Annotated in this window: 51 protein-coding genes and 1 riboswitch (1 of these 52 running past the window's edge); of the genes, 19 read left to right on the forward strand and 32 right to left on the reverse strand. The window is 56.9% G+C overall.

The genetic code is table 11. The features are described 5' to 3' along the window. On the reverse strand, positions 1-462 hold a 462-nt coding region (locus tag HY868_21420), incomplete at its 3' end, for an extracellular solute-binding protein (protein ID MBI5304708.1). 110 nt (positions 463-572) lie between these two features. Then, complete coding sequence (ulaG, locus tag HY868_21425) at positions 573-1637, reverse strand: L-ascorbate 6-phosphate lactonase (GenBank protein ID MBI5304709.1); 1065 nt, start codon at positions 1635-1637, stop codon at positions 573-575. Between the two features lie 225 nt (positions 1638-1862). Between ulaG and HY868_21430 the strand changes: the two genes are divergently transcribed. Then, entirely contained in the window at positions 1863-2834 is a 972-nt protein-coding gene (locus HY868_21430; GenBank protein MBI5304710.1) for a sugar-binding transcriptional regulator, read from the forward strand. A 29-nt stretch (positions 2835-2863) separates the two neighbouring features. Here the strand turns inward: HY868_21430 and HY868_21435 are convergent, their stop codons facing one another. From HY868_21435 to HY868_21490, 12 genes are all read right to left on the reverse strand, one after another. Beyond that, positions 2864-4201 (reverse strand): NAD(P)/FAD-dependent oxidoreductase, encoded by a 1338-nt coding sequence (locus HY868_21435; protein MBI5304711.1) that lies wholly within the window; start codon positions 4199-4201, stop codon positions 2864-2866. 6 nt (positions 4202-4207) lie between these two features. After that, positions 4208-5017 (reverse strand): 4Fe-4S dicluster domain-containing protein, encoded by an 810-nt coding sequence (locus tag HY868_21440; protein ID MBI5304712.1) that lies wholly within the window; start codon positions 5015-5017, stop codon positions 4208-4210. Beyond that, on the reverse strand, positions 5014-6024 hold the full coding sequence (locus tag HY868_21445; protein MBI5304713.1) for a hypothetical protein: 1011 nt from the start codon (positions 6022-6024) through the stop codon (positions 5014-5016). Before HY868_21445 ends, HY868_21440 begins: the two co-directional genes overlap by 4 nt. Positions 6025-6109: 85 nt before the next feature. Next, positions 6110-9211, reverse strand: a complete 3102-nt coding sequence (locus HY868_21450) for a hypothetical protein (GenBank protein ID MBI5304714.1) — start codon at positions 9209-9211, stop codon at positions 6110-6112. Positions 9212-9287: 76 nt separating this feature from the next. Further along, the gene (locus HY868_21455) at positions 9288-10601 is read right to left on the reverse strand and encodes a hypothetical protein (GenBank protein MBI5304715.1); all 1314 of its coding nucleotides are present in this window, start codon (positions 10599-10601) and stop codon (positions 9288-9290) included. 10 nt (positions 10602-10611) lie between these two features. Beyond that, positions 10612-11592, reverse strand: a complete 981-nt coding sequence (locus HY868_21460) for a cytochrome c3 family protein (GenBank protein ID MBI5304716.1) — start codon at positions 11590-11592, stop codon at positions 10612-10614. Between the two features lie 250 nt (positions 11593-11842). Beyond that, positions 11843-12364, reverse strand: a complete 522-nt coding sequence (locus HY868_21465; GenBank protein ID MBI5304717.1) for a hypothetical protein — start codon at positions 12362-12364, stop codon at positions 11843-11845. Between the two features lie 29 nt (positions 12365-12393). Then, entirely contained in the window at positions 12394-13410 is a 1017-nt protein-coding gene (locus HY868_21470) for a hypothetical protein (protein ID MBI5304718.1), read from the reverse strand. Positions 13411-13412: 2 nt separating this feature from the next. After that, a complete protein-coding gene (locus tag HY868_21475) occupies positions 13413-14267 on the reverse strand; it encodes a tetratricopeptide repeat protein (protein MBI5304719.1) in 855 nt (284 codons plus the stop codon). Positions 14268-15104: 837 nt separating this feature from the next. Next, positions 15105-18146 carry a hypothetical protein gene (locus HY868_21480; GenBank protein MBI5304720.1) on the reverse strand — a complete coding sequence of 1014 codons (3042 nt, stop codon included), beginning with the start codon at positions 18144-18146 and terminating at the stop codon, positions 15105-15107. A 383-nt stretch (positions 18147-18529) separates the two neighbouring features. Beyond that, positions 18530-20938 carry an ABC transporter permease gene (locus HY868_21485; protein MBI5304721.1) on the reverse strand — a complete coding sequence of 803 codons (2409 nt, stop codon included), beginning with the start codon at positions 20936-20938 and terminating at the stop codon, positions 18530-18532. Continuing rightward, a complete protein-coding gene (locus tag HY868_21490; protein MBI5304722.1) occupies positions 20931-21668 on the reverse strand; it encodes an ABC transporter ATP-binding protein in 738 nt (245 codons plus the stop codon). The genes HY868_21485 and HY868_21490 overlap by 8 nt, the downstream gene beginning before the upstream one ends. Positions 21669-21839: 171 nt before the next feature. Between HY868_21490 and HY868_21495 the strand changes: the two genes are divergently transcribed. Then, positions 21840-22451: a TetR/AcrR family transcriptional regulator gene (locus tag HY868_21495; GenBank protein ID MBI5304723.1), complete on the forward strand. Its 612-nt coding sequence runs from the start codon at positions 21840-21842 to the stop codon at positions 22449-22451. Between the two features lie 94 nt (positions 22452-22545). Here the strand turns inward: HY868_21495 and HY868_21500 are convergent, their stop codons facing one another. From HY868_21500 to HY868_21525, 6 genes are all read right to left on the reverse strand, one after another. After that, positions 22546-23565: a LacI family DNA-binding transcriptional regulator gene (locus tag HY868_21500; GenBank protein ID MBI5304724.1), complete on the reverse strand. Its 1020-nt coding sequence runs from the start codon at positions 23563-23565 to the stop codon at positions 22546-22548. 12 nt (positions 23566-23577) lie between these two features. Next, positions 23578-24555 carry an aldo/keto reductase gene (locus HY868_21505; GenBank protein MBI5304725.1) on the reverse strand — a complete coding sequence of 326 codons (978 nt, stop codon included), beginning with the start codon at positions 24553-24555 and terminating at the stop codon, positions 23578-23580. A 56-nt stretch (positions 24556-24611) separates the two neighbouring features. Continuing rightward, the gene (locus tag HY868_21510; GenBank protein ID MBI5304726.1) at positions 24612-25337 is read right to left on the reverse strand and encodes an MBL fold metallo-hydrolase; all 726 of its coding nucleotides are present in this window, start codon (positions 25335-25337) and stop codon (positions 24612-24614) included. After that, the gene (locus HY868_21515; GenBank protein ID MBI5304727.1) at positions 25337-26716 is read right to left on the reverse strand and encodes a Gfo/Idh/MocA family oxidoreductase; all 1380 of its coding nucleotides are present in this window, start codon (positions 26714-26716) and stop codon (positions 25337-25339) included. Before HY868_21515 ends, HY868_21510 begins: the two co-directional genes overlap by 1 nt. Positions 26717-26797: 81 nt before the next feature. Further along, the gene (locus HY868_21520) at positions 26798-27709 is read right to left on the reverse strand and encodes an aldo/keto reductase (protein ID MBI5304728.1); all 912 of its coding nucleotides are present in this window, start codon (positions 27707-27709) and stop codon (positions 26798-26800) included. 153 nt (positions 27710-27862) lie between these two features. Beyond that, a complete protein-coding gene (locus HY868_21525) occupies positions 27863-28255 on the reverse strand; it encodes a hypothetical protein (protein ID MBI5304729.1) in 393 nt (130 codons plus the stop codon). A gap of 258 nt (positions 28256-28513) precedes the next feature. Here HY868_21525 and HY868_21530 point away from each other — a divergent pair, with 258 nt between their 5' ends. The 3 genes from HY868_21530 to HY868_21540 all read left to right on the forward strand — a co-directional run bounded on the left by HY868_21530 (position 28514) and on the right by HY868_21540 (position 31511). After that, complete coding sequence (locus tag HY868_21530) at positions 28514-29617, forward strand: Ldh family oxidoreductase (protein MBI5304730.1); 1104 nt, start codon at positions 28514-28516, stop codon at positions 29615-29617. Between the two features lie 25 nt (positions 29618-29642). Further along, the gene (locus HY868_21535) at positions 29643-30641 is read left to right on the forward strand and encodes a hydroxyacid dehydrogenase (GenBank protein MBI5304731.1); all 999 of its coding nucleotides are present in this window, start codon (positions 29643-29645) and stop codon (positions 30639-30641) included. A gap of 204 nt (positions 30642-30845) precedes the next feature. Then, entirely contained in the window at positions 30846-31511 is a 666-nt protein-coding gene (locus HY868_21540; GenBank protein ID MBI5304732.1) for an RraA family protein, read from the forward strand. Position 31512: 1 nt separating this feature from the next. Here HY868_21540 and HY868_21545 read toward each other — a convergent pair whose 3' ends face one another. From HY868_21545 to HY868_21600, 12 genes are all read right to left on the reverse strand, one after another. Beyond that, entirely contained in the window at positions 31513-32265 is a 753-nt protein-coding gene (locus HY868_21545) for an ABC transporter ATP-binding protein (protein MBI5304733.1), read from the reverse strand. A gap of 381 nt (positions 32266-32646) precedes the next feature. Continuing rightward, the gene (locus tag HY868_21550) at positions 32647-33195 is read right to left on the reverse strand and encodes a sigma-70 family RNA polymerase sigma factor (protein ID MBI5304734.1); all 549 of its coding nucleotides are present in this window, start codon (positions 33193-33195) and stop codon (positions 32647-32649) included. 46 nt (positions 33196-33241) lie between these two features. Next, positions 33242-33574, reverse strand: coding sequence for a hypothetical protein (locus tag HY868_21555; protein MBI5304735.1), 333 nt, complete (start codon positions 33572-33574; stop codon positions 33242-33244). A 93-nt stretch (positions 33575-33667) separates the two neighbouring features. Next, on the reverse strand, positions 33668-33934 hold the full coding sequence (locus HY868_21560; protein MBI5304736.1) for a ferredoxin family protein: 267 nt from the start codon (positions 33932-33934) through the stop codon (positions 33668-33670). Position 33935: 1 nt separating this feature from the next. Further along, a complete protein-coding gene (locus HY868_21565) occupies positions 33936-34931 on the reverse strand; it encodes a carbon monoxide dehydrogenase (GenBank protein MBI5304737.1) in 996 nt (331 codons plus the stop codon). Between the two features lie 18 nt (positions 34932-34949). Further along, a complete protein-coding gene (arsM, locus tag HY868_21570; GenBank protein ID MBI5304738.1) occupies positions 34950-35699 on the reverse strand; it encodes an arsenite methyltransferase in 750 nt (249 codons plus the stop codon). Between the two features lie 158 nt (positions 35700-35857). After that, positions 35858-36178: a winged helix-turn-helix transcriptional regulator gene (locus tag HY868_21575; protein MBI5304739.1), complete on the reverse strand. Its 321-nt coding sequence runs from the start codon at positions 36176-36178 to the stop codon at positions 35858-35860. 81 nt (positions 36179-36259) lie between these two features. Then, complete coding sequence (gene arsB / locus HY868_21580) at positions 36260-37339, reverse strand: ACR3 family arsenite efflux transporter (GenBank protein MBI5304740.1); 1080 nt, start codon at positions 37337-37339, stop codon at positions 36260-36262. Between the two features lie 132 nt (positions 37340-37471). Beyond that, entirely contained in the window at positions 37472-38515 is a 1044-nt protein-coding gene (locus HY868_21585) for a permease (GenBank protein ID MBI5304741.1), read from the reverse strand. Then, a complete protein-coding gene (locus HY868_21590) occupies positions 38512-38757 on the reverse strand; it encodes a TM0996/MTH895 family glutaredoxin-like protein (protein ID MBI5304742.1) in 246 nt (81 codons plus the stop codon). The genes HY868_21585 and HY868_21590 overlap by 4 nt, the downstream gene beginning before the upstream one ends. Positions 38758-38830: 73 nt before the next feature. Further along, positions 38831-39256 (reverse strand): arsenate reductase ArsC, encoded by a 426-nt coding sequence (locus tag HY868_21595; protein MBI5304743.1) that lies wholly within the window; start codon positions 39254-39256, stop codon positions 38831-38833. Between the two features lie 119 nt (positions 39257-39375). Then, positions 39376-39738, reverse strand: coding sequence for a winged helix-turn-helix transcriptional regulator (locus tag HY868_21600; GenBank protein MBI5304744.1), 363 nt, complete (start codon positions 39736-39738; stop codon positions 39376-39378). Positions 39739-39954: 216 nt separating this feature from the next. On the opposite strand from HY868_21600, the gene phnD reads away from it, so the two are divergent. From phnD to HY868_21670, 14 genes are all read left to right on the forward strand, one after another. Beyond that, positions 39955-40890: a phosphate/phosphite/phosphonate ABC transporter substrate-binding protein gene (gene phnD, locus HY868_21605; GenBank protein ID MBI5304745.1), complete on the forward strand. Its 936-nt coding sequence runs from the start codon at positions 39955-39957 to the stop codon at positions 40888-40890. An 86-nt stretch (positions 40891-40976) separates the two neighbouring features. Then, a complete protein-coding gene (locus tag HY868_21610; protein ID MBI5304746.1) occupies positions 40977-42836 on the forward strand; it encodes a GAF domain-containing protein in 1860 nt (619 codons plus the stop codon). Between the two features lie 71 nt (positions 42837-42907). Beyond that, positions 42908-43162: a DUF4258 domain-containing protein gene (locus tag HY868_21615; protein ID MBI5304747.1), complete on the forward strand. Its 255-nt coding sequence runs from the start codon at positions 42908-42910 to the stop codon at positions 43160-43162. A 12-nt stretch (positions 43163-43174) separates the two neighbouring features. Continuing rightward, positions 43175-43396, forward strand: coding sequence for a DUF2283 domain-containing protein (locus HY868_21620; protein ID MBI5304748.1), 222 nt, complete (start codon positions 43175-43177; stop codon positions 43394-43396). A 19-nt stretch (positions 43397-43415) separates the two neighbouring features. Then, positions 43416-44060 carry a response regulator transcription factor gene (locus tag HY868_21625; protein ID MBI5304749.1) on the forward strand — a complete coding sequence of 215 codons (645 nt, stop codon included), beginning with the start codon at positions 43416-43418 and terminating at the stop codon, positions 44058-44060. Positions 44061-44302: 242 nt separating this feature from the next. Continuing rightward, positions 44303-45094, forward strand: a complete 792-nt coding sequence (locus HY868_21630) for a 4Fe-4S dicluster domain-containing protein (protein MBI5304750.1) — start codon at positions 44303-44305, stop codon at positions 45092-45094. Positions 45095-45111: 17 nt separating this feature from the next. After that, positions 45112-46242 carry a polysulfide reductase NrfD gene (nrfD, locus tag HY868_21635; protein MBI5304751.1) on the forward strand — a complete coding sequence of 377 codons (1131 nt, stop codon included), beginning with the start codon at positions 45112-45114 and terminating at the stop codon, positions 46240-46242. A 43-nt stretch (positions 46243-46285) separates the two neighbouring features. Then, the gene (locus tag HY868_21640) at positions 46286-49558 is read left to right on the forward strand and encodes a molybdopterin-dependent oxidoreductase (protein MBI5304752.1); all 3273 of its coding nucleotides are present in this window, start codon (positions 46286-46288) and stop codon (positions 49556-49558) included. A gap of 503 nt (positions 49559-50061) precedes the next feature. Further along, entirely contained in the window at positions 50062-50916 is an 855-nt protein-coding gene (locus HY868_21645) for a transposase (protein ID MBI5304753.1), read from the forward strand. A 77-nt stretch (positions 50917-50993) separates the two neighbouring features. After that, positions 50994-51083: riboswitch (cyclic di-GMP riboswitch) on the forward strand. Between the two features lie 198 nt (positions 51084-51281). Then, positions 51282-55367, forward strand: a complete 4086-nt coding sequence (locus tag HY868_21650) for a multicopper oxidase domain-containing protein (GenBank protein MBI5304754.1) — start codon at positions 51282-51284, stop codon at positions 55365-55367. Between the two features lie 357 nt (positions 55368-55724). After that, positions 55725-56735 carry a sulfite exporter TauE/SafE family protein gene (locus HY868_21655; protein MBI5304755.1) on the forward strand — a complete coding sequence of 337 codons (1011 nt, stop codon included), beginning with the start codon at positions 55725-55727 and terminating at the stop codon, positions 56733-56735. 13 nt (positions 56736-56748) lie between these two features. Next, positions 56749-56967 (forward strand): heavy-metal-associated domain-containing protein, encoded by a 219-nt coding sequence (locus HY868_21660; GenBank protein ID MBI5304756.1) that lies wholly within the window; start codon positions 56749-56751, stop codon positions 56965-56967. A 44-nt stretch (positions 56968-57011) separates the two neighbouring features. Beyond that, positions 57012-57494, forward strand: coding sequence for a response regulator (locus tag HY868_21665; GenBank protein MBI5304757.1), 483 nt, complete (start codon positions 57012-57014; stop codon positions 57492-57494). 51 nt (positions 57495-57545) lie between these two features. Beyond that, positions 57546-57671, forward strand: the beginning of a protein-coding gene (locus HY868_21670; protein ID MBI5304758.1) for a copper-translocating P-type ATPase. The gene runs 3159 nt beyond the window's last position; 126 of the gene's 3285 nt are visible here — the first part of the coding sequence; the start codon lies at positions 57546-57548; its stop codon lies off the right edge, out of view.

A 57671-nucleotide genomic window follows, 5' to 3' on the forward strand; every position in this document is an offset into this window, starting at 1 on the left:
GGTCCATGCGACGACATCGTAATCGCCGTTGGGCTTGGACAGTTCGAGCACCTGCTTGTCCTTGAGTTTGGCGTACTCGGTAAAATCCACTTCGACTTGAATGCCCGTCTCTTTGGTGAACTCGGGGATCATTTTCGCGGCAACTTGAAAGTGCGAGAGCGAGGGCCACGAGACGACAAGTTTAGCGCCCGCGTACTTTTTGTACGGCGAGTCACCCGGTTGCGCGGGCGCGGCGGCTTTCGTGGCAACGGGCTCGGGCGCTTTGGTGGGTTGCGCGGCTTGACCGGGGGGCAGCACAATGCCCTGGGTCGGCGCAGGAGCTTTGGTCGGCTCGGGCGCTTTGGTCGCTTGCGTTTGTGCGGGTGCGCTCGGTGCTTTGGTTGGCTCGGCGGGCGCGCTGCACGCGGTCACCAACATTCCAAGCAACATCACCGCAAGTAAGAATCGAATCATCGTTTTCATTTTCTTCTCTCCGTTGAGCATTGAGATTTCGCTTAAACCGTGTGGGCAATCGTCAACTCACAAAAGAATCGGTGAAACTCCATCCCCTCCTTTTTAACTGATTCGTGGAATTATAGGAATGACTTGAAAGGTAGATCGGGTTCGCCTTCGAACGCATCTTCGAACCCGCGCGGATGTTGATAAACTAGTTTGTCCTGGTCGCACGGATAGACAAACTTGCCGCCGACTTGCCAGATGAACGGTTTGAACTGGTATTGCAAACGATCCTTTTTCATTTTCCACAACACGAGAATTTCATTCGGGTCGGCTTGAAAGTTGGTCCAGATGTCGTGGTGAATCGGAATGACGACCTGGGCGCGCAACGCTTCCGCCATCCGCAAAATATCCACTGATGTCATCTTGTCGGTGATGCCGCGCGGGTTTTCGCCGAACGCGCCGAGCGCGACGTCAATCGCGTGATCGTTGCCGTGCTTGGCATAATAGTTCGAGTAATGCGAATCGCCGCTGTGATACAAACTGCCGCCCGGCGTTTTGACGAGATAGTTCACCGCTTTGTCGTCCATTGCTTGCGGAATTTTTCCGGCGAGCGTCACACCGACCGGCGCGGTCACCAATTCGGTGCGGTCGAACGAATCGAGCGCGACGAGTTCGGTGTCCTTGATCTTGACGACATCGCCGGGCTTGACCGCGATGCAACGATCCGCCGGCACGCCCCAGCTCTGCCACAACGCGATGCACGCCTGCGGTCCGATGAACGGCACCGACGCAGTGCAATTTTTCAGCACCGCCGCGGCGACGTTCGCGTCAATGTGATCGCCGTGATCGTGTGTCGCGATGACCGCGTCAATGTTTTTGATCGCGAACGGATCGAGCACGCATGGCACGTTACGCAAATTTGGTTGGAGTTTTTTGCACCCAGTCATCCGTTGCATTTGATGTTGCGGATTCATCAATTGATTTTTGCCGGAGCGTTTGCCAGCGCCAACCCACAAATCAATGCACAGGTTCGTGCTGTTTTCGGTCTTGACCCAAATGCCGGTGCACCCGAGCCACCACATCGCGAACGTGCCCGGCGCAACAACGGCTTGTTCGATTTCTTCGTTGAGCCACGTGCCCCATTCGGGGAACGTGCTCAGAATCCAGGACTCTCTGGTTATTTCGCTAACTTTGCTCATTTGGTTCTCCTGATGACGGTGAGGTCGAACGCGAGCGTAATACGGTGGGAATAGCGGGGGAATGACTTGCGGCTAATATACGGTACAAATTACCGAGAGTCAATAATATTCTCATAATGATGGGAAAATGTGCAATCAAGTCTCTTCAATTTGACAGAAAAAATAGATTTCTGGTAAAATACGCGGGAAATTGTGCTTGAAAACGAGCACCTGATTGGAGAAATGATGAGCGATCAAGAGGAACTGTTAGTGCACGTGGCGCGATACTATTACGCGCAGCATCTGACACAGGCGGAGATCGGACGGCGCATCAACGCGTCGCGCTCGACGGTGTCGCGACTGTTGCAACAAGCGTTGGATTCTGGGATCATCAAGATCACGATCAATTATGCGTGGGAACGCGCGCAAGAATTAGAGCAACAACTCATCGCAAGATTTCATTTGCGCGACGCGCGCGTGCTGATCGGCAAAGGGCGCGACGAAGAGGAAATTCGCAAGGGGATGGGTGTGCTTGCCGCGCGCGTGATTGATAGTCACGTCAAGGACGGAACGGTGTTCGGCATCTCGTACGGACGCTCGCTCGCGAGCACGATTGCCGCGTTGCACCCCACGCGCAAAATCGCGATGACGGTCGTGCCGATCATCGGCGCGCTCGGTTCGGACAAGCCGTTGATTGATGGTCCCGAACTCGTGCGCCAAATCGCGCAGATTTACGGCGGCGAGTATCGCTACTTGCCAGTGCCGCTTCTCGTCGAGGACACGCGCACGCGCGACGCGTTGATTCAATCGGCGCAAATCTATGACATTCTCACGCTCGCGCGCAAAGCGAATGTCGCGTTGCTCGGCATCGGCGCGCTGGGTCCCGACGTGTCGAGTTTGATCTGGAGCGGCTATCTCAACGAACGCGAACTGGCGCGCTTGAAGGACCAGGGCGCGATCGGGCACATGTGCGGACAATTCTTCGACCAAGACGGACAGCCGCTCGATGTCGAATTGAATCGCCGCGCGATTGGGATCGGCATCAAGACGCTGCAAAATATCGAGACCGTGATCGCGGTCGCCGGCAGCGCGGCGAAAGCGGAAGCGATTCTCGGCGCGCTGCGCGGGCGCTACCTCAATGTTCTGGTCACCGACGACAACGCGGCGCGGCGCGTACTGGAACTCGCGGAACCCACTGCGCGCAACAAACCCGAATAGTTTGACATTGCCGCATTAGAACGACGCAGTTACACCGGTCGCCGCCGCCATTGTTCCCAGAATGCGCGAATCGTTTTGCCGAGCGCGGCGTCGTTCGTTTGCAAGCGCGAACGAACAGCTGAAACGTCCACGCGTTGTCCGATCAAATCGCGCAGCGGGTCCGCCAAATCTTGATTGCCCAGAATTAGCGCGCCGACGATGTGCTGATCGCGCAGAACCAGGCGCAGCGAATTATCCCCCGACCGACTCCACGCGCTCGCGTACGTTCCACCGGGTCGCGCCCAAAACACTTCGGACGAACCGCGCGATTGATAGTGCAGTGTTTCGTTCGCGTCGTCCTTGTCGCGTTGACCCGCTCCCGCTTGCCCAATCGCCGTGAGGTGCACGCCGAAAACCAACGCGGCGTTGAACGGCGCGCCCTTGATGTACGGCACGCGCGCGCCCGCCATGTTCGCGCCCGCCGCGCGTCCAGCCGCGATGGCGCTCGACCACAAATCATCCACGCGCGTTTCGCCGCTCCATTGATCGAACACCTGCGCGATGTCGCCCGCCGCAAAGACGTTCGGCGCGGACGATTCGAGAAATTCATTGACCACGACTCCGCGATCGACGCGAATGTCCGCCGCCTTTGCTAAACTGATCCTGGGTCGCACGCCAATCGCGACGCCGACCATCTGACACGGAATTTCCTCATCCGTCGTGGTGCGGACGCCGGCGACCTGTCCGTTTGCGCCGATGATTTCCTTGATCTCTGAATTGAAGTGAATCTGAATTCCCTGGGCGCGCGCATGGTCTTCGATGATGCGCGATTCGTCGTCCGTCAACAACGCCGACCAGATCGTTTTTTTGCGGACGAGATAATGCACCTCCAAACCGCGATGGCGCAAGCCCTCCGCCATTTCCATCGCCGTGATGCCGCCGCCGACCACGACCACCGATCGCGTGCCGTTTTGCGCCTGATGCAAAATATCCTGGACATTGCGGAGCGTATCGAGGTAGACGACTCCTTTGAGCTGGCTGCCAGGAAAATTCGCCGGCACGGCGGACGCGCCGGTCGCGAGCAACAGCGTATCGTAGAGCACCGCGCGTCCATCGGCGAGTTGCGCCGTGTGCTGGGTCAGGTCGAGTGCATTCACGCGCGCGTGTTCGAGATAGATGCGTTGATCGTCATAGTCTTTGGGCACGCGACAAAACACGCGCGACTCTGGGATTTCGCCCATCAACAAGTACGCCAGACCTGGGCGCGAGTACATCGGGCACGGCTCGTCGCTGATAACCGTGATCGCCGCGCGCGGATCGCGTTGGCGAATTTCTTCCGCCGCGCTCATGCCCGCCGCGCCGTTGCCGATAATGAGATGATGAATCATCGTCGTCTATTCTCCCACCGCCGCTGACGCCAACGATTCCGGCGCGGACTGCGGCGCAAAGATTGGCATCGAATGGGCGGCTGGGTCTAGCTTGTCCCTGGGATGGATGACAAAATCGTAGAGCGCTGGGTCGAGCCGCGCGAGTCCGTCGTCTACCTTCAAGCGCAAGAGCGCGCCGGTCGGACACTCTTTGACGCAGTTGCTTTCGGCATAGCCGTTGCACAGATCGCACTTGTCTGCGCGAAATTTCGAAACAGGCGCGGCAGGGTGCATTTCAAAACGCAGCGTTCCGCGCGGACATTTTTCGATGCACAACCCGCAACCAAAACAGCGCGCATCGTCCATGATCTTGCCGCGCCGCGCATAATCGCGCACCGCGATACCTGCCGGGCAATTGTGTCCGCAGATGCCGCACTGGACACAGCGCGACGCGTCGGTCGCGATCCGATAATTCGGCGCGGTCTGGTGGTTGACCTGGGTCTGTGCGAAAATAGTTTCCAAGAATCCGCGCCGCGCTTCAGACTGACGCGGCAGTAACGCGATGACGCCATAGCGACACGCCTCGACACACTTGTTGCAACCGCGACACGCGTCGGAAACGAGCGTCTTGTCGTCGCGGCGTTGCATGCCGCCGAGATGACACACGCTCATGCACGGCGTATCGGGACAATGCCGGCACACATCCGGCAATTGGTAACGACCAAAGCGCGGACCTTGCATCGTCATCCGCGCGCGACCATGCCGGGTGCGGCACGCGGTCAAACACGTATCGCAATTGATGCACTTGGCAAGATCCCGTACGAGTATCTCTCTCATTCAATCTTCTTTCCAGTGGGATGACATTGCGCGCAATTGCCAATCTCGCGAATGTTCGCGTCGAGATGCGCGCGCGTGATTTTGTTCGGCTCGTGTTCGTGGCAGTTGTAGCAGGTGTAGGACGCGTAATTCGCCGGATGGCAAACCTGGCACCCCGATTGCCTGCCGCTGTGATCGAGCGGGAATGGATGGCGAATCAAATTTGCCGGTCGCCAGCCCGCCGAGGTGTGGCACGCCGCGCAGACCAATCCATATTTTCCGCGATGAATCGCGGGTTCGGCGTGGCATTGCACGCAGTCACGCGGTGTGCCGCGAAAACGATTGTTGACGTGGCACTTGACGCACGCGGTTTGTCCGTGCTTGCCGTCGAGCGAAAAGACCGCGTTGTGATCGAATCCGCGCAAACGCGCGGAGCCATCGTGGCACGCCAGGCACGCCTCACCCATCGCGCGGCGATGCTCCGCGATGTACCACGCGTCGTGACGCGCGTGGCAGTCCACACACGCCGCCGTCACCGCCGCCGATTCCGGCTTGTTCGAGTCATTCGCAAACGTGTGACACGCACGACACGTCATCGGCGCGTTGCTGTAATCGCGTGCGTGACGTTCGAGCGAAAAACCAAATTGCTCGTGCGGAATCTCCACCACCGCCACGCGCGTCAGATTCGACGCGCGTCCCTTGTGCTCGGTGTGACACGTGGCGCAGGCGCGCGCATTCGGCAACGCGCCATGAATGCCTTGCGTCGTCGCAATCTGATCGTGCACATCGGTGTGACAGTTCAAACAGCGCGAGGATTCGGGTCCGCGAAATGGCGCGTGGCACAGTTCACAGCGCGCATCGAAATCCGCGTGTGAAGCGAATTCACCAACCGCGCGCTTGGCAGAATGCGCCGCGCTGAGCGACCCAGGACTGAACGGCGCGCCGCCACTCACGAAGAGAATTCCAATCAATGAAATGATCAACGCCGAGGTTGCTCCGCCGGCGACAAAGAATCCGGCTCCCTTCACGCGTCACCGCCGCGTGCGTTCATATTGCATCGAGTTTTGTACCTTCGCCCTTTGTGGGGCAATTTTCCAAAATTGCCCCACGCTTCTAATAACGTTCGGGGTTGTGATTGTCGCCGTGACAATTGACGTAGCACGTGCGCGTGGCTGGGTCCCATCTGAGTTGACCGCCGCTACTCGCCGTGCTGTTCGGCGCAAAGTTCACTAGGCGCGTGCCCCCAGGATTGCCGGGCGCATTCGCGCCTTGCCCGTGCACGCGATAATGACACTCGGCGCAAATCGCTCTGCCCGGACCCGCACCCGGCGTGTCAATGTCGGTAGACGAATTCTTCCCGCCGATGTTGGTCATGTGCCGGCTATGCAAGCGAAAATTGGTCGCCGTACTATTTCCACCGCCTGACGTAAACGGCGCTTCGGCGTGGCATTGGAAACACAACGCGAAATCCGCCGCCGCGTAATTCTCGCCCGCCGGTTTCAAAACGCGATCGCGATAATTGTTCATCAAGATGTTGGCGAACTTGCTCGTGTGCGATGCCAGGCGCGCGTTCGCCGCCGGCGGTGATGCCGGATTCGCGAGGCGATAATCGCCGTGACAATTTTCGCAGCGCACGACCGAGCCAACCGTAAAATTCCACAATTTGTACGGCGAACTTCCCGCGAGACTCGCCGCCATCGCCGCCGTGTTATTTTTGCCCGCGCTTTCGATCGGATGATACGACGCGTTCCCAGGATTGAATTCGCTCGCCTTGTCACGCATTTGGTACGACATTTTGGTGTACAACAAGAGCGTGGTGTACGACGAATGGCACTTGTAACACAATTCGTACTCGTAGGTGATCGAACTTTTCCACGCGTTATTCGTATCCACGCCCGTGATATTTTTCAGCGCACCCGACGCGGTGAATCCGCTCGCCGTGCTCGCGGTCAGCGCGGCATCGCCGCTGTGCGGGTTGTGGCAATCGCCGCACTCGCTGTGCCGATTGAGCACGCCCCGGAATTCGTCCGCGGTCGCGCTCGTGTGATTGCTGGCTGCGGTAGCCGGGTGCGAATAGAACGAACTCGTCGTCGCGTTGTTCGCCGGCACGCTCGGATCGGAAAACTGTCCGGCGATGTTCGTGCTCGCGCCGGTTCCGTTGTGACACGCGAAACACAAATTGCTTTGCGCCGGTACGAATGCAAGCAAACTCCGGTTTTTTCCCGTGTGTTGACGGTGACAACTCGCGCACTGGTCAGCCAGGTTCGAGTAACTGCCGTGCGGGCTTGAACCAGCCGCCGCCGCGCGTACCGCCATGCGACTCGCGCTCGGCGCGTTCGCGTCAACACCTGGGTATTGCGGCTGCGTGAGTTGCGGCGATGGTGGCGCGCCGCTCTGAACTTGCGCGATTTGTCCCGGCATCAGCCGGTCTTCATCACTCAAACGAAAATAGTACGTCGTCGCGTACGCCGCATCCAAGGTCGAATGCAAACTGAATTCGATTTCGGTGGACGACGATGCGTTGAGCGACGAGAGCACGCCTGGGTTCTCGCTCGTGTAAATAATTCCGGTTTGAGTTGTTTTAATCGCGACGCCCAATCCAAACAACGATGCGGGGATGGCTTGGCGATTCGGAATTCCCTCGAGCGCGCGAAGGTAGAATGGTTGGTTCGCATTTCCTCTGCCGACTGGCACCAACTGAAAACCGCCGTCGGCGCGCGTGCTCCACTCTAAACGTGGTTTCCAGCGAACCTGGGACGGCTGGTCGTTCGCGATTTGAAAACGTACGCGGAACGATTCGAACTGCTCGATGCCGCGTCCCGGTTGATCGGTCGCGGCGACAAACGCCATCCGGTCGAGCGGCGCATCGCGACCGATACGATAATGTTTGATCGCGAGCGGATGTTCGAGCAGAACTTGCCACGCCGCGCTCTGCGCTTTGGAGTTGGACCATAACAATCCACTGGCAAACGCGTACTGCGGCGCGGGATGAGCGCGCGGCGGACTCGTCAGCGTGTACGTCTTGGTCACAATTGCGCCTGCCGGCAAATCGCCCAACGCCCATTCGATTTTTTGTGAATCCACGTTGCGCGCGCCGAGTGTGCCTCCGCCGGCATCGGCGACCGACCACCCATTCGGAATGTAATCGGCAAGTGTCACCGCAGTAACGGGCAATTGCGCTGCAGCGCTGACTTGCACCTCGACGCGCGTCGAAGGTGACACGCTGTGATCGGCGACGCCGGTGCCGCGTAACGCGCGATTGAATTGGACGCGGAGCAAGCGCGTGGCGACGCCCGCGCGCGCGCGTTCCACTTTGTTGATGCTTGCGACGATAGTCGTGTGGTTGGCATTGTCGCCACGCGTCTTGGAATCCGCAGAGATGATCACCGTCGTCATCGCCGTGCCGCGCGGCGGCAACGTCAAACTAGATTGTTTCAGCGATGATGCGAACGCCGGCGCTAGATCGTCGCTCGTCGCCAATGCGACGGTGACCGGGATCGCGCTCGTGTTCGTGATGATAATCGTCGCGCTTGCCTGCTCGCCCGGCGCGACCAACAACTCGCTCGGCGTCATCGCAACGCGAATCGAACCGTTTGGCGTGGCAGTTGCCGTTGGCGATGGCGTCAAGGTCGCGGTCGTTGTCGCCACAAATGTTTGCGTGATGATCGGCGTCGCCGTCGCCGTTGTTGGAATCGTTCGCGTGATCGTCGCGGTGGGAGACAACACGCGCGTCGCGTTCGATGTCGGTAACGTCGTGGCGATGAGCGTTGCAGAAATGGGACGATTCGCGGTAGCGGTCGGCGCGACCAGGGTCGCGGTCATCGTTAGCAAACGCGTGGCTGTCGTCGTTGGACTCTTGATTGCCGTGGGCGTGAAGGTGCGCGTCGCGGTTGCCGTTGGTGTGAAGGTGCGCGTGGATGTTGGCGTTGGACTTTTGATCGCGGTGGGTGAAGGTTTGCGCGTGGCTGTCGCGGTGGGCGGCAAGATGCGCGTCGGCGATGCAACGATGGTCTTGGCGACGCGAGTTGGCGAAGGAGAGGGTCCCGCCAGATTGCTTCCGCCGACGTTCAGATCCACCAAGCCCGTAAATCGCGCGATGCCCAATACGATAAAAAATAAAAGTGGAACTCCGGCGCTGAGCAGCAAATAGTACGCCTGGCGTACTCGGAGTGCTTTAGATTTGAGCGTTAGTTTATTTTTGCGTGTTCGTTGCATTTTCTGGAAATCATCCTCACCCCTCTTCCCTCTCCTGATTTAAAGAATCAGGAGAGGGGAGAGGGGGTAAGGTAGGTTATCCTTTAACGTGATGGCACATCGTGCAGTCTTGACGATTGTTGAGCGGATGCGGAATTTCCGGCGCTTTGCCCTTGACGCCATGACACGCGACACAATTCTGACGATTCTGAATCGGATGCGAAATATCGCGCGGCAATGTTTTCGCAACCAGGTGACACATTCCACACATCGCGTCCGCGCTCCGTTTGAAATGACTCACCGGCAACGGCTTGAGCGTTTTGGCATTATGGCACGCGACGCACGAGGTTCGATCTGCAATCGAGTGCGGCGCGAATGGCGCGTTGATCATTTTATCGTGGCACACGGTGCAGGTAATGTTGGTGCGCTTGGCATGACTCGCCGGCAGTGGGAGCGCCCCTTTGCTGCCGTGACATTCATCGCAAACTTGGCGCGCGGCGAACGGATGCGTCAACGCCGGCGCGGTGTTCTTGCCAGGATTGTGGCACGCCAAACACGTCGCGTCCGAACGTCTGCCATGACTCGCCGGCACACTCGCCATCCTTCCGGCGCGATGACACTCGGAACACGCGGTTCGGTTTGCGATGCTATGCGGAATCGCCGGCGCTGGCACACTCGACGCGGTGTGACACACCGTACACATTTTCTCCGGGCGATCCTTGTGCGAAACCGGCAGCGCGAGATTTTCTTTCGCGCCGTGACAGTCCAAACATTTCTCATGCTCCGCCGACGCGTGCGCCATTTGCGGCGCGATCAATTTGGAATCGTGACACGCCGCGCACATCGCGCCCGTCCACGATTTGTGCGAGTCCGGCAGCGGCAATCCCTTGCTCGCGTTGCCGTGACATTCCGTGCATACCGACTTGGTCTGCGTGTCATGCGCGATGGCTGGGACCGACTTGACTGATGTCGTGTGGCAGAGTACGCACATTTTTTCCGTGCGCCCGTTGTGATTTGCCGGGAGCGGCGCAACTTTGCCAGCCGCGTGACACATCGCACACGCCTCGTGTCCTTTGACCAGATGTGGGATCGTCGCCGCAGTCTTCATCACCGAAACGTGACAGTCCTGGCACGTTCGATTGTCCCAGGTCTTGTCGTGCGACGCCGGCATCGGCGACATGGATGGATGACACGCGACACAATTATTGCGATCGCCGGTCGGTGTTGGGACTTGAGGCGCACCATGCGCGAATACGATCACCGCCGTCGGTGCGGGTGTTGGCGCGCTCGTCGTTTGCTTCGGAGCCGGCGTAACGATGGTCGCCTCAACTGCCGGTGTGAGATCACAACCAGTCAAGCCGAGCGCCGCGATGACGAACGCGCCTAGCCACAGTTTCGAAAGGGCGTTCAATTGAACGCCCCTACTTGTTGTGGCAAATCTCGCAGACGCCGCGATTGTCAATTCGCAGGAGCGCGCTGTCGAGATAACTGCCACCACCTTCCGCCGTCCCAGGTTTGGGCACCGCGGACGAGTACGTTCCCATCGCCGCGCGCGAGCCGTGCGCGACATGGCACGTCATACACGCGGGCGCGCCATTCGCCGACGAAGTGCTGATGTTCGAACCGTCCGTGCGATGGCGATACGCAAAGATCGCATCGCCGGAACTCGTCGCGCCGGAAGCCCCAGTCGCGTGAATGCGCGTGTGACACGTCGAACACCAACTCGTGAGCGCCGTGATCTTGGTATTCTCCGTGAGATTCGTGTCGTTGCTTGCCGGATAATTTTCGCCGTAATATCGTCCGGTGGTGTCCTTGATCGTGTATTCTTTTGTAATCACATCGGGCACCGAAAACGTGGTCGCGCCGGTGACATAACGCGGGACCGACCTGAGGACGCGATACGTCGCGGTCGCGCCCGCGCCCGATTTGCCGTGCGGGTCGTGACACGAATAGCATTCGAGCGTAAAGGTTGTGCCCGCACCGCTGTTGATCGCGCCGATGCCCCAAATTCGACCGGGCGCGTAGCCCGTCATCCCGTTGACCGCGTGCTTGGAGGTGACCGCGCCGCTCACCGCGCTCGCACCCAGGTTCGTATTCATCCGCGCATTCACAAAGCCGCCGCCTTTGAGCGGCGCATTGGTCGCCACGTAAACGCCGTCGCGCACATTCGTGTTCGCGCCGCCCGAGGTGACGCCGTGACAAGCCATGCACAAATTGTACGCGGCGGTCATTTTCAACAACCCAGCCCCGGAGCCGGTGTGCGTGCGATGGCAGCCCGCGCACGAGTCGGTCGTCGCCGTGTAGTTGCCATCGTGAGGCGGATTGTCGGCAAAGACTGGGTCGCGCCAAAGCATGGTCAGGACAATCGCAAGTCCGCAAACAAACAACCAGCGTATTTTCATTTTAGTTTCCTCCCTGGCAATACCTTCGCCAAATCGTTTTCGCCCGTTTTTTATCCGCGAATAACGCGAATCTCCGCTAATTTTTAAATTCATTCGCGTTATTCACGGATGAATTTATGATTTTGGCGAAGGTGTTGTCCCTGGTAAATCGGATTTATTTGATGGACGCGGCTCAACCTTGCGAAGGTTAGGAATCACTTTACCGATGAATCGCGCCACCTTCAAACCTTCGCAAGGATGAGTTATCATCCTATTTGATGGCGTGGCAACCCGCGCACGTATCGTTCAAGCGTCCGCCGTGATCCGTTGGCACGGGACGCGCTTTGTTTTTGCCGGTTAGATGACAGACCAGACATGCTTCGCGTCCGGCTTTGGGATGCGGCGCGGGCGGCGGCGGACCCGATGCGGTCGAGTGACATCCCAGGCACATTTCATTTTTGCGCGTGGCATGATCGGCAGGCACGCGATAATACGTCGGTCCCTTGTGGCAGTACAAACAGTCGGCTTTGCCCTTGAGGTCGTGCGACAACGGACGCGCTTTGGGTCGCGGCGTTGGCGGCAACGGCGTTGCCCAGGGTGCCGGCGTCGAAGTCGGTCCATCAGAAACCTGGGTACGATTCTCGCGGCTCGCCGGCGTGCCAGCCCTGGCATTGATCACGACGACATTCCCTGGCATTGCCGTCGGTAGTTCGGGACGATCATCTATTTCCGGCAAACACCCCGTCGCGCAAAGAACCAGGCAAACGACGAGCCACCGCGATGTTTTTGCCACGTGAACCTCGAACGGTTGCGTTTGAATTTCTAGTACGCCCACACCTGGACGCGATTGCTCGCGCGATCAACGATGTACAATCTGCCGGTCTTGTCGGCGGCGATGTCGTTGGGATAGTTGAACTCGCCATTACCCGGTCCATAATCGCCAAACTCGAAAAGCAGTTCGGGAGTGTCACCGGCGACATCGAACACGCGGACGAGTTGTCCGATTCCATCTACGACGTACAACCGTTGCTCGTCGTCAATCGCCATGCCGCGCGGCAAACTGAATCCGCGCAGCGTCGTCAGCCAATTCCCCGCCGCATCGAGCACTTGCACACGCGCGTTGTTGCTATCGCTGATGTACGCTCTGCCGCGCGCGTCCACGATCATCGAGTTGGGGAACCACAACTCGTCGTTTTCTTTCTTGCCCTCGCGACCGAATTGCAGCGTGAGACGACCATCTTTGTTCATTCCCAGGACGCGATGTTTTCCATTCGTCACATCGGTCAAGAGGAGATTGTCGCCGTTGAAACGCACGCCGAGCGGAGACCATTCCTTCGTCTCGACGGGTTGCACGGCGGATTTCCAATTGCCGCCGGCGTCGTACGTGTCAACGGAATGACGAAGGCGGTCGGTGACGTACACCTTGCCGGCATTGTCCAACGCGATGTATGTTGGCGCGCGGTTGTATGATTCTGAATTCGGAGGTGCGAACGCGAACAGCGATTTGCCATCGCGGTCGAACGCGTGGACGGTGCGTTCGCCGCCGCTCTCGGCGACGTAGATGCGCTCGCCGTCCGGTGTCGCGGCAACGCCGACCGGTTCCTCTAGTCCGTAGATCGAAAAGAGATAGTGGGGACGAATCGTTCGCGTTGCGGCTTCGGCAACCGGCAGCGCCGCGTAAAGTGGCTTGTGGGTGGAGAGATAAAAGATCCACGCGTACGCGTTGGCGATCACGACCAACGACAAGAGTTCGAGAACGACCAAGCGTTTCAAACTACGCGCGCTTTGTTTTTTTGCGGGGCGATTTGCCGACTCGGGTTTGGGAGAAATGGCGCGCATGGTCAGTTTCCTCTCATCAACCGACCCAGAGCTTGTTGAGCGGCAATATCGTTCGGGTAGATTTTTACAAATTCACTCAGGGCTTGAATGGCTTCAGCGTGTTTGCCCAGTTTCTCGTTCGCCAACCCCAGACCATAGTACGCGCGTTTGATCTCGGGTGCTTGCGCGATGACTTGCTCGAACTGCGCGGCGGCATTGGCGGGCTGTCCATTCAAGAGCAGAACCATCGCGCGCGCGTACATCGCTTCGGGCGCATTGCCCAGGGCAATCGCGCTTTCCGCCATGTCCGCGTACGCCTCGCCGAACTCGGGTGCGAAACGAATGGCTTCTTGAAACGCCTCGAGCGCGTGCGTGTGATCGTCTTGTTTCTGGTAGGCGACGCCCAACGCGTAGAGCGCGTCGGCATCGGTGCTGCTAATTTCCAACGCGAGCTTGAGCGACGCGATGGCTTCCGCATATCTGCCTTGCTTGGTGTACAACGTGCCCAGGACGTAATGCACCGATTCGAGACGCGGGTCAATTTTGGCGAGCGCGTTGCCCTGGTTCAAGGCGATGACGCGATTGAGCCGCTCTATCGCCGCATCCAGGTTGCCGGTCTTTTGATACGCGCTCGCCAACAAAATCAGCGCGCCCTGGTTATCGGGTTCGATCACGAGCGCCTGCTCGCTCTGTTGAATGGATTGTGGGATCAATCCACTTTCGAGATAGTAGTTGGCGGCGGCGACGCGCAACTCGGCGCTCTGGGGATGCTCGCGTACCACGGCTTCGACGTTTTCAAGTTGGTACTCGACGACCGCTTGGTTCGAATGACTGTAGCGGTCAAAATAGTAATAGACGCTAAAGACAACGGTAGACAACAACGCTACCGCGGTTAGGATCAAAACAGGCCAGTCCCTCTTTGGCACTGCTACCTCCTCTAGGAATATTTTTTTCCAACGGACGATCAACTACAAGCGAGTCGCGAGCAAACGATGCATGTGTCTTGCATGTTCGCGCTCACCTGGGCGAGACGAACAGAGTGAGCGACACCTCCTTGTATCTGGTTTAGCCAGAGAATCAGATTATTCGCGATTATGTTGTCGGATAAATTGCTACAGGTTCCGGCGCTGGGCAACAAAAATACGTGGTCTCTAGTTTTGGATCCCAAATTCTAGAGACGCAAATCAGATCGAACGAACCGACCGAGCAGATGGAATTTTTAGCCGAACTTTAAGGGTGTCGTTGCTAGCTAACGTTTAGCTAGACAGGCAACAGCATCATCGGGGTTGCCGATTTGTGGTGGAAGAACACGGGGGACTAGTGTTGTCGTCGTTTGCCCGTGGCTCGTGGGTTTTCGTACCCAAATAACGCACCGCTGTACTCTGGCAGACAGCAGATGCTCAACCTTGCGAATGGAGGAATCGCGTAAAAAGAGCCACAGTGACGTGAAATATTTATTTGATAATATAATGAGAGTCGATGCTATTATATAGAATCAATAAAATGTATCAATAGTTCAAGAGTACTATAAGTTTGGTCAACGCGAGAGTCCAGGTTTCTCCAAGAAACCTGGACTCTCGCGCGGCGATCTTGTTTTTCTGCCGACCTCCGCGTTGCGCCAAGAATTTTGGACGCGGATAAAATTCGCAAAGCGTCTGCGCTTGTCTGCGCTCGTCCGCGCCCCATCAATTTTGCTTGGTTTCGGCTTGACCGAGTTAGGTTCGTTCCAAGCGAACCTGTCCGTACAAGCCCCAGGGATGAACGACATACCCCGGCGTAAAGGTCGCGTCGGTGCAACGGAACGATTTCCAGTCCGTCCACGGCTCGTACCCCGGCGCGCGGTGCAAGGGACCCAGCATGTTGCGTGGACTACTTACCACTTCGATATCCACCGAATTGATTCCCGCCACAAGATAAGGTGTGAGGTCCAAACCATTCGCGGCGAGCCAGGGAATATGCCCCGCCAATTTTCCATTCACGAACACCGCGACATGCGTCGCGCGATATTCGCCCAGCCACAGGCGAACGGTTTCGCCGGCGCGATGTTCCACGCGTCCGCGATAAATCATGCTCCCCGTATAATGCAAATATCCTTGCGCCGTCCAATCGCCGAAATGGAGCGACCCAGGTTCGGCGACGATCACGCGCTCCGGCGAAACCGCAAAATCGCCCAGCAAGAAACAATCTTCGAGTTCCATGTAATTGGTGTACGCGCAACCCAGGATCAATTCGTTCTCGCCCGGTTCAAGCGCCGGCAACGCGACCTTGTGAAAGGCGCGATCCAGGTACCAACCCGCCGCCGTGTTCTCAACCGATTTGCCATTTAGCGTGATCGTAAATCGCGCCGCGTCTTCGACGAGGAGATACACCGGCGTGTTCGGCGCATCTTTCACATCGAAATGAAACCGCAACGCGACCGGCGCACTGTCTTGCGGATGCGGCGCAAGCGCCCACTTGTATCGTTGCGGCAAGCCGTTCCGATAGTTGCGTCGCATCCCCAGGGCTTGGCGAATCTCGTCTTGCGCGCGCCACACTTCCATCGTCTCCGACCATATTGCATCGCCACGCCCCGCGCGATACTGACACATATCCAAGGTCAGCACATTGGGATCGGTGCGCGTGAACGCGCAAGCCGGACCGATGTAACTACTTGGAGGAGTACTACCGTGAATGTCCCAGGATTTGATTTCGGATCGAACGGGTTCGGGCGCGCCATCGGGATCAACGACGTAGAGACGCGATCCCGCCGGAGGAAACGCGGCGGAGAAATGTATAGAGCCATCACGCGCCGTCGCCGGCACACCGCGCGTCTCGCCGGTGAGCGGATCCCATTCTTCGAGACGCCCGCGCCCTTCTAACGCCAATTCGATTTCGTATCCGTCGTTGCGGTCGTTGTTCACGATGAAATAGATCATGCGATTGTCAGCGCGGCGTTGCATATAAAGCAAGCGCGCGGCTTGCTGCCCTTGCTGAGTGACCAACGAAACGCGGCGCGGCAAGTGTGATTGCAGAGCATCGCCGAGTGCAGATGCATCGCGCAAGACGGTGACGCCGGATTTCTTCCACACTGCGGACACTTGTTCATCCGTTACCGCTTCAATCATCGCCGGCAGTGGCTCGACCGCGATCACCTTGCCGCCCGCCATGACGAAACGCTCAAGCAAATCCAAAGTCGAAGCGAACAGCGTGCGCGTGTCAGGCGGAATCACGACAACCCGGTATGGCGCGCGCCCAACGCGCAACTGCGTTCCTTCGATGCGCGCATCGGTCGCCATGATTTGCTCGTCGCCAAAATCGAAATCGTAATGCGTCGCGAGGAGTGCCTGCGCGAAATCATTCAGTTGTTCCCCGTACGCGTTGACTGCTTGCTTGTGGGTTTCGCCTTCGCCCAGCATCGTCCAGCCGGTCGCGACCGGATGAATCAACAACACGTCGCGCACGGCGTCGCCTTCGGTCAACATTCGTCCCACGCGCGCGAAATAATCCTCGACGACCTGGTTGTACTTCCACCACGTCGTGTTGTAGTTGAACGCGGGCGGATAATCGCGCTTGCGGCAGCCGCGCAGCGTGTACAGCGCAAGATGCTGACAACGCAAGTTCACGCCCAGGACATACTGCCAATCGCCAACCCACTTTTGTCCTTCGAACGTAAATTCCCAGCCCGTGCAACCGTACAATTCCGAAAGTACGCGGGGGCGACCGAATTGATTCGCGACGCTCGTGCATTGCTTGATCGTCACGAACTCGTGGTTCTGCTCGGTGAGCATATCAATGCCGGGAACGTGTTGGTACCGATAGTGCGGCATCAGCGCGCCGCCATTCAAAATGCCAATGCCCATTTCAGGTTCGTGCAAATAGTGTCCCGTGAACGCGAGTCCGTAGCGCTCGCACCACGCGCCCAACTGTTTGGAGAACGCTTCGGCGAATCGTTCGCTGATGGTGTGCCAGTAATCGTGACGCGCTCTTGCCGCGCCTTCGCCATCGTAGAACAACCAGGGAACCACATCCAACAAATCGTACCCGCGCCGCGCGCGAAAATAATCCGGCAAGCCATCCGTCCAGGGTAATGCGCGTCGTCCCGAGCGGACCACCGCGCGAAAAATGTTCGGCTCGTCGGTGAAGATGCCGGGCACCGCGCCGCCGAACTCGTCGCCGATTTCTTGGCGATACGCTTCGTAGGTAACATCAATGAACGCGGCGACCGCGTCGGGATTGAGATTGTCCGCATATGCGTCGTCGTTGAACCACTCGCTGGGACCGGACACTTCGCGCCGAAAGATGAGACAGGATTCGCCCGGTCGCATGGACGCCGGCTCGCGCAAACGCCGCAACGAAACGAGCGAGCCATCGCGCAATGCGACCGCAAAAATCGCCAGCACATCCGACGTGTCCTGGGTCGGCGTCGCGCATTCCTCGACCGTCAACACCTTGGCGCGAAATGCGTCGCCGCCGCGCGCGGGCAGGAGACCGCCCGCCGCGCCGGAGGGCCAGCGGTCTTCGTCGTAGAGCCACGCGTGCATACCTTCCGCTTTCGCGGCGCGCACTGTTTCGCGGATACATTCCATCCACTCTGGACTCATGTACACCGTTTCGAGTCCGTCGCGCGAGTGCATGAAGAAACCACCCATGCCGTGCGCCTTCATGTCGCGCACCTGGCGCGTCAATTCGTCCACTTGCAATCGGTCGTTCCACGACCAAAAGGGCGCGCCGCGAAACGCGAGCGGTGGCTGTTGAAAATCCTGGAGGAGATTTTTCATTGAGGCATCCTAACTCGGACGAGCCGATGACAAAAAATTTGAATCGCTTGGAGCAAGAAGATCGCCACTTTTTTAGCACGATTGCAAGTGAGTGTCAAACGTAGCAAAAGACAGAATCCAGGTTTCTTCGAGAAACCTGGATTCTGGTAAAGGTACTATTTGGCGCGCCTATCAATTTCCATGCAATCGGTAAATCAATTGGACAGCATCAATCCGCAGGTGCATCGTCAAACCGATGCAGATCAGCAGGATCACGACGACCAATCCAATCAGCGCCATTCGTTTCATTTTTGTTGCCTCCCTTCCCAGTTTTTGAATCGGCGTCCGTAGGGGCGTTCAATTGAACGCCCCTACGGACGCCGTAAATTGATTTTGGATTTGCGCTAGACGTATGCTAACGTTTCACGAATCGTCAGACGCGACGCGCTCCACGCGGGCAGCGCGCTCGCCAGAGCCGAACCACCCAGGACGATGCCCAACCAAAGGAACACGGCTAACGGCGACACAACGAGCGGCAGAGGCGTGCGAAAGGACATCTCGCCAATGACCGTGCCGACGAGCATCGAGAACGGCAGCGACAATCCAACCGCCAAGACCCAGCTCAGCATCCCAACAAATATCCCTTCGCTCGCGACGATGCGCAACACGGTGTTCGGGCGCGCGCCGATAGTTTGCAACACGCCAAACTCGCGCGTGCGTTCGACGACGTTCGTGCTCATTGTCGCGGTCAGACCCAGCACGCCGACCACCGCCATGACCACCGCCATCACGATCAAGAGAAGAATCAGGATGACGATGTGTTCTCCAACCGCGGTTCGCAATTCTGTGTCGCTGATGATGAGCGACACGCTCACTCCCCCCTCTGTCAGCGCGCGCTCGACCGCGCGGATGACCTCGCCGCGCGCGGCGGCATCGCGCCCCGCGACGACCACGCGCGCCGAACGCGCCAACCCAGGTTGTCCGACCGCACGCGCGAATGATTCGTCGGGCACATACGCCGCCGCGGGCGAACCAATTTCGCGGACGATGCCGACGACGCGCCAGGTCGTCCGCTTGCTCTCAACTGACACCTCGATTCGGTCGCCGACTGCGACGCGCGGGAAAAACGGCAATGCCATGTGATTGAGCACGACCGCGTCCGAGTCGCCCGGTTCCAACCACCGCCCCGACAGGACCGGAAATTCGACGAGCTGAGTCTGCGGCGGCGCGGCGCGCATCACGAAACTACCGTGACCGCCGTCGGGATAGGTGTTCACCACGGCAATCTCGCCGAGCTTGGTAACGCTCGCCGGTGCGTAACCCCACGCTTCGACCGTTTGGACGCCTGGGACATTGCCAATCCGTTCAACCAGTTTGGATGCTGGCTCTGGACGCCCCAAGCGAATTTCGAGGTCATAATGCCGCGCGCCCATCCCGTCCGAGAGATTGCGTTCCCACGCGGCGGCGACATTCAGTGCGGTCATGAACATCGCGCCGCCCATCGCGAGCAAACCCAGCATCAACACCAGACGCGCGCGTCGTCGAAATGTATTCCGCAGAGCCAGCAACAGCGTGCGATCCAGCCCGCGCAACGCGCCGAGGAAACCATCCATGCCGCGACCGAACGATTCCTGCCGCACGCCATAATCGTTGATGGCTTCGTAAACCGTGATGCGACTTCCACGTAAGATCGGTCCCAGCGCGATGAGGAATGGGATGAGCAAGCCGGCTGCCGCTTGCGTCGCAAAGACCCACCAGGGAATATCCAAACTGCCGAAATTGAAATTCAGCAAGTCGCCGACGACTGTTGCAAACGCGCGTCCCACGACGATGCTCGGCACAAATGCCACCGCGTATGCGACAACACTAATCGCGAGAATGAGCGCGATGTACAACATAGACACTTGATTGGTGCGCGCGCCGATTGTCTTCATCACGCCAATCTGGCGAATCTGTTGCGCCAGCAAACCGCCGATCATCGTCGCGACGAGAATCGCACTCAGTCCGAGCGACATCAAACTAAAAATCAACAGCAAGGTCACAATCGCCATCGTCATGTTTTGATGGGGATGTCTACCCGGCGGCGGGATTTGGATTTCCTTCACGGTGTAACCCTGGGTCTGTAGCCAGGTCGCTAGCTCGCGCGCGGTTCGTTCAATCGCCATCGCGTTCAAGGGCTGTTCGCTCACGACGATTTTCAGTTCGTCGAGTTGCCCGCTCTCGCCCAACCAGGCGAGCGTTTCCGGCGTGATATAGCCATAGCCCGAACGCTCCTGCCACGCGGGCGCGAGACCTGGGTCGTGCGTCAGCCCGACGACCGGCACTGCGCGGCGTTCGCCATTCGGCGTCTTGACGACCACCTCACCGCCGAGACGCGTATTGAGCATCGTCAAGGCGGACCGCTCGATCAGCATCGCGCCGGTCGGCGGCGGGAATGCGCCGGCTTCGGAGCGAAAGGTGCTGATCCGCATCGCGTTAAAATCGGGAACGACAAACAGCAACAAAGGTCGCCACTCGTCGGGTCCGACCTGGGCGCGCGCGAGAAGTGTGACCCGCGCCTCGGCGTCCGCGATCCCAGGACGTTGTCGCACCGCTCGTACCAAATCCGCATCCACGCGGTCGAGTTCCAAGGTCGCGGAAGCCGGATTGGTGCCCATGTAATTGCGCGTGGTTTCGCGATCCAGAATCGCGTATGCGCTCAACACCATGCCGACGCCAAAGAGACTGACCGCGATAGCAAGCGCCATCATCGTGGTGCGCCCGCGTGCGAGCCAAAGATCGCGCAACAATTTCGTCCAACGCGGGTTAGCCATGAGACACCTCCGGCGATTTCGCAAGCGCGCCGTTGACGATTGCGCCGTCGGCGAGCGCGACAGTACGCGTGACCCAGCGCGCGATATCGCGTTCGTGTGTCACCATCACCACCGTTTTGCCCGCCGCGACGAAATCTTTGAATAGTTGAAACACCGCGTCCGCGGTGCGTGAATCGAGATTGCCGGTCGGTTCATCGGCGAGGATGATCGCCGGGTCGTTTGCCAACGCGCGCGCAATCGCGGCGCGTTGTTGCTCGCCGCCCGAAAGCGTCGCCGGCAATTTGTTCGCCTGCTCCGCGACGCCGACCTGTTCGAGCAGTTGCCGCGCGCGCGCGTAGCGTTCGCGCGCCGGAAACGTGTTGCAGAAATCCATCGGCAGTATGACGTTTTCGATCACCGTCAGCGTGGGCAAGAGTTGAAAGAACTGAAAGACGACACCGACGTTGCGCCCACGCCACAGCGCGATTTGATCCTGGTTCAACGCGTGCACCGCGGTGCTGCCAACCATGATCTCACCCGCCGTCGGGCGATCAATCCCCGCGAGCAGATTGAGCAACGTGGACTTGCCGCTGCCGGATTTGCCGACAACGGCGACGAATTCGCCCTGGTTCACCCGCAGGTCAATTTGCTTGAGCGCGGTGAACGCGTTCGCCGCGCCCTGGAATGTTTTGGTCACGCCGCGCAACTCAACGAGCGTACCGTTGCGCGTGTCCGACCCTCGGCTAGACATTTCGTCCTCCCCTTGACTTTTCTTTTTTCTGTCGTATAATGTGTTCGATAATGAACACATTGTTCGATTTCAGTATACGGACTAGGTGCGGCTTGTCAACAACCAATTTGTCGAAAATGTCCGGTACAGAACAACGCGCGGCAAATTGTTCGAAAACGGGAGGCGAGGCAAATGAAAAAGGCAAAAGTGGATCGGCGGGTTCAGCGGACGCGCCATCTATTGGACGACGCGCTGATGGAATTGATTTTGGAAAAGGGGTACGAAGCGGTCACGGTGCAGGATATTCTCGACCGCGCGAACCTGGGACGCTCGACGTTTTACGCGCACTATCGCGACAAGGATGAGTTGTTGTTCAGTGGATTCGAGCGATTGCGCGAATCCTTGGAAGCGCGCCGAACACTGACCGCGCCGAAAAAGGGCGTCGCGTCCGCCGAGGTGTTCGATCCGAGTCTGGCATTTTTCCGGCACGCGGGCGAACAGCATCGTCTTTACAAAGCGATGGTGGGGAAGAAGAGTGGGGAGATGGTTCTCCAGCATCTGCACAAGTATCTGCGCGGCGTGATTCGCGAGCATTTGTTGGCAAACGTGGTGGACGAAAAACGCCTCGCCGTGCCGCTGGACATCCTGGTCGAGTTTGGCGTCAGTTCGTTCCTCGCGCTGTTGGTGTGGTGGTTGGAACACAAGATGCCGTATTCGCCAGATGAAATGGATGCGATGTTCAAACGCTTGACGATGCCTGGCTTTGAAGCCGCGATGAGCGAGGCAACCTCGGCACGCCGTTGAGTATTGTGTTCAGCCGCAAATAAAACTACAAAGGCAATTCTCGATTGTCGAGAATCGCCTTTGCAGTTGAGCGCGTCAAGAATTGCAATGGTCGTCAGATTGAATTCTGTTCCAACGCAAGCCGCGCGGATTGTCGCCGGATCAGTGTCCCAGGTATCAGGTGTTGCGCCGGCGCGATGTCTGCGCCGCCAATGCGCGCGTCGAGCAATTCAAGCGTGCGGTCAACCATTTGATCAATCGGTTGTTGGATCGTCGTAAGCGAGTAGGGTTGCCAGCTTGCCGCCGGGATATTATCGAAACCGATGATCGAAAGTTGTTCGGGGACCCTTATCCTCAGTTCACGCGCGGCATCGAGCGCACCCATCGCCATGCTATCGTTCGCGCAAAAGATCGCGTCAGGAGGATCATCGCGTTGCAACAATCGCCGCGCGGCGGCATAGCCCGAATCGTACGTGTACTCGCCCAGCTCGCGCAACCATGCGATTTGATTGCGCTCGCGCAGTCGGTCGCCAAAACCTTTTTCGCGATCCAGGTTGGTCGAAGTGTTTTGCCAGCCGGCGACGTAGGCAAGCCGCGTATGCCGGGCATCCAAGAAAAGATCGGCGACCAGGCGTCCGCCCGCGACATTATCACAACTCACTGCGCTCGCGTTCGCTCCTGGCACGTACCGATTGACCAAGATCACCGGCGTGCCGCGTCGCGCGCACTCGTTTGCCATTTCCGACGAGATCGTCGCCGACGTGATGATGATCGCGTCCACCTGATACTGGAGTAGAAACGGCAGCGCATCGTCCACCTCGCGATCCGCCGTCACGTTGAACAAGAGCACGTGTCTGCCGGTGGACTGCAAGCGTTGCGTCAGTTGCTCCAACAGGATGGGTATGAATGGATTGGTCATATCCGCCATCACAATCCCCACGATGTCGGTGCGTTGCCGACTCAAACTGCGCGCGATGGCGTTCGGTTTGTAGCCCAACTTGCGCGCGACCTGCAAAACCTTGTCTCTGGTTTTCAGAGTGACGGCATTGCTATCGCTGAACACGCGCGAGACCGTAGATTGAGAAACCCCCGCCACGCGTGCGACATCAATGGACGAGACTTGCCGGAGAGACATGCCGACCTCCGCTCAATGATCGAACCGAATCTCTAGCCGGTCCGTCGCGGGCGGCGGCTCAATGGACAACGCCGAAATTTCGGCGCGCCATTCGGGCGTCATCTTGACCTCGCGCGCGGCAAGCGAAGCTTCTAATTGCGCCACGTTTCGCGCGCCGATGATCGGCGCAGTGACAGCAGGATGCGCCATGACCCAGGCGACCGCGAGCGTCGCCGGCGCGATACCGTGTTCTTGCGCGTGAGCAGTCACGCGCTCGGCAATCGCATAGTACTCCGGCGGACTGTAGCGTTGGGCATATTTACGATTGTTGACCACGCGCCCCTGTTCCGGTTTGTGCATTGTGTCGTATTTCCCAGTGAGCAAGCCAGCCCCGAGTGGGCTGTACGCGATGACGCCCATTTGCTCCGACTCGGCGAGCGGCAGGATCTCGACTTCGGCTTGGCGCTTGACCAGGTTGTACATGGGCTGGATGCATTCAAAGCGCGCGAGCATTTCTTTCGCGGAGATGCCCAGCGCCTTGGCGATCTGCCATGCCGACCAGTTGCTCACTGCGGGATAGAGAATTTTTCCTTGATGCACCAGGTCGTCCATCGCGCGCAAGGATTCTTCGATGGGTGTTAGTGAATCAAAGCTATGGGCAAAGTACAAATCCAAGCGATCCGTCTTGAGACGACGCAGACTCGCTTCGACCGCTTGCGTGATGTGGCGACGCGACAAGCCCTGCGCGTTCACATCGTCGCCGACCGCACTGCGAACTTTGGACGAGAGCACGATTTCATCGCGACAACCGGCGAGCAACCTGCCGAGAATGTCTTCCGAGCGTCCTTGGTTGTAGACATTCGCCGTGTCGAAAAAGTTGATACCCGCCTCGCGGCAACGTTTGAACATCGCCGCCGAGGTTTGCTCGTCCGCGTCGCCGCCAAACGACATCGTGCCCATGCACAAGCAAGACACGCGTACGCCGGTTTGTCCTAGTATGCGATACTCCATTTTTCCTTTCCTCATTGGATAGAGTCCAGGTTTCTCAAAGAAACCTGGACGCTTACTCAAAATTGAAAACGAATGCCGGCTTTCACGATAATGACGCGCGTCGCCAACCGTAACTCGCGACACGCATCTACAAAATCCTGGGGATGGGCATTGTTGTTGCGAAACATGCCATAGTGCATTGGGATCACGGCGCGGGGTTGCACTGCCTGGGTGAACAACGCTGCCTCGCGCGCATTCATGTTACCGAAACGACCATTGAACGGAACCACCAACAGATCGGGACGCAAATCGCGCGCGGCTTGCAGCAACGGCTCGGCGTACTCCGAGTCGCCGACCTGGTAGATTCTCAAGCCATCGGCTTCCAATAGAACGCCAATCGCATCGCGTTTGTCGCGCGAATCATGCTCCGCGTACAACGCGGTCAGCTTGATACCGGCAATGTCCAACGACTCGCCGCGATCCAAACGCACAAAGCGCCACGCCGGCATTTCCATCGCGCGCCAATGCTCGCGGCACGACGACGGTCCGACGAATATCGTTTCGGATTGCTCTGCCATTGGACGCAACGTGTGTTCGTCAAAGTGATCGGTGTGATCGTGCGTGGTGACGACGATGTCGGCGCACACCTGGGACGGCGGTACGACGACAGGCATCAATCGTTCCCGCGTCTTGCCGCTCGACGTGGCATACGAAAGATAGGGATCAATGCAAACGACGATACCTTGGGGAAAGCGATAGATAAAGCCGGCTTGACCCAGCCATTGGATTTCGAGATTTGACATTATGACTTGACTCGCGATGCGGTCGAACGTTTGAGTAGCAGAGAATCAATCGGCTCGCATGGATCCGGCATCGGCGTATAGTCCGGCTCGTCCAGACTCCGCACGAGATCATCAACCTGGATACGCGCGCCGCGCGCAATCGAATGGTTGGCGGCGATGCCGGTCAGGATTGACCACGCGCCGGCGCGTTGATCCGCCGCGCGCTTGAACGCGTCCTGGGATGAATCCGGATCGAAGAGGTCTTTCAAGAGGAGCGGATCGGCTCCGCCATGCCCGCCACTAGTCTGGCGAATTTCGACTTCGTAGCCGGATTGAAAATGCGGGAACACCTTGATCTTGGTTCCTTCAGAAATCAATTCGCCGGGCATCGAGCCGTCGCCGCTGATGTAGACACTTTCTTGGCAGGAATGTTCGAGGCGTCCCTGGGTGCCGTTGAACGCGACGACGTATCCTTCCCAGGGCATAAACGAGTGGAGCGAATAACTCATCAGCGCGCCATTGCGATAGCCCACGTTGACGTGGATCGTATCTTCGATGTCAATCTGGTCGCTGAACACACAGCGGTCGCGATAGTACTCATCGAACTTTTCATTATCGAGGTATATGCTCTTGAGATCAGGATACTCTTCCAAATCTAAATAGAACGGACACCTGGATGCTTCAAGACAGCCGTGACAACGTTCGCCGCGGTAGGTCAAACCATATCGCTCGGCGGTTGCGGGGCGATAGAAATTGCGCGCGCCGGTCGCATAGACCGTCTGCGGCACCGTAGATAACCACCAGTTCACCAGGTCGAAATGATGCGTCGCCTTGTGCACGAGCAAGCCGCCCGAGTTGCGCTTGTTGCGATGCCAGCGCCGGAAATAGTCTGCGCCGTGACGCGTGTCAAGCAACCAATGAAAATCAACCGCGACCACGTTGCCGATCACTCCCGACATCAACAGTTCCTTGACCTGGGTGCGCGGCATGGCATAGCGATAGTTGAAAGCGACCGTGCACTTGCGCCCGGTCTTTTTCTGCGTATCCAGGATGCGTTGGCATTTCACTTCGTCCGTCGTCATCGGCTTTTCGGTGATGACATCGCAACCCAGTTCCATCGCGCGGCAAATGTACGCGTCGTGCGTCGAGTCCATCGTCGTCACGATCACCACGTCCGGCTTGGTCTCTGCAATCATCCGCTCGAACTGGTCCGCCGGATAGGTCTTGACCGCAACGCCGCGCTCGCGCACCCAATCAGCGCGCAAGCGCAAACGTCCCTCGTTCGTATCGCCCAGTGCAACCAAATCGCTGGTATCGCGAAAGCGTTCGACGGCGGCTTCGGAGTACATCAATGAACGATGTCCGACACCTACCTGCGCGTACCGTTTCTTTGTTGTCATATTTTCCTCGCAATGTTTGATTTCACGTGAAAGGTTGCGTGTACCAGAATCCAGGTTTCTTCAAGAAACCTGGATTCTGGCTTACTTGCCCGGCGTGACGCCGATTGCATCAAGCCGTCGCTTCGCTTCCGTGTAGGTCGCGTCGGGTAGTTTGCCTTTAGAAGCGGCAGCAATGTTTGCGTTCAGATGATCCGGATTTTTGGTTCCAATAATCATCGTGCTCATGCCGGGATGATTCAACGCAAACTGAATGAGAAAACCGTCCATGCTTTCATTGTCCGTGCACAATTCGTTCAGTTTCGCCTGAGCGAACAACGCGGCATAATTATCGTGGTACTTTTTCACGACGCCGCGCACAACCATACCGATGCCTTGTTCGGCGGCTTGCGCGATGAGCGTTTCGCTTTTCCGCGCAAGCCCGCCATAGACGATCTGCATGATGTCGAAAACGCCCCACGCTGCGAATTCACGCAGGTACTTGAAGCCATAGCCGTCTGGGTACAACTCGTCGCCCTGCCGGCCGTTCATAAAACTGATGCCGACGGCGCGAACCTTGCCTTGCTGTTTCAACTCGATCATCGTCTCGATGATCTCGCCGCCCTTGCCGCCGATCAACTCTTCGGGTTTGGGTCCGTGAAGTTGCCACACATCCAAGTGATCGGTCTTGAGTCGTCTCAAACTGTTTTCGATATTCTTTAGTATTTGTGGACGATTCCAGATATGCCGTGGCTCTTGCGTCTGTCCCGCCGAATCAATATTACAGCCGCACTTGCTCGCCAGATAGAACTCATGACGGCGATGCGCGATGACGTTGCCGATGTAATCTTCGCTGACGCCATAATCCGGCGACGTGTCAATGTAATTGACTCCGCCGTCAAGCAACGCATTGAGCACACGCGCCGCGTCTGGTTCATTCAAGTGTCGCAATTCCATCGCGCCGTACCCCAGCGTCGTCACTGCGAAACCGGTCCGACCCAGGTTCCTTTTCTCCATGCTGCTGCCTCCGCGTACAAAGTTGAGATTAGTCACCACAGTATTATTTGGACGCGGATGAACGCGGATCGTTTTTATATCCGCGCAAATCCGCGTTCATCCGCGTCCAGAAATCTTTGCGCCTATCCTGGTTCTACTGTAGGAATACTCCAATCACGTGATGCTCAACGCGTCGGCAATGATGTGGCTGATGGTATGTTCTCTTTCTGCCAGATTCGCGAGGTCGTCCATCGTTTTTGCCGCGTCCACCGCGCGCGCCAGTTCTGCTAGTTCGGCAAAGCCGGGGAGTGTGTTGAAATTATTATTCTCCATCGCGACCAAGACGCGCTTGATGCGCTTCGCCAATCGTTCGCGGAAAAAAGGGAGATGCCGCGCGTCCAACGCGCTCGCGCGCCACGCAGGTTCGAACTCGTGAAACGCCGTGCACATCTTTTGTTCGAGCACGATGATCATGCCCTTGGCTGAATCGCCGGTGGCGAGTATCTGCGCCCACTGCAATTCTTCCGCGCGTCCGTGCGGACTCGTTTCAGTCGTTTGGTATTCCATCTGTTCCTCCATGCCAGCCGGTCTGGGAACCAGTCCCGTTTTGACACAACATCGAGTTTCATTATAATCGAAATGAATACGTATGCAAATCTTTGCGCTAAAATTCGTTTCTGTTTTGCTTGGGGCGCATTCGCGGCGTAGATCGGGCAAATCCGGTGTGGTTCATTCCCAAAGTAGCATATCAACCAGCGAACAATAAGGCGCGCGGCGAACCGAGAAGCAAGTTTTCAACTTGTCCAACAGTTTCAGGAGAATGTAATGTCAGAGTCAAACCGAGTACGCGTTCAAAAACAGGCGTTGAACGATTTTTGTGTGGAGGTGTTTCAGAAGGTCGGCGTCGCAGATCAAGACGCGCGCCTCACCGCCGATATTCTGGTCGCGGCGGATGCGCGTGGGATTGCGAGTCACGGCGTCGCGCACTTGCGACGTTACGTGGATGGTCTGCGCGCGGGGACCATCGCGGCGCGTCCAGCGGAACGCGTTGTGACCGAAACGCCGGTCACCGCGGTGATTGACGCGCGTGCAGGGCTGGGTCAACCCGTTTCGTATCGCGCGATGCAAAAAGCGATTCAGAAAGCGCGTGAGGTTGGCGTCGGTTTCGTCAGCGTCCGCAATTCGAACCATCATGGCATTGTCGGATATTACGCGATGATGGCGTTGCCTCACGATTGCATCGGACTAGCGATGACGAATGCTTCGCCCAAGGTGATGCCGACATTCGGACGCAAGCCCACGCTGGGCACGAATCCGATCGCCATTGCCGCGCCGGCTGGCGCAGAGCGACCATTCGTTTTGGATATGGCGACGAGCGCAGTCGCGCTCGGCAAAATCGAAATCGCCGAGCAATTGGACAAACCCGTCCCCGAAGGTTGGGCGATGTACAGAGATGGCACGCCCGCGACGGATTCGCATCGCGCGATGGATGAGTTCAAACGCAACCTGGGTGCCGGTCTTTTATCGTTGGGTGGCGCGGGCGAATTGCTCGGCGGGCACAAGGGATTCGGGTTGGCGATCAGCGTCGAAATTTTCACCGCGCTGCTGTCTAGCGCCGCGCCATCGCCGTTGACCTATCCGAAAACGCCGGACGGCAAACCACTGCCGGCGAACGTCGGTCACTTTTTCGGCGCGTGGCGCATTGATTGTTTTCGCCCTGTGGACGAATTCAAAATAGCGATGGACGATTATCAACAGTTGCTCAAGAATGTTCCGAAAGTTCCCGGGCAGGATCGCATCTACATTCATGGCGAAAAAGAATTCGAAGCGGAAGAACGCAACCGGCGCGACGGTATACCGATCAACAACAAAGTCGCCGCGGATCTTCGCGCGCTCGCCCAAGAATTGCAAGTCAAATTCGATTCTTAAACATATCCTACAGCGAGGTATAGTTGTGAAAATTCTTGTAGTCGAACATATTCATCAAGCCGGCGAAGATTTGCTAGCGCAAAAGGCGCGGCTCGTTTTTCCGTCGCCCCAAAACGTTGCCGGCATTCTCTCCGCCATCGGCGATTGCCATGCGCTCGTCGTGCGCAACACCAAGATCACGCGGCAGATCATGCAAGCCGCGCCGCACCTCGTCGCGATTGGGCGGCACGGTGTCGGGTACGATACGATTGACATCGCGGCGGCGACCGACCTAAAAATTCCGATCGTGTACACCCCAGCCGCGAACACCGAGAGTGTGGCGGAAATCGCGATGGGGTTTATGCTTGCCCTGGGTCGCAAGATCATTACGGCAAACAATGCGATGCGATCAGGCGAATTACTCAGTGACACCGTGACCTTGTCGGTGATGGCGCAACGCCGGGGCTTGGTCAATTTCGATGTGTGGGGCAAAACGCTCGGCGTGATCGGAGTCGGTCGCATCGGTTCGTCGGTCGCCAAGAAAATGATCGCGGCGTTCAATTTCCGCGTTCTGGGGTACGATCCGTACGTGGATGCCAAAACGCTCGCCGGGTATGGCGTTGAAAAAGTAGATCGGTTAGAAGAGATGTTGCCGCAATGCGATTTTGTGACGGCGCACTGTCCCGGCGGCGCGGAGACGCGGCACATGATCAACGCGCGCACGTTGGCGTTGATGAAGCCGAGCGCGTATTTGATCAACACAGCGCGCGGCGCCGTCGTGGACGAAGCGGCGTTGGTCGAGGCGTTGCAGAAAAAACAAATCGCCGGCGCGGCGATAGATGTGTACGATCCGGAACCGCCGCGCCCAGACAATCCACTGCTGCGCTTGGACAATGTCATCGTGACGCCGCACTATTGCGCCATGACCGCGGAAAGTCTGTACAACATGGGCACGATGGTCGCGCTAGGAGTCTTGGATGTCCTGGATGGCAAACGACCACAGTACCTGGTCAACCCGGAAATCTGGGACGCGCGGCGGAGATAGACGCGAAAATAAAACCGGCGTGTCATGGCGAACAAATGCCGCGTGCGGTGTGTGTGGAGAGAAACTTTTCCTCACCTCAATCCTCTCCCCAAAGGGGGAGAGGAAGCAAATCCCCTCTCCCTCCCAGGGAGAGGGTTAGGGTGAGGGTCTGAGACGGCGTACTGCAAATCATTGCGCCAAAATAACGAGGAGTAGAAAGTGGGAATGTCCATCGAAGAAATGATTCGTCAGTTTCGTGAAATGCCCACCGGCTTTGTGACTGATGCGTTCACGCGGCTCGGTCTTGCCGGCTGGTCGGAAGGCGTGACCCCGCTCTCGCGCACGACGCGCAAAATTGCCGGGCGCGCGGTGACGGTCCAGTATCAACCCAAGCGCGGCAGCGGCGCGAAAAAGCCGTCGCATTACGAAGTGATGCTAAACATGGCTCAACCAGGCGATGTGTTGGTGATTGCCGCCGCGAACACGCCGTGTTGGTTGCTCGGCGAAAATCAAGCGCACTATGCCATGTATCGCGGTCTGTCTGGGATCGTGGTGGATGGATGCGTCCGCGACGCGGATGAAATCGCAGAGATGGCGATGCCGGTTTTTGCGCGCGGCACTGGCACGCGACCGTTCTCCACGCACCTAGAGTTGGCGGATGTCAACGTCCCGGTCGAGTTCGCCGGTACGCAGATTCATCCCGGCGACATTGTGCTCGGCGACGGCGATGGGTTGGTCGTCGTGCCGAGCAATCGCGCCGAGGAGGTTTTGTTCCAGGCGTTGGATATCGCGGTGATCGAACAAGACATGGAAGAATCTATCGCGCACCGGGTTTCGCTCGCTGAGATCGAGACGTTGCTGACGAAGAAGAAAAATCGGAAAGAGCGATAGTTCAATAACTCGCCCAACTCGGTCTACTCGCGCACTCGTCGCGGGTGATTTTGCCATCGAGAATCTCGATCACACGCGGCACACGCCGCGCCAGTTCTTTGTCGTGCGTCACGAGCAACATTGTCTTGCCCTGCTTGACGACGTTCGCAAACAAGTCGAAGATGTCCTGCGCATTGCGCGAATCGAGATTGCCGGTCGGCTCGTCCGCGACGAGGATGGGTGGATCGTTGGCAAGCGCGCGCGCGATGGCGGCGCGTTGTTGTTGACCACCCGATACCATGCTGGGAAGTTTGTGGGCTTGATCGCCTAGTCCGACAATTTCGAGCAAGCGCATCGCGCGCATGTGCCGCTCCTTCGGCGAGAATTTGCCGGCAAGGTCCATCGGCAGCATGATGTTTTGGAGCAGACTCAACGCGGGTAGCATCTGGAAAAACTGAAAGATGATGCCGACCGCGCCCCCGCGCCACGCCGCGAGTTTGTCTTCGCTCATCTTGTGGACTGGCTGACCGGTCACAATGATCTCACCGCGCGTCGGACGATCAATCCCGGTAACCATGTTCAACAAAGTGGACTTGCCGTTGCCCGAGGGTCCGACAATCGAAACGAACTCGCCGGGCTTGACCGCGAACGACACCCCTTTGAGAATCGTCGCCTCGCCATTCCCGACCGGAAAACTTTTCACCACATCCTTGATCTCGATGATCGGTTCTTTGCCGTTTGGTTGCGGCATGTTTCGTTGTTGCACGTCATTCATTTGGATCACTTTCCGAACATTGCGCAAGTTGATTCGCCAAACGCCCGTTAAAAGCCAGTTCAACCAGCGCAAGGTTCTCTAGAGATTGTCATGGTTTTTAAAGAAAACCAGCTTCGTTGAGGATGATAAGACGAAATGCGCCGCGAAACAAGGAAATTGTCTGACAATTGACCGACAAAGAGTCCGTCGGTTTTGAGTGCGGCGAGTGCTCCGTCTGATATACGCACCGGCGACGGCATTAGTTACAATCTGTCAAACAGAAAACGGGGGGCTGCCCTAGAAAAGAAACAACCGGTTGAGAATAAACTCAACCGGTCGAAGTGCTGCAGAACTTTACAGAGAGCGTTCGAACTTGTTCGGTCGCGTACCGCCCAAAATTTTCTAGAGCCAGTCTTCGGGCTTGCAATGGTCCTTGAGCGCCCGCAAGAGTTTCTCCCTCCCGCGATGCAACCGGATTTTTACTACGTCCAGACTCAAACCCAGGATATCGGCAATCTCGTTCGCCGCCAACTCTTCCAGATCACTGAGCGCGACGACTGTTCGATAATTCGGCGGGAGGTTGGCGACAAAATCCCGGTAACACTTGTCGCGTTCCTTGCGACAGAGTTGTTGATCCAGCGAGATTGCCTCAGCCGCAATTTTCTCATCCGCGCGCGCCAGCCCGTCCGAATCGAAACTCGCTGAAAATACATTTCGCTTGAAAGATGCATCGCGCAAACGATCCAGTGCGGTGTTGGTCGCAATGCGATAGACCCAGGTTGACAGCTTGGACTCGCCGCGAAAAGTTTTCAAGGCGCGACTGATCTTGACAAAGACCTCTTGCGTCAGGTCTTCTGCTTCAGACGCGCCAACGAGGCGTGTTAGGTAGCGTTCGATTTTAGGGCGAAAGTCCGTGTGGATTTTTTCAAAATCCATTACGATTTCACTCATCGCTCGATCCCGTTCTGATAAACTTTACAACTCGCGCGCGAACGCGTTACGCAGTTTTTGGGCGTGTCAGTAGAGATGCAATCACGACCACACCGATCACAATCAGCATCGTCGCGAACGATGCTTCGAAGCGTAATGCCAGTGCCTGGTCGAACACCCCCCACACGAGTGCGATGACGCCAATCGCAGTCGTCGAACCATTAGTGGGAATACTTTTCAGCCATCGCGCGGCATTCACGCCGAGCAAAATCAAGCCCGTACCGATTCCGCCGATGCCGATGGTCAAAGGGTCAATCGCGATCACGATTCCCCACCAGATCAGCAGCGCGCCATCCCCAATCGTCGCGAAAGTGCGATTCAGTGTTTGTGGATTGTTCATTGTTTTCCGCATGGTGTACCTCCCCTCTACTTCTACAGACGAGAAGCCAGCTGAAAAAGATACACCTTGATGCGCGATGCGAACGAGTCCGCGTCATCCACAGACCGGCTCGCGCTTGCCGGTCACCGCAGCGTACATCATCGCCGCCGCGCAACCCACGCCGCTATCTACCGTGATCGCGTTCGTCGGACAATTGAGCTGGCACGCGCCGCACTCCATACAATTTTCCGCGTGCGCGACCGTGATCGTGCGACCATTGCGATTGAACACCGCGTGCGGACAAACCGTGTAACACATTCCACACCCGTTGCATTCAGTCGGATTGAATTGGAGCGTGGTGGTTTGATAGGCGTTGAACACGTTATCCTCCAATCATCCGAATGATCGGCAACCCGATCATCAGCGCGATGCCGATGGCGAACATCCACGCCATCACCGGGACATACGTAAAGATTTCGCGTTGGACGCCACTCCGTGAGGTGAACGTCGTCGAGCCGGTGAAATTCAATGCCAGGAATGCAGTGATGGGTGGAAAAATCAACAGCGGAACAATCGCTTTGCCGGCGCGCAACCACCCCACCGCGTCCGCGTTGCCTTGCCACGACGACACGACGAGCGGAAGCGCGACCAACGCGCCGAGCAAAAATCCCTTGGCGCTGAAATCGTGCGTTGGCAGCCAGGGCAGCAGAATTGGGAACACGACGACGCCGGCGAGAATCGCGGCGACGACCGCGAGCGACGAGACCCAGCCACCGAACAAATAAGCCACTGCCGCGCCAATCAACAGCGGAATCAATCCGCCGACGATCTCGACTGGAATGACTGCTAACCGATCACGCAAAGTGAATCGGACGCGGCGCATCTCCGGCGTGGCTTCGCGGCGCGTGAGATATTCGGACAGATCCGCCGCGCGGACGGGACCGTACTCGACCTTGAAGCTGGTGCGTTTTTTGATTTCGTGCGCGGCAATGCCCGGCGCGCCGAGTTGCGGCGCGATCACGACGCGATGACTGACCCGGTCGCGCAGCCCGGTCGCTTCGATGCGCTGTGCTAGTTCGTCCGTGCCAAATGTGCCTTTGCCGGCGGCGCACCAAACATTGATGGCTTGTGTGTCGAGCACCAAGATGTACGCATTCATCCCGCCAAGCGCCGACCGGAGCGCGTCGAAACTGAGCGTGTAATTCGCCGTGACAAACACCGGCGAATCCTGGGTCGGATTTCCGAGGGCGTACAATCCTGGCTCGACGCGATGCCCCATCCGATTGATTGCCCAGCGCGCCAGGATGTGATCCCAGCGATTCGCCCACGTGAGGACACTTGTCGTCGGTCGAACGATCCGATCATTTGTCTCTGACATCATTCTTCCCTCACACGATCACGGTTTGCGCGCGGTAATGATCGCCGAGAATGGCGCGTGCACGGGCAGCGACGACAAACCGGCATCAAACTTGCCCTTCGGCTCGACCCTGACATCCACAAACCCAGCTGCTTGCAATCCGCCGATGTAATCTTGCATATCGAGCGCGCCCGCTACGCACGCGCCCCACGCTTCCAGACTTTTCTGCACCGCGATAGGCAGTTCGCCATTCGTTACAATATCCGAAACGGAAACTCTGCCGCCCGAACGCAACGCGCGATAAATATCGCGGAACACTTGTGGCTTGTCCGGCGAGAGATTGATCACACAATTGGAAATGATCACGTCCGCTTCGCCGTCCGCTACGGGCAAATGTTCGATGTACCCTTCGCGAAACTCGACGTTCGTGACCCCCAGACGCGCCGCGTTCACGCGCGCTTTGGCGAGCATCTCCGGCGTCATGTCCACACCGATTACGCGACCGGTCGGTCCGACTCTCTGCGCCGCGAGAAAGCAATCGAGTCCGCCGCCTGATCCCAGGTCTACGACTGTTTCGCCAGGTTTCAAACTGGCAATCGTGATCGGATCGCCGCACCCGAGTGAAAAGTTGGCGATGTCTTCGGGCACCGCGTTCGCAAGTTGATCGGGATAGTTCGAGTTGCAGTCACACGCGCTCGGACCGCAACAACTGGACGCTTGGCGCGCGATATCCGCATAATGATCCCGCACCGAACTCCGAATTTCATCTGGCGCAATTACGTTCGACATGTCAATCCTCCATGGTTTGATTTTATTTTTCGCCGCCGGCAACGCGAATGCTGACATCGGCGTGTCCACTTTTGTAGTACGAATCGGAATCCCTGGGTATGCTCACCCAGACATATTGACACTTGTCTATGAATCAGAGCAAAAAAAGAGACACGCCGCTAGCTCTTTTCATCGTTGATCTTGAGCAAGCGGAGAGTCGTCTTTTGTTCCGGGGCAAACGCCGTCATGAGGAGTCCGCAGCAATCCACGACCTTCTCCTGATTCAATGTGTAAAAGGTCTGCCGCCCTTCTTCGCGCACGCTGACCAGCCCCGCTTCGCGCAAAATCGCGAGGTGATGCGACACGGTCGGCTGGGCGACGTTCATCTTGGCGACGATGTCGTTCACGCTGATCCATTGGCAACAGCACAGCCGCATAATCTTTTGGCGCGTTTCGTCGGCAAGCGCCTTGGCAAAATCCACAGGAGTGATCTTTGACATATAGACAACCTTCTATGCGTCTATTATATCGAAATTTGTCTATTTGTCAAGTAGGGTCGCGCGTGAATTATTCGTCCAACGTCACTTGCCTATCGCGGCGACCGATTTGGCGTTCGCCGGTTGGAACCACACGCGCTTGATCCACAACGATACGTAAACCAAGCCGATCAACACCGGTACTTCGATCAGCGGACCGATCACGGCAGCCAATGCTTCCTGGGATGCAATCGTGAACGTGCCGACGGCGACCGCGATCGCGAGTTCGAAATTGTTGCTCGCCGCCGTGAACGATTGCGTCGCCGCGAGTTCGTACGGGAACTTGCGCCAGAGCGAGAGCGCGAACGACGCAAAGAACATGATGACGAAATAAACGAGAAGCGGAATCGCGACGCGCAACACGTCGAGCGGCGCGGCGAGAATCTTGTCGCCTTGCATCGAGAACATCACGACGATGGTGAAAAGCAAACCGATCAATGCCGTCGGTCCCAGGCGTGGCATCAATTTAGTTTCGTACCATTCGTTTCCGCGCGTTCGCAAAAAATAGAATCGCGTGAGGATACCCGCCGCAAGCGGAATACCCAGGAAGATCAACACGCTCTTGGCAATGTCCCACATCGAAATGTTGACGACCGTGCCTTGCATGCCGAACCAGCTCGGCACGACCGCGAGGAACAAGTACGCGAGCAGCGAGTACATCACGATTTGAAAAACGCTATTCAGCGCGACCAGCACCGCACAGTACTCGCTGTCGCCGCCCGCGAGCATGTTCCAGATCAGCACCATCGCGATACAGCGCGCCAACCCAACGATAATCAAACCAGTACGAAAATGCGGCAGGTCTGGCAGGAATGTCCATGCGAGAACAAACATGATGATTGGACCAATCAGCCAATTGAGAACGAGCGACACGCTAAATTGTTCCCACGCTTGCGCGACCTTGCCGAGTTCTTCGTACTTGACCTTTGCCAACACAGGATACATCATCCACAACAATCCAACCGCAATCGGAAACGACACCGTTCCGATGGAGAGCGCGTTGAACACGTCTTTGATTCCCGGTACGATCGCTCCCAGGATCACACCGAGCACCATTGCCGCGATAATCCAGAGCGGCAGGAATCGGTCGAGCCAAGAAAGGCGTTGAAAGACACTTTGCGACATACGTTCCTCCCTTGAAAATGTAGGACAAGTTTCCAACTTGTTCCGCTTCGCCCGTCCATCAAATCAGTTGGCAAGTTGGAAACTTGCCCTACGATTCGCCACGCGCCAACGGCGAATGTGTAACTTTTCTGGTCAAATGACAAGATTGAACAAATAACCGGTCAGGATAATCGCGAGCGCGACCACCCCCACAAACACGACGATCAATTGCGGTTTGAGCACGCGGCGCAAGATGATCGTTTCTGGCAAACTCAAACCGATCACCGCCATCATAAACGCGAGCGCGGTTCCGAGCGACGCGCCTTTTTCGATGAGCGCAGAAACAATCGGAATCATGCCCGCCGCGTTGGAATAGAGCGGCACACCAATCAACACCGCGATCGGCACCGACCACCACGCCGATTTTCCCATCACCTCTGCCAGCGCATCCGTTGGCACGTAACCATGAATCCCCGCGCCGACCGCGATGCCAATCACGACATAGAGCCACACTTTCTTGACGATGTCGCGCACCGCTTCCCAGGCGCGTGTGATGCGCTCCTCCCAGGTCAGCTTCAGCGAATCGTCTTGCGCCGCGCCGACTTGCATTTGCCAAACGAAATCTTCGACGTAGCGTTCCAGGTGTAATTGCCCGATGATGATGCCGGCGATAATCGCGATGGTCAGTCCCGAAGCCACATAGAGCGCGGCAATCTTCCAACCGAACAAGCCAAACAAAAGCACGAAGGCAACTTCGTTAATGACCGGCGCGGCGATGAGAAACGAAAACGTCACGCCGAGTGGAATGCCGGACTCGACGAAACCAATGAAGAGCGGGACCGCGCTGCACGAACAGAACGGCGTGACGATGCCCAGCATCGCCGCAAGCACGTTACCAATCCCGACGCGTCTGCCGCCCAATAATCGCCGCGTGCGTTCCGCGCTGAAAAACGTACGCACGATGGTGATGAGAAAAATCATCGCACTGAGCAGGAGCAGGATTTTCGGCACATCATACAAAAAGAATGCGACCGATTCGCCGAGATGCGACCCGCGCGCGAGGCGCAAGACATCGAACGCGAGGAACTCGGTGAAGGGTTGCAGGATCGTGTACGCGATGTACCACACAATCGCCGCAATCAACAACTTGGAAATGGTCTGGGTTGTCTTGTTCACCGCCCACGGTCCGCTATTCACTGGAGCGCCGTTGTGATCATCGTCGTAATTTGCGAGAGCGCCGGCACGCGCCCGGTCGAAACGACTTTATCGTTAATGACAATTCCCGGCGTGCTCATCACGCCATAACTCATAATCGCTTGCATGTCCGTCACCGTTTCGATGTTGGCTTGAACGCCTAATTGCGTGACGGCTTGCTTTGCCAACGCTTCCACCTTGTGGCAATTCGCGCATCCCGAACCGAGAACTTTGATGGATAACATTTTTCCTCCTTGATTTTTGTCGAACAAAAAGCGGGACGATTCCATCATCCCGCTTTCAACACGATGATTCTCATTATCGTTTCCCGCCTTTAACATCTGGCTCGAACGAATCTAGAAATTCGATCACGCGTCGTCGAATGTCCTCGCGCACCGCGCGAAAATCGTCCAGTGTTCCGCGCGCGGGATCGGAAAATCCGATGTGTGCGCGCTTGCCCTGCCCCAGCCAGAGCGGACATTCTTCCGCCGCACTGTCGCAAACGGTTATCACCACGTCGAACGCCGCCGCGCGAAATTCTTCGGTGGATTTGCTTCGCGCGCCGGCAAGGTCTACGCCGATTTCCTGCATCGCCGCAATCGCAAGTGGATGCACACTGCCGATGGGTCGCGTGCCGGCGGAAACGGCTCGCCATTGCTCACCCCGAAAACGATTGACCAGCGCTTCCGCTATTTGGCTGCGCGCGGAATTTCCGGTACAGAGAAAAAGGACCTGGCGTTTCATTTCAACATCCATTGAACTACAATACCTTCGCCCAAAACCAGGTTTCTCGCAGAAACCTGGTTTTTTTCTCGCTCGCCGATAGGATTTGGCGAAGGTATTGAACTAGAAGAGCAAAAAAACTATCGGCGTGCCGTACTAGATTTCGCAGAGACCACGCGCGGACCACACATCGGTTGGCGCGCCTGGATGCGTTTGGGATCGAGAAACACGCCGAACTGCTCACGCAGTTGTGCGAGCGCCTTTTGGTTCACCGAATAGTAAATCCAGCGCGCATCGGTCGCATCGCGTTCGGCATTTACCAAACCGGCATCGCGCAAGACCTTGAGGTGATGTGAGATGAGATTCATCGGCATTTTGAGATTGCCGCCGATTTCGCAATTGCACTGGACGCCTTGCATCAACAGATCGAAAATCGCCAACCGCGATGGATCGCCCAGAACCTTCAGTCTATTCGCCAGCACCGTCGTCGCCGTCTTTGTCATTTGCTTTTCTTTCCATGGTTGATAATACTTCAACCTACATTGAATTATATCGGCGTGGACGGGATTTGTCAAATTCACAGGCGTACCCGTTCTTTGACCAGAATGGGACGCTACCGCGACCCACTGATGCGAGAATGCCGGTCAGGCAACCGATTTTGACTCGTGGCGCGTTTGATGCGAAAATAGGTTGCGTGTTTGAAAGGAAGACTAGACGTAATGAAGCGTTTCTCTTTTCCTCAACTAGTGTCTCTCGGCGCAATCCTCATCGCCTTCCTACTTTCTGCCTGTAGCGCCCCGCCAAGCCGATTGGATTTTCGTTTCAGCGATGTAGACCCTGCCTCAGCGGTGGCGTACTCGCCCGATGATACCAAACCCCTGCGCGTCGTCGTCGCCGCCGTCATCTCTCCGAAAGGGAACGTTGAAAGTTACAGCGACCTGCTGGCGTACCTCGGACGCAAACTCAATCGGCGCGTCCAACTGGTGCAACGCCAAACCTACGCCGAAGCGAACGACCTGATCAAAAGCGGCGATGTAGACCTGGGATTTGTCTGCACGAGCGCGTACGTCGTCGGTCAACGGGATTTCGGAATGGAATTGCTCGTCGCGCCCCAGGTCAACGGGCAGACGGTGTACTATTCGTTGTTGATCGTTCCCACCGATAGCCCGGCTCGCGCGATGGCAGACATTCGCGGCAAAGTGTTTGCGTTCACCGACCCGATGTCGCTCACTGGACGTATCTATCCGACCTCGTTGGTGAAATCGCTGGATGGCTCGCCCGAACTATATTTCGCGCGCCTCTTTTTCACCTACAGTCACGACAACGCGATCAAAGCCGTTGCCAACAAAGTCGCCGATGGCGCGAGCGTGGATAGTCTGGTGTACGATTATTTCGTCGCCCGTGACGCGACGATTGCCCAACGTACGCGCGTGATTCATCGTTCGCCGGCTTTTGGCATTCCGCCGGTCGTCGTCAATCCCAATCTCAGCCCTCAGCTGAAAGAAACGCTGCGGGAACTTTTCCTCCAAACGAGCGCCGACCCAGACGGCCAAACCATCCTGCGGAATTTGATGATCGAACGATTCGTCCAAGTATCCGATCGGATCTATGATTCAGCGCGCGCGCTCGAATTGCAAGTGAACACGGCGCAATGAAAATTTCAGGGTTCCGATCGGCGATCCGCCATTCGCCATTCGCCATTCGCCATTGGCTACTACGCCCCAGTATCCGCGCCAAAATTATGGGCATCGTCCTCGCGCTAGTGCTCCTCCTGGGCTTTGGCGTGACCTGGCAAGTGCGCGTCAACATGACGCACGCCTTGACCGCGCAATTGCAAGAGCGCGGCGTTTCCATCGCGCGCGACCTTGCCGCGCACTCGACCGATTTCATCCTCATCAACAACACCTATGCCCTGCACGAACTGTTGCAGGATTCAATTCGGAACAATGCCGATCTGCGCTATGCGTTCATCCTCGACGCGAACAATCGCGTCCTCGTCCACTCATTCGTCGCCGGGTTTCCGCGCGGGCTTGCCGAAAATAATTCCGTTGCGCCGACCGAGCGCGCCCACAGTGTTCTCCTCGAAAGCGACGAAGGGATCATTCACGACATCGCCACGCCGATTTTCGAGGGACGCGCCGGGATCGCGCGCGTGGGCTTGACCGAGCAAAGCGTTTATCGTGCGGTGGATGATTTGACCGGGAAGATGTTGCTCACGACATTTGTCGTCTCTTTGCTCGGCGTCGGCGCGGCATACCTGCTCACGCTCATTCTCACGCGTCCCATTCTCGCGCTCGTCGGCGTCACGCAAGCCGTCGCGCGCGGCGATCTCTCGCAACGCGTCCCACCCTGGGGCGACGACGAGATCGGGCAACTCGCGACCGCCTTCAATCGCATGACGAGCGAACTCGATCAAACCCAACGCGCGATGTTGCGGCGCAATCGCGAACTCGCCGCGCTGAACGCGGTGGCGAACGCGGTCAACGCGCCGGCATCGCTTGCCGAGACGCTGGAACATTCGTTACGCGCCTTGCTCGATACGCTCGATTTGCCGGCGGGCTGGGTTTTCCTGTTGGACGACGACAGCAAGATCCAACTCACAACCTGGCTCGGCTTGCCGCGCGAAATCGGGCAACGCGAGGTCGCGACGGCATTTCATGGTTGCCCCTGCACGGTCGCGTTGACCGACAAACAATCGGTCGTGATCGCGCCGCTTCCTGAACGTTGTCCCTTGCATGATGGCAAACTGAGCGACGCGCGCGCTGTTGCGTCGCACGTCACCGTGCCGATTCTCGCGCGTGATCGCGTCCTGGGTGTGTTAGGCATCGCGAGCGCAGATCCAATGGCGTTTAGCAACGCCGAAGTGAAACTGCTCGAAGCCGTCGGGCAGGAACTTGGCGTCGCGGTCGAAAACGCGCGCTTGTGGGACGATCTACGCGAGAAAGAACGCGTGCGTGGACAGTTGCTCGAAAAAGTGATCGGCGCGCAGGAAGACGAACGCAAACGCATCGCGCGCGAACTGCACGACGATACCGGGCAAGCGATCACCTCGTTGATGCTCGGCTTGCGTGCCGCGAGCGATACGAGTGAATTCGCGACGCGCGCGCGCCTCGATGCGATGCGCGAGATTGCCGCGCAGACACTCGAATCGGTCAAGCGCATGGCGCGCGAACTGCGCCCCGCGCTGCTCGACGACCTGGGTCTTGCCGCCGCGCTCGAACGTTACGTCGCGGGGTATCGCGCGAATTTTGGATTGAACGCGGATTTGCAAATGACCGGCTTTAACAACGGTCGTCTGTCCTCGGAAACGGAACTCGCACTGTATCGCATCGTGCAAGAAGCGTTGACGAACATCGCGAAACACGCGCACGCGAAAAATGTCAGCATCGTCGTCGAGCGCAAGTCAAGCGCGGTCGTCGCCGTGGTTGAAGATGACGGACGCGGTTTCGATGTACGTGCGATTCTCGAATCGGCGCAAGAAGAAAGCAAACTGGGTTTGCACGGCATGCGCGAACGCGCGGAATTGGTTGGCGGACGCTTGCAGATCGAGTCGGCGATGGGCGCGGGGAGTAGTGTGTTTGTGGAAATTCCGATTGACTGATCAGTTGCCAAGCCCAAGCGAATGTGATAGACTTGGCGCAATCAAGTTTGCGCTCACAGGTTGAGACACCCATGAAAACAATCCAGTTCTCAAAACACGCACTGGAACAAATGGCAGAGCGTGGCACTGACGAAGCTAAAGTGACCGAGACCATTCGAACTGGAGAAACTGTGCCGGCGAAAAAGGGACGACAAGGATTCCGCAAGAATTTTCAATACGATCACCGATGGGGTGGGCGTACGTACGCTATCCAACAAATCGTGGCAATCGTTGCTGAAGAAGTGGATGCACTGATTGTTGTCACCGTCTACACGTTTTATTTCTAACAGGAGCGCGTGATGAAAATTTCATACGATTCTCAAGTTGACGCTGTGTATATCCGATTCATCGAGGAATCCGCGCAAGTGACGACGCAACGACTCTCGGAAGATGTAGCGATCAATTATGCACCGGATGGGCGCATTGTCGGTATTGAAATTTTGGATGCGTCGCAGCATGTGTTTACATCAGGCGCAGAGCGCCAAGTGGTCATTCAGAATTTGACCGCTGTTCCCGCGTAACTCTTCCAGCCTGCTTGTGATGACCAAGACTCGCATCCTCCTTGCCGACGATCACGCGGTTTTGCGTTCCGGTTTGAAAATGCTGTTGAACGCGCAAGACGACATGCTCGTTGTCGGCGAAGCGACCAATGGCTTGGAGGCGCTCGCGGCAGTGCGCGAACATGTGCCCGATCTGCTCATCCTCGACATCACCATGCCCAAGACCGATGGCTTGCAGATTCTGAGTCAGGTCAAACGCGCCCAACCAAACGTGCGCGTGCTCATTCTGACGATGCATGAGGAAGAAGGGTACTTGCGCCGCGCGCTCGAAGCCGGCGCGGCGGGCTATTGTCCCAAAAGCGCGGCGGACGCGGAATTGATTTCCGCGATTCGCGCGGTGATGCGCGGCAACGTCTACATTCATCCCTCGCACGCGAAAATCTTGATTGACAAGATGATCCCTTCTAACGCGCCGAGCACGTCTACTGCCGAACTGAGCGAACGCGAACGCGCGGTCTTGAAACTCGTCGCGCTCGGACACACCAATCAAGACATCGCGCAACAATTGTCGCTCAGCGTCAAGACCGTCGAGAGTTATCGCGCGCGCGGCATGGAAAAACTGGGATTGACGAGCCGCGCCGCGCTCGTGCGGTACGCGATTCAAGAAGGGTGGATGGTTGAATAGTTCGATAGTTTGATCGTGCAATAGTGCGATCGTTGTCAAACTGTCGCACTATTGCACAATCAAACCGGAAAACTACTGCAAGGTTTTCCCCGCCACATTCCACGAAACGCGAGGGATTTCCCTCGCATTGTGTCGAGCATCACAGGATTTCCCTGCTACAATCCATTATTCATTCACGTTAGAATCAGACCAGAGAGCAACAAAGATGTCTCTCTGGTTTTTTATTTTTCAAGGAGGTAAGGATGCCTGTCACGACACAAGAACTCGTCCAATTCGTCGTCAGCAGCGCGCCGGTCGGAATGCCCGAAGATCCGCTTCTCAGAATGCAAGAGGATTTGAAGCGCGCGTTAAAGAAAGACGTCAAAGCGCGCCGTTGGGCGATGGTGCTCGATCTACGCAAATGCGTCGGTTGTTCATCCTGCACGATTGCGTGCATCGTCGAAAACAAACTGCCGCCCGGCGTGGTGTACCGCCCGGTGCTGGAAGAAGAAATCGGCACGTATCCGAACGTGACGCGCCGCTTTGTGCCGCGTCCGTGCATGCAGTGCGACAATCCCCCGTGCGTGAACGTGTGCCCGGTCAACGCGACGTTCAAACGCGCGGATGGTATCATCGAAGTCAATTACGATCAATGCATCGGTTGCCGGTACTGCGTGACCGCGTGTCCGTATGGCGCGCGCACATTTGACTTTGGCGAAAAGTACACGAACCGCGCGCCAACCCAGGAAGGAATCATCGTCGGACGCGCACGCGTCGAGCCGTACGAAACGGCTGCCAGTTACGAGTATGGTCGCGTATGGGAACGCAAGGGGCAGGACTCACCGATTGGCAACGTCCGCAAGTGTCACTTTTGTCTTCATCGTTTGAACGCCGGAATGTTACCCGCCTGCGTGACGACGTGCATTGGGCGCGCCACGTACTTTGGCGATGCCAATGACCCGGACGCGCTCATCAGTAGTTTGATTGGCTCGGCGAACGTCACGCGATTGAAAGAAGAACTCGGCACACAACCCAAAGTGCACTATTTGCTCTAGTCAAGGGGAGAACCAACATGTTAAAACGATTACTTTACGTTGCCAGCACAGTTGCGATTGTCGCTGGTCTGTGGGGTTTGTCCGAACGTCTCATGTTCGGTCACGAAAGCGCCGCGTACGGCAGTTACGTCGTGTGGGGCTTTTGGGTGGCGATGTACTTGTTCTTCGTCGGAATTGCCGCGGGCGCGTTCATCGTCGCGACGCTAGACTATGTGTTCAACGTCGCGCTGTTCAAAGGCACGGGACGCCTCGCCTTGTACCTGACCCTGATCACACTCGGCGCGGGCTTGCTCCACATCTGGTTCGACCTGGGACATCTGGAGCGTATTTGGAAAGTCTATCTGCAAGGCAGCGCCAACTCGGTGATGGCACAGATCGTGTGGGGGTACACGACGTTCGGGCTACTTTCGCTCATCGCGCTCATCCTGACGTTTCGTCCCGCGCAGGCAAAATGGCTCAAGGTCTTGATGGCGATAGGCATTCCGCTGGCGATCTTCCTGAGTGGCGCGGTCGGCGCGCTGATGGGTGTGCAAGCCGCGCGCGCGTTCTGGCACGTCGGCTTGTTCCCTGTCCAGTTCCCGTTCTTTGCGCTTGCATCGGGCGCTGCTGTGATGATGGGCGCGCTGGGCTTGTTCGGCGATCCAAAAGACGCGCGCTTGCCCCAGCAGTTGTGGGTGCTCGCGGTTGCCAGCATCGCGTTGCAAATCATCAAACTCTATTTCCTGTGGGCAGATTTTTCGCAGAGTTTGTACGGCGGCGTCCCGCAAAATGTCGCGGCAGTCAACGAAGTGATGTTTGGGCAATACTGGTGGGGGTTTTGGATTTTGCAAATCGGAATCGGTTCGCTATTGCCCCTCATCGTTTTGCTATTGCCGGGAATGGCACGGCGTCCGCAAATGGTTGGCTGGATAGGCGTGTGCCTGCTCATCGGCTTTGCCGTCGCGCGCGCTAACATCGTATTCCCCGCGCTGACTGTACCCGAATTGGACGCGCTCATCTCGGCATTCCAAGACTCGCGTCTGCAGTTCGCCTATTTTCCCAGTGTGATGGAATGGGCGCTCTCTGCCGGCATCATCGGACTGGCGACTGCCGCGTTTTTGGTCGGCTATGATCGTCTGCCGCTTGCGCCGCGTGGGAGCGAGGCGTGAAACGTCAACTAGAGTGATAATGGGCGAATAAGGAGAAATGAAAATGGATGACCAAAATAAAATTCTCGATAAACCGATTCCCGACATCACGCGCCGCGATTTTCTGAAAATCTCCGCGTTCCTCGGCGGCTCGGCGGCGATGGCGGGAACGTTGAACGTCGCGTGGGACATGATGACGAACTCGGCGGCAGCCGCGGCGGAGCAGGGGTATTCGCTCGCGAATCCGGCGAACATCATTTACAGCGTGTGCCAACAGTGCAACACCAACTGCGGCATCAAAGTTAAAATCATCAACGGCGTCGTTTCGAAAATTGACGGCAACCCGTTCAACCCATTCACCTTGAATCCGCACCTGGCATACAAAACGACGATGGCGGAAGCCGCGACGATTGACGGCGCGGTCTGCCCCAAGGCGCACGCGGCGATTCAAACGACGTACGATCCGTATCGCCTGGTCAAGGTGCTCAAGCGCGCGGGCAAACGCGGCGAGAACAAATGGCAGACGATCGAATTCGACAAAGCGATCGCCGAAATCGTCGAGGGTGGCAAACTCTTCGCGAACGTGCCGGGCGAAGAAAATCGCGCCGTGACCGGCTTGAAAGAAATGTACGCGCTCAAAGACCCCAAGGTTGCTAAAGCGATGGCGGACGCGCTGCCGCCCATCCTCGCAGAAAAAGACAAGGACAAGAAAAAAGCGCTCGTCGCCGCGTTCAAAGAAAAGTTCAAGAACGATCTCGACAAATTGATTGATCCCGATCATCCGGATCTCGGACCCAAAAACAATCAGTTGAATTTCTCGTGGGGACGCTTGAAGGGCGGACGTTCGGATTTCATCAATCGCTTTACGCGCGATGCGTTCGGCTCGACGAACGCGCACGGACACACGACCGTGTGCCAGGGCTCGCTGTACTTTTCCGGCAAGGCGATGAGCGAGCAATTCAGTGCGGGCAGTTTCACCGGCGGTGAAAAATTCTATTGGCAAGCCGACACGGAAAATGCCGAGTTCGTTTTGTTCGTCGGCGCATCGCCATTCGAAGGCAACTATGGTCCGTCGAATCGCGTGCCGCGCATCACGAATCGTCTCGTCACCGGCGAGTTGAAATTCGCGGTGATTGACCCGCGCCTTTCGAAACTCGCGGCGAAAGCGTGGAAGTGGATGCCGAACAAACCCGGCACCGAAGGCGCGCTCGCGCTCGCGCTCATTCGCTATCTCGTCGAGAATAAAAAGTACGACGAGAAATTCCTTCGCAACGCGAACAAAGCCGCGGCGACCGCGAACAAGGAAGCGTCGTGGTGCAACGCGACCTGGCTTGTCAAGCTGGATGACAAGGGCGCGCCGACCGTGTTCTTGCGCGGCAGTGAAGCCGGCATCGCGACGAAAGAGACCGTCAAGGACAAGGACGGCAAGGACCTGAACGTTTGGAAAGCCGGCGATAAAGAATTCGCGTTCGATCCGCTCGTCGCGCTCGTGGACGGCAAGCCGGTCGCGCTCGACCCGAACGATGAAAAGACCGCGGTCGTTGGCGATCTCGTCGTGGACGCGTCGGTCAAGGATTTCAAAGTGAAATCGGGTTTTGTGATCTTGACCGAATCGGCGAACGCGAACGAATTTTCCAAGTGGGCGGAGATCGCCGGCGTGAACGCGCGCGACCTCGAAGAAATTGCGCGCGAGTTGACGCAGCATGGCAAGAAAGCGGTGTGCGATATTCACCGCGGCGTGTCGCAACACACGAACGGTTTTTACAACGTGCTCGCGTGGAACAATCTCAATCTCTTGCTCGGCAATTATGATTGGAAGGGTGGGTTCGTGCGCGTCTCGACGTACGACGCGGCGGGCGCAAAAGCGGCGGGACCTTTCGATCTGGGCAAGATGGTGCCGAACAAACACAATCCGTTCGGACTTTCGATCATTCGCCACGACGCCAAGTATGACGAGTCCACGCTCTTCGAGGGCTATCCCGCGAAACGCAATTGGTATCCGCTCGCGTCGGACATTTATCAGGAACTGATTCCTTCGATGGGCGACGCGTATCCGTACCAAATCAAAGCGTTGTTTTTGTACATGGGTTCGCCGGTGTACTCGCTGCCGGCTGGCAACACGAACATTGACATTCTCGCCGATCCGAACAAGATTCCGCTGTTCGTCACGAGCGACATCGTCGTCGGCGAAACGTCAATGTACGCGGATTACATCTTCCCCGATTTGTCGAATCTCGAACGCTGGGAATTTGCCGGCTCGCATCCTTCGATGACGGTCAAGGTTCAACCGGTGCGCCAGCCGACCATCGCGCCGCTCATCGAGACGGTGAAGGTGTACGGGCGCGAAATGCCGCTCTCGCTCGAAGCGATGATCCTGGGTCTCGCAGAAAAACTCAACCTGCCGAATTTCGGTCCGCACGGTTTCGGCGAAGGCAAATCGCTGACGCACATGAACGACCTGTACGTGCGGATGGTCGCGAACCTGGCGTTCGGCGAAAAGAGCGACGGCTCGGACGGCGTGCCGGACGCGGATGACGCGGAACAGAAATTGTTCCTCGACGCGCGCAAGCACTTGCCCAAGACGGTGTTCGACCCCGATGCGTGGAAAGCGCTGGTCGGCGACAAGTTGTGGGCAAAATTCGTCACGGTGCTGAATCGCGGCGGACGCTTCCAGGATTACGCGAAAATTTACGACGGCGACAAGGTCGCGAACAAGTACGGCAAACTGATCAATCTATATCAGGAAAAGACCGCGAAACTGAAGCACGCGATGACGGGCAAACCCATCCTGGGTTATCCCACCTTCATCCCGCCCGGCATGGATGTCACGCAGAATCCCTTGCCGGACGAAGGGCAAGGATTCGATCTGTCGCTCATCACGTACCGCGAAATCTATCAAACGAAATCGCGCACGGCGACGAACTATTGGCTGTTGGCGCTTTTGCCGGAAAACTTTATCCTGATGAACGCGCACGATGCGGCGAAACGCGGCTTGCAGAACGGCGATCGCGTGCGCGTCGTCTCGGCGACGAATCCGAACGGCGAATGGGATCTGAAGAATGGACAAAAAGTTCCCATCGTCGGCAAGTTAAAAGTTGTGCAAGGGATTCGCCCCGGCGTCGTTTCGTTCCCGCTCGGCTTTGGACACTTTGCCTACGGTGGCGTGGACGTGACGATTGACGGCGCGGTGGTCAAGGGCGACGTGCGCCGCACACGCGGCGTGCACGCGAACGCGGCAATGCGCGTGGATCCGTACCTCAAGAATACGACGCTCGTTGATTCGTTCGGCGGCAGCGCCGTGTTCTACGATACCAAAGTCAAAGTGGTGAAGGCATAGAGCGAATTCCGGTTTGGTTTATAGTATTGTAGAGACGTTGCATCCAACGTCTCTACAATACCAACCGTAAATCAAGGTGGAATCTGCTCTAAGATAAACTGCATACCTTCCAGGTTTCCAAACCTGGAAGGAATAATTTTCAACGCCGCTGCCAGTCTCTTTCCTGGGACTGGCATTTTTATTTTTTGGGACATGTCCCCACGCCTTCTCCACATCGTGTTACCCAGGAACCTGGGAGACCTGGGATGCGATCAGTGCCCCGCATAGAGTGACAGTTCATTGGCGAGTGAGTTTTACGTCGCTACCAAAACACGCGTTCCGTAGTTTGTACGGATGCGACCACTCGATTTATTTTCTATTTCTTCACCGAATTATTCCGCGTTGAAAATCCCAGTTTAGTACGCTTCCCCACCAGACCACCCGCCGCTATAATCGGTGCACTGATGCGCTGATAAATTATTGATCCATTTTTTTCCGAGATCAACCGGCATCCAGGTTGTCCAATGTATTCCAATCCTTTACCCGCTTTACCAATTGAAACAGTCGAAGCGACCAAAGCCCTGTTCGGCAAAAAGAATGTGTATGTCATGATCGGCGATATGGCAGATTCACTGTTCGCGGATATTGACCTGGCATGCCTGTATCCGGAGGAGGGCATTCCCAAAGAGTTTCCTTATCTTTCTAGTCTCGTGCTCATCTTTCAGTTTAACGAGGGACTGGCTGATCGTCAGGCGGCGGAAGCCACACGCGTGCGCACCGATTGGAAGTATGCGTTGCATTTGCCGATCGCGCATCCCGGCTTGAGCACGGATGTCATGCGCGATTTTCGCCAACGGCTCTGCCGGAATGTATCGCATCGGGAAAAATTCCAGCAGGTGCTCACGCGATTACAAGAAACGTACGCCCCGTGGCAAAGCCGTCTGCCGCTTGCCGATGCCAGTTATGTTGTCCAATCGGTGTGTGCACGCACGAGTTTGGAGTCGGTGGCGTCGGCGATGCAGAATGCGGTTCAAGCGCTCGTCGCAAAACGGTATGAATGGGTTCGCCAGATTGCGCGCCCCCATTGGTATCAACGCTATTTCCGCAACATGTTGGTGTTCCAGGTGCCGGATGACCTGACCAGCCAGGTCGAATTGGCGGAATCCATCGGCGAAGACGGCGTGTATCTCCTCCAAACCATTGCGTTCGCGAATGCGTCAGACTTGGATAATCTCGCCGAAATTCAAAATCTCCGGCAAGTTTGGAATTGGCAATTCGAATGGCAGCCAGACCGCTTCAAATGGCGCGCGGCACAGTGCGCCAAGTGCATGGGTAAGCCCCTAAACTTTACAAACGGACGAACATTCGTTGAACGCTGAGGAACTGCGTTCTAACCCTGGCGTGCCAGCGCACCGGAAATGATGCCGGCATCGCCAAGGTCAATGACGAATAAACTCATCAATGCGGATGCCTTGATCTCTGGTCGTTCTGAAAAGTGGTCGCCGAAGACCAGAGGGAGCAAATGGCGAAACCGACCGTGTTCACTTGAGTGTGTGAGCGCGGTTTTTATTTCTCAAGAAAGGAGAATCAAGTATGGGTGTTTGAGCTGTTCGATGATCGCCACGAACCTTAGCGTTTCCGAACACTGTTTCCTGGCAACACTGGCTCCGTCGGTCCGCCGATCCTCGACTGGATGCTGGGCAAAGACCCGACCGGTGTGCCGTATTTTCAAGGGAGAAATTCCATGTTCAACCACAAATTTCTAAAACTACTGCTTCTCGCCATCGTTGCCGCGTGTCTTTTACTCGTAGGCAGTGATGTCACGAGCGCGCAGAAACCACCGCCTAGAAAGAAATTGGTATCTGTCACCCAAGCCGATCGGGAAGCGGCGGCGAAGCGCGCGGCGGCAAAGGGACTCAAACCAGGAGTCTCTGGGAAAACCACCACGAGCAAACCAACCAACGGGAAAGCCCCGGCGAATGCCCCCGCGGCAGTCCCACCGCCGGTGCTCGAACCTGGGGGAGTTCCCCATTACTTTGGTCCGTACGCGAACTATGCCAATAGCCCGCTCCCAATGGGGACCATCACCGGTCTCACGCTCGACAGTGGGGGCACTGGCTACACCGCGCCGGTCGTTACGATCGCGGATGTCTACGGCACCGGCACCGGCGCAACCGCGAGTGCAACTGTAGTCGGTGGGGTCATCACTGCCCTCACCCTGACGAACGGAGGCACTGGGTACAGCGCGCCGATCGTTTTCATTGAGGATACGACTGGGGTTGACGCCGCTGCCACCGCAACAATTGGTGGCGCACTGGGTTCGCTCAGCGGCGGCATCCGAAAATTTGTTGACTCGTTGCCGGGCGCGGGCGCGGCGAATGCGAACAACCTGGGGCAGTTCATCCCGATCGGTGAACCGGATGCTTGCACCTATTCCGGTCAAGTCGCCGATTGCTATGTAATCGAACTGCGCGAGTACACCGAAAAAATGCACTCTGACCTGCCGCCAACGAGACTGCGCGGTTACGTGCAAGTTAGAAATGGCGTGGATGTCACCCCGATTCACTATCTGGGACCTACCATCGTCGCGCAGAGAGATCGTCCAGTCCGCATCACGTTCCGGAACAGACTTCCCACCGGCGCTGGCGGCAATCTCTTCCTCCCGGTTGATAGCACTGTCATGGGCGCGGGAGAAGGTCCCCTGGATCGGATAGGGTTACCAGGAGTGAAGGAAAGCTTTACACAGAATCGTGCCACCTTGCATCTTCATGGTGGTCTGATCCCGTGGATCAGCGATGGCACAGCCCACCAGTGGACTACACCATCGGGTGAAAGCACGCAGTACCCCAGTGGGGTCAGTGTGTACAACGTTCCCGACATGCCGAATCCTGGGAGGACTGCGGCACAAGGCGAGCTGACCTTCTACTATAACAATGAGCAGAGCGCCCGGCTCATGTTCTACCATGACCACTCTTTTGGCATCACCCGCCTCAATGTCTACGCCGGTGAAGCCGCGGGTTACTTGATCACAGACCAGGTCGAACAGGACATGATCAATGGTACGAACGTATCCGGCGTCAATCCTGGCTCGGCACGCGTCCTTCCGGATATCGGGATTCCCCTGATCATCCAGGATCGGACGTTTGTTGATTCCGCCACCATTGCCGCGCAGGATCCAACTTGGCCCTTTGTTCCGCGCTCGGGCGACCTGTGGTACCCGCATGTTTACATGCCGAACCAGAACCCAGGTGACTTGAGCGGAATGAACGCGTTTGGTCGCTGGCACTATACTCCCTGGTTCTGGCCCCCCGCAACTAATCTCACCTACGGACCCGTTGCCAATCCATACTACGACTGCGGTGTTGGTCAACCTTGTACTAGACCCTGGGAGCCGCCTCTGATGCCCGGCACACCGAACGTGTCTGCGGCGACGGAGGCGTTCATGGACACGCCAATCGTCAACGGCACTGCCTACCCCTATCTGGTAGTGGATCCAAAGGCAGTCCGCTTCCGCATCCTGAATGCAGCCGATGATCGGTTCTGGAATCTGCAACTCTACGTGGCTGACCCGACCACTGTTCGCGCAGCAGATGGTGCAACCAATACCGAAGTCAAGTTGGCGCCTGCCCCGGCTGGAGTTGCTGGTTACCCGGCGGGCTACATGGTAGCCGACCCAACCACAGCAGGACCGTCATTTATCCAGGTCGGAACCGAAGGCGGCTTTTTGCCCAAGCCGGTGGTACTGTCCAACAAGCCGATTGGCTGGAACGGTGACCAGACCAACTTCGACGTGGGAATTGTGAACCAAGGGACTCTGATTCTCGGTCCCGCGGAACGAGCAGACGTCATCGTTGACTTTTCGGCTTTCGCCGGCAGAACACTCATTCTCTACAACGACTCGCCCGCGCCGTTCCCAGCGCTCGACGTACGCTATGACTACTACACGGGCAAAGGGGACCACACAGATACGGGTGGTACGCCTGACACACAACCGGGCTATGGTCCCAACACTCGCACCATCATGCAAATCCGTGTGAACAATGTTACCCCGGCTCCCACGTACAATCTCGCCACGTTGAATGCGGTGTTTGCCGATGGAGCCGACCCGAAGCGCGGTGTCTTTGAAGTATCCCAAGAACCGGTTATCATCCCGAACACCCAATACAACTCTGCTTACAACCGGACGTTCGCCAGCGAAGCCGTGACAAAAGTAGGCATCGCGGATAGTTCCAAGACGTTCCAAACGATTTCGGGCGCATCCGTAACGATCCCGTTTGAGAAGAAAGCCCTGCATGACGAAGCAAGTGAAGTGTACGACGAGTATGGACGGATGAGTGGTATGTTGGGGCTTACAGGGGGCGCAAAAGGGTTCATCACCTACCCCTTCCCATCTCCGCCTGTGGACCTGATCAGAGTGTCAATGGTGCCGATGTCTGAGCCATCGCCGGGCGATGGAACGCAAATCTGGAAGATCACCCACAATGGCGTTGACACGCATCCCATTCACTTTCATCAGTTCAATGTGCAACTGATCAACCGGGTTGCCTGGGACAATGCGACCCGCCTGCCGGACGCTAATGAGCTGGGTTGGAAAGAAACCGTCAGGATCAATCCACTTCAGGATACGATCGTGGCGTTGCGACCAGTGGCTCCGCTGAATCAACCCTTTAGAATTCCCAACAGCGAGCGGGTGCTTGATCCGTCCAAGGCACCGGGGGTCACTCTAATGGGACCATTACCAAATGGATTCCAGAATCCAGCAGGGGATCCGGTAACGGTCGTCAACGACAAGGTCAGCTTGGGCTGGGAACACGTCTACCACTGCCACATCTTGGCGCATGAAGAGATGGACATGATGCACTCGGTGTCGCTGGTTGTGCCACCGGATGCGCCTACCGGTCTCAGTGCCACACAAAGCAATGGCAGTGCAAGATTGACTTGGACAGACAACTCTGTGACTGAGACGAGATTTACAGTCCAGCGAGCCGCCGCCAGTACAGGTCCATGGACGACTCTAAGCACGTTGTTGTCCGCGGACAGACCGGGAGTGGGCGCGACTGTGATGTTCACAGACACGACAGTCGTACCGAACACTCCGTACTTCTACCAAGTGCTCGCGACCAATTTGGTGGGAAGCTCACTGTCGTCTAACTTTACACTGCCCGCCGCACCCGGCTTTCCTACCATGAACGCCGAGTCTCTACCCTCTAATACGGTGTCGGTTACAATCGCTTCATCTGTAGCCGCTCCAACCAACCTGGTTGCAACCTTAGTGGGCGGACCACTGCGTGTGCGACTGACTTGGATGGACAATGCCACCAACGAGACCGGCTTTAGGATCGAACGCAGTGTCAACGGCGGCGCCTTTACCCAAATCGCAGCGCCGGGACCGCGAGCTGGTACCGGTTCGGCGAGCTGGACGGGGAACAACTTGGTGGTAGGCAACACCTATACTTATCGAGTGCGAGCCGCAAGAGTGGCAGGAGGGACGACATCATACTCGGCTTACTCGAATGAAGTATCCATAGCCGTCACTGCTCCTGCTGCGCCCTCGGGCTTGACACTCACGGCAGCTCGAGCGGGCTTACTCGACAGCATAACGATGAACTGGACAGACAATGCCACCAACGAAACTAGCTTCACAGTCCAGTGTGCTACGAACACGACGTTCACGGCTAACCGAATCACCATCAACAATATACCCGCGAATTCGACGACGTACACTCGGGCGGGCGTGCCTCGCGGACGAACCTACTACTGCAGGGTTCGCGCAGTAAATCCGGTTGATACATCCGCATGGTCGAACGTTGCCAGTGTAACAACACCGTAAATCGAATTGCTCTTCCGGCGTCAGCATCTCGTTGACGCCGGAAGACGCTGAGGGCATTGGTTCCTAGTAAGAAGGAACTATGGATTGGATGTAAAAATGTCAGTTCGGATTTCGCAGACATCTACCCAAGTTATTCAAGGCGATATTGCCTTTGCGAAATCCAAGTAAAATCAGCAAGGTTTCGCGAATCGTCAAAGCCGGAGTGAAGCGAGGTTGAGAGATCTCCCTGCCACGAATGCAAGCTTCTTCGCTCCGGTCATCGTACCAAAGCACATTGCACTGATTGTGCAGGACCTACACAAGTACAAAACACACAGGTGAAACATGGTTGATATCTGGATTGCTTTCATCACGGGATTGACGGCGGGTGGATTGAGTTGCATGGCGGTGCAAGGTGGCTTGTTAGCCAGCTCCCTGGCGAACCAGGTGGAAAAGGATTTGCAAAATCGTCCAATGACTCAAGTCGCCCGTCCGCAACTCGCGGCACCTATTGCGATCTTTTTATTAGCGAAATTGGTGGCGTATACTTTGCTTGGTGTCTTGCTGGGCGCGTTGGGTTCCACCCTGTCGCTTTCTCCAATGATGCGGGCAATTCTGCAATTCGCCATCGGCATCTTTATGATTGGCAATGCCCTCCGCATGTTCAATGTGCATCCCCTCTTTCGCTATTTCACGTTTGAGACGCCTTCATTTGTGACCCGGTTCATTCGGAAATCGTCAAAAGGTAAGACCGCACTCGCCGCGCCGGTATTCCTGGGGGCGATGACAGTGCTCATTCCTTGCGGCATTTCTCAGAGCATGATGGCGGTGGCTTTGGGAACGGCTAATCCACTTGCGGGCGCCGCAATTTTGTTTGCCTTTACGCTGGGAGCTAGCCCCGCATTTTTTGCTGTGGCTTATTTCGCCGCGCGCATGGGCGCCGTTTTAGAAAAACAATTCATGCGGCTCGTCGCGGTGGTCCTGTTGATCCTGGGTGGATATGCCATTGATAGTGGTTTGAATCTCTCGGGTGCGCCAGTTTCATTAACGACGGCGTTTCAGGCATTCTCGGATTTCGCCAATCCGTCCGCGAGCGCTCACAATATCGGATCGAATGATTCCATCGGCGACATGATCCTGCTTGCCAAGAACGAAGGTTATGAACCCAGGACGGTGTACGCCAAGGCGAACCAAGACAATCAACTTACCGTCTTGACCTTAAACACAACGTCCTGCTCCCTTGCCTTTACGATCCCGGAACTAGGCATTGAAAAGACTCTGCCGGTGACGGGCAAAGCGATCTTCGACATTCCGTCCCAGCCCGAAGGCAAGGTGATTCGTTATGCGTGCTCGATGGGGATGTACACCGGGCAAATCGTCTTTCGCTAAGAGGTATCTCACAATGATCAGAAAGGTCTTTCGTGTTCCAGAAATGTACTGCTCCAACTGCGTGATCGCCTTGGAAGGATTAGAAGACTCACTCGCCGGCATCAAGCGGGTCTCTGCCAGCTATCACAAACAACAGATGGAAGTGCTGTACGACGAAACGCGTCTGAATGAATCAGCCATCATCGCGGCGGCGACTGATCTGGGTTTTCATCCGGTGCCGGTGAAAGACTAGTTGATGCGTGCCGACCACGCCAAGTTGTAACTCAAGTCCATACGATGAGCAAAAAAATGTTTCTTTCCAAACGAACCAACCCCCGCTCGAATAGGAACGGAAATAGCTGTTCCGTGAGTTTGATGCTCGCGGATAGTGATCCAAACTTTATCCAAATGATGGATGTTTTGCTTCGCACGTACCATCAGGATAGGATCGTGATGGTTGGCACAGCGCGGAGCGGTGAAGATTTCCTGGTCCAAGCGCAAACACTTGCACCCAAGGTTGTCCTGATTGATCTGCACTTGCCCAATCTGGGCGGTTTATGGACGATTCCCCTTTTGCGGGTCGTTTTTCCCGAGACCCGCATTATCGTGCTAATACCTGAAGATGGAATAGGGTCGCGTTCGGCAATTCTCGCAGTTGGAGGGGATGAAATGGTTACAAAAGCCACCGTGAAAACCGACCTAATTCCGGCGATTGAGCGTGTGTTGAAAAATGGCGCAGCAGAACTCGGGTTGCCCCACAACGCAATCCATAACGTCTAATCTCCCAAATTCAAACCAAGGTGATCTGTGTCTGAAGCCAAGAACGTCACAATGCCCGTCATCGGCATGACCTGTGCGCATTGTGCCACAACCATCGAACGCCATATTCGCAAACTGCCCGGCGTCAGCGTTGCCAACGTCAATCTGGCGACGGAGAAACTCGCGCTCACATTCGAT

Source organism: Chloroflexota bacterium (assembly GCA_016219275.1).
Taxonomy (GTDB): Bacteria; Chloroflexota; Anaerolineae; order UBA4142; family UBA4142; genus JACRBM01.

What these genes read in the sequence shown, in the direction of transcription:
- ulaG (MBI5304709.1), bottom strand. Translation starts at nt 1,637, where the DNA reads ATGAGCAAAGTTAGCGAAATAACCAGAGAGTCCTGGATTCTGAGCACG.
- HY868_21430 (MBI5304710.1), top strand. Translation starts at nt 1,863, where the DNA reads ATGAGCGATCAAGAGGAACTGTTAGTGCACGTGGCGCGATACTATTAC.
- HY868_21435 (MBI5304711.1), bottom strand. Translation starts at nt 4,201, where the DNA reads ATGATTCATCATCTCATTATCGGCAACGGCGCGGCGGGCATGAGCGCG.
- HY868_21440 (MBI5304712.1), bottom strand. Translation starts at nt 5,017, where the DNA reads ATGAGAGAGATACTCGTACGGGATCTTGCCAAGTGCATCAATTGCGAT.
- HY868_21450 (MBI5304714.1), bottom strand. Translation starts at nt 9,211, where the DNA reads ATGCAACGAACACGCAAAAATAAACTAACGCTCAAATCTAAAGCACTC.
- HY868_21460 (MBI5304716.1), bottom strand. Translation starts at nt 11,592, where the DNA reads ATGAAAATACGCTGGTTGTTTGTTTGCGGACTTGCGATTGTCCTGACC.
- HY868_21470 (MBI5304718.1), bottom strand. Translation starts at nt 13,410, where the DNA reads ATGCGCGCCATTTCTCCCAAACCCGAGTCGGCAAATCGCCCCGCAAAA.
- HY868_21480 (MBI5304720.1), bottom strand. Translation starts at nt 18,146, where the DNA reads ATGAAAAATCTCCTCCAGGATTTTCAACAGCCACCGCTCGCGTTTCGC.
- HY868_21485 (MBI5304721.1), bottom strand. Translation starts at nt 20,938, where the DNA reads ATGGCTAACCCGCGTTGGACGAAATTGTTGCGCGATCTTTGGCTCGCA.
- HY868_21490 (MBI5304722.1), bottom strand. Translation starts at nt 21,668, where the DNA reads ATGTCTAGCCGAGGGTCGGACACGCGCAACGGTACGCTCGTTGAGTTG.
- HY868_21495 (MBI5304723.1), top strand. Translation starts at nt 21,840, where the DNA reads ATGAAAAAGGCAAAAGTGGATCGGCGGGTTCAGCGGACGCGCCATCTA.
- HY868_21500 (MBI5304724.1), bottom strand. Translation starts at nt 23,565, where the DNA reads ATGTCTCTCCGGCAAGTCTCGTCCATTGATGTCGCACGCGTGGCGGGG.
- HY868_21505 (MBI5304725.1), bottom strand. Translation starts at nt 24,555, where the DNA reads ATGGAGTATCGCATACTAGGACAAACCGGCGTACGCGTGTCTTGCTTG.
- HY868_21510 (MBI5304726.1), bottom strand. Translation starts at nt 25,337, where the DNA reads ATGTCAAATCTCGAAATCCAATGGCTGGGTCAAGCCGGCTTTATCTAT.
- HY868_21515 (MBI5304727.1), bottom strand. Translation starts at nt 26,716, where the DNA reads ATGACAACAAAGAAACGGTACGCGCAGGTAGGTGTCGGACATCGTTCA.
- HY868_21520 (MBI5304728.1), bottom strand. Translation starts at nt 27,709, where the DNA reads ATGGAGAAAAGGAACCTGGGTCGGACCGGTTTCGCAGTGACGACGCTG.
- HY868_21525 (MBI5304729.1), bottom strand. Translation starts at nt 28,255, where the DNA reads ATGGAATACCAAACGACTGAAACGAGTCCGCACGGACGCGCGGAAGAA.
- HY868_21530 (MBI5304730.1), top strand. Translation starts at nt 28,514, where the DNA reads ATGTCAGAGTCAAACCGAGTACGCGTTCAAAAACAGGCGTTGAACGAT.
- HY868_21540 (MBI5304732.1), top strand. Translation starts at nt 30,846, where the DNA reads ATGTCCATCGAAGAAATGATTCGTCAGTTTCGTGAAATGCCCACCGGC.
- HY868_21545 (MBI5304733.1), bottom strand. Translation starts at nt 32,265, where the DNA reads ATGAATGACGTGCAACAACGAAACATGCCGCAACCAAACGGCAAAGAA.
- HY868_21550 (MBI5304734.1), bottom strand. Translation starts at nt 33,195, where the DNA reads ATGAGTGAAATCGTAATGGATTTTGAAAAAATCCACACGGACTTTCGC.
- HY868_21555 (MBI5304735.1), bottom strand. Translation starts at nt 33,574, where the DNA reads ATGAACAATCCACAAACACTGAATCGCACTTTCGCGACGATTGGGGAT.
- HY868_21565 (MBI5304737.1), bottom strand. Translation starts at nt 34,931, where the DNA reads ATGTCAGAGACAAATGATCGGATCGTTCGACCGACGACAAGTGTCCTC.
- arsM (MBI5304738.1), bottom strand. Translation starts at nt 35,699, where the DNA reads ATGTCGAACGTAATTGCGCCAGATGAAATTCGGAGTTCGGTGCGGGAT.
- HY868_21575 (MBI5304739.1), bottom strand. Translation starts at nt 36,178, where the DNA reads ATGTCAAAGATCACTCCTGTGGATTTTGCCAAGGCGCTTGCCGACGAA.
- arsB (MBI5304740.1), bottom strand. Translation starts at nt 37,339, where the DNA reads ATGTCGCAAAGTGTCTTTCAACGCCTTTCTTGGCTCGACCGATTCCTG.
- HY868_21590 (MBI5304742.1), bottom strand. Translation starts at nt 38,757, where the DNA reads ATGTTATCCATCAAAGTTCTCGGTTCGGGATGCGCGAATTGCCACAAG.
- HY868_21595 (MBI5304743.1), bottom strand. Translation starts at nt 39,256, where the DNA reads ATGAAACGCCAGGTCCTTTTTCTCTGTACCGGAAATTCCGCGCGCAGC.
- HY868_21600 (MBI5304744.1), bottom strand. Translation starts at nt 39,738, where the DNA reads ATGACAAAGACGGCGACGACGGTGCTGGCGAATAGACTGAAGGTTCTG.
- phnD (MBI5304745.1), top strand. Translation starts at nt 39,955, where the DNA reads ATGAAGCGTTTCTCTTTTCCTCAACTAGTGTCTCTCGGCGCAATCCTC.
- HY868_21610 (MBI5304746.1), top strand. Translation starts at nt 40,977, where the DNA reads ATGGGCATCGTCCTCGCGCTAGTGCTCCTCCTGGGCTTTGGCGTGACC.
- HY868_21615 (MBI5304747.1), top strand. Translation starts at nt 42,908, where the DNA reads ATGAAAACAATCCAGTTCTCAAAACACGCACTGGAACAAATGGCAGAG.
- HY868_21620 (MBI5304748.1), top strand. Translation starts at nt 43,175, where the DNA reads ATGAAAATTTCATACGATTCTCAAGTTGACGCTGTGTATATCCGATTC.
- HY868_21625 (MBI5304749.1), top strand. Translation starts at nt 43,416, where the DNA reads ATGACCAAGACTCGCATCCTCCTTGCCGACGATCACGCGGTTTTGCGT.
- HY868_21630 (MBI5304750.1), top strand. Translation starts at nt 44,303, where the DNA reads ATGCCTGTCACGACACAAGAACTCGTCCAATTCGTCGTCAGCAGCGCG.
- nrfD (MBI5304751.1), top strand. Translation starts at nt 45,112, where the DNA reads ATGTTAAAACGATTACTTTACGTTGCCAGCACAGTTGCGATTGTCGCT.
- HY868_21640 (MBI5304752.1), top strand. Translation starts at nt 46,286, where the DNA reads ATGGATGACCAAAATAAAATTCTCGATAAACCGATTCCCGACATCACG.
- HY868_21645 (MBI5304753.1), top strand. Translation starts at nt 50,062, where the DNA reads ATGTATTCCAATCCTTTACCCGCTTTACCAATTGAAACAGTCGAAGCG.
- HY868_21650 (MBI5304754.1), top strand. Translation starts at nt 51,282, where the DNA reads ATGTTCAACCACAAATTTCTAAAACTACTGCTTCTCGCCATCGTTGCC.
- HY868_21660 (MBI5304756.1), top strand. Translation starts at nt 56,749, where the DNA reads ATGATCAGAAAGGTCTTTCGTGTTCCAGAAATGTACTGCTCCAACTGC.
- HY868_21665 (MBI5304757.1), top strand. Translation starts at nt 57,012, where the DNA reads ATGAGCAAAAAAATGTTTCTTTCCAAACGAACCAACCCCCGCTCGAAT.